Here is a 57,671-nt window from a genome sequence, read left to right as displayed (position 1 = left end):
AGTCTGCACATACCTATTCTTTCACCTATATAAAGCATAGGTGCTTCATCAAGCTCCCCTTCTCCTATTACAACAATACCATCAATATCCATCGTATCAAACATTTTTCTCATGTTGTCTACTGCAGCTTGATCTGCCAAATTTTTATCACCACGTCCCATATACTTTGCAGCTCCAAGTGCCGCAGCTTCAGTTACTCTCACAAGATTAATTGCCAAATTTCTATCCATTATTTTGCCCCCCTAAAAAATATTTTAAACAAAATGTTAAAAACACTTTGTTATTTACATATTACAAATTGCAAGTTTTTATATTCACAAATTTATATCTCATACTTTTTAATTAAAAACCATAATTATTATATCACTTTCAATAAATATTATAGCACATTATCTCTCATAAGTATTTATAATGTTATATATAATTTTTATATTTTAATTATTACATTTTCATTACGATTATTATACATTTATTTTAAATATTTCATGCTCAATGACTTTTTTATTATTAAATGTGATATATTTAGTATAAGGAGGGAAATGCCTTATGAAGAAAATTCTTATCGTCATTATGATTTTTTCAATAATTTTTTCTCTTTCTTTTAATGAAATTTATGCAAATAAACTCATTCCAGAATCTAAACCTATAAAAGTAAAATTAAATGATAAATTTTTAAAATTCGATGTTCAGCCAATAATTTATAAAAATAGAACTATGGTTCCTATGAGAGCTATTTTTGAATATCTCGGCTGTCTTGTATCATGGCATCAAAAGACACAAACTGTAACTGCTTATAAAGATAATATGTATATAAAACTTCAAATTGGAAAAAACGTAGCTTATAAAAATGGCAAAAGTTTTATTCTTGATGCACAGCCTATAATTAAAAACTCACGAACTTTAGTTCCTTTAAGATTTATAGCTGAAAGTCTCGGTATAATCGTTAATTGGGACGAAGAAAACAGAATTGTTTCTTTAAGTTATGATGACAGTATCAGTAAATTTAAAACAATAGACAATGTACTTTATAAAGCTGTTAAATTTAAAAAATATGGATTAAAATTAATGGTACCAGATTACTTTGAAAATACTCCTGAAAAACCATACAGTTTTAAATATGAAGATAATATACAAATGAATATAGACTTTATTAAACTTGATAAGCCAACTACTCTTGATGATTTCACAGAAAATCACAAAAAATTATTATTAGAAAAATTTAAAGATAAAATTATATTCACAGGTAGAGATAAATTTAAGGTAAACAATCTAAATGTCAATGCAGTCTATTTAAAAAACTCTTCTTATAATCCTGAAATAAATCAAGCAATATATTATGTATATAATTCTAAAATTATCTATTTGATTACTTTTTCATACAAAAACGATGCAAATGACAGCCAACTTCTAGATGTTTTTTATAATATAGTTAATTCTATTAAAATCAGTAATCTTTCAGTTGACCTCGAAGAAGAACACTATATAGAATATGATAACTTCTTTAAATTAGGTATTCACCTTGATACAATGATTTATTCTAATATGGAAGTAAAAAATAAATTTAGATTTAAAGGAACTATTGAAAGTAATGATTTAGATTACCTATTTGTAATAGTTAAGAAAAATAATGATTCTATGGAATTCAAAATTCCTGTAAAAGAAAATAAATTTGATGCTGTTATATATACTCCTTTTGGTTTGGGAAAACATAATATAGATGTTGGAACACCTATAGATAAAAATAATACTTCTGAGTATATCATGCAGTTTAGTGTTATAAATACAAGTAATAAACAAATAAGATACCTCATTCCAAGCCGTTTCGTAGAAAAAAACGATGAAATAATAAAACTTGCAGAAGAAATAACCAAAAATGATATAAATGAATACGATAAAGCTAAATCTATATTCAAATGGATAGCTGAAAATATTACTTATGACATTTATGCTAATACAGAAAAACCAAGAAGTGCAGTAGAAACATTAAGAGATAAAAAAGGAGATTGTGATGAAATTTCTTATTTATATGCAGCTTTACTTAGAGCTTTAGATATTCCTGCTAAACTAGTTAGCGGAAAAATTCAAAAAGATTTTCATGTTTGGAATGAAGTAAAAATTAACGGCAAATGGATTATAGTTGACTGTACTTGGGGCTCAGGATATATATCAGACAACAAAACTTATATTAAAAAATTAAACTTAAATTACTTTAATCCAAACAGAAAAGAATATGAAAGTAAATTTACAAATATTGAATATTTACCATACTAAAATCAGAAAACTTAAATAGTTTCTTGAACATAAAAAATACTAGGTATGCAATTGCATACCTAGTATTTTTTTAAGATTTTTTAATCCATTTACAATAAAATCTCTATTCCCAATATCTTAATAATAGCTCCATTTCTTCCATTAAAAACAATATATATAATTTCTATATTTTCTTTTATTCCTTATTTATTTTGATAAATAAAACTCTTTTTAAATCATTTATTCTTTAGCTAACTGTTCTCCTAACGCTTTGCAATTATTTATTCCTTCTTCATCAGGAGTTAATCGAATAATCAAGCCTTCTTCATCAACTAAATTAGCTCCATATTCTTTCATTCTTGCTACCCAGTTTCTCATCCACTCGCCATCTCCCCAATCATAAGAACCAAACAATGCAACTTTCTTACCTGAAAAATCAACATCGCTTAGAGATTCAATAAACGGTTCCATGAACTCTTCTTCTAAAACTTCTGCACCCATAGAAGGACACCCAAAAGCAAGAATTTCTGAATTAATAACCATATCTTTATTTGCATTTTCTACTCTAACTACTTCGACATCTATTCCACTAGATTTTACTCCTTCAGCAATGGCATTTGCCATCATTTCAGTATTACCAGTACCACTCCAATAAATTATAGTTGCCTTTTTCATTAATATTCCCTCCATTTATATATACTTTGCTGTAATTATTACAGCTTAATTAACTTATCAAATCAATCATACATCTACTCACATTACATAGATAGTAAAATTTCTTCAACTTTATTAAATCTAAGTAACCTTTTTATTTCTTTTTTAGCTTCTAAAAATTCATTAAATTTTATATCAGATATTTTAGGATCTCCATAAACCCTCCAACCATTAATTTTAGTAAGTCTTAACGATGGATGACCAATAAATCCAATAATATCTTTTAAAGGATATCCTAAAAACACACCTATTTCATGAGGAATTACACCTTCTTTCATCTTATCAACAATGAATTGTATATATAACTCTAAATCATATTCTTCTGGATAACCTATGCTTTTTAGAAATTTCATATTTCTATATTCCTTTAAGTTTTTATCTAAAACTTTTGGATTATAAAATAATATTTTTATACTCTCATTTTTAAATTCAAATAATTTATATTTAATTCTCTTGCATTTTCCTATATACTTTTTTATATTTTCAATTTTATCTAATAAATTTTTGTCATTTTTTCTAAAACTAAGCAATTCTGAAGGTTTTGAACCCATAAGTACTGGACCTAGTATTCCAACAATTCGTCCAATAAAGTCATCATTTTTTTTGTAGGACAAAATACAGGTTTCAGTACATTTATTCATTGTGAAATTCACCTCTTAATCTATAATTGAGATTGATAATTATTATCATTTATTTAATAAAAGTATATCATCTCTTTTAGTTTTTGTAAATAGTTTTCAATTAAAAAAAAGAAAAAAAATCTGAGGCTAAGCCTCAGATTTCTTATTTTTTCTTATTTTATTTCTTATTTTACTTTTTCCCAATCTTTATTAAACTTTTCTATACCCTTATCTGTAAGCGGATGTGTAAGCATACTCTTAAGCACCTTATATGGCAGTGTTGCTATATGAGCTCCTGCTAGAGCTGCTTGTGTAACATGCATAGGATGTCTTATACTTGCCGCTATAATTTCTGTATCTATTCCATGAATAGCAAATATATCAGCTACTTCTCTAATCAAATTCATACCTTCATTACCTATATCATCCATTCTTCCTATAAATGGACTTACAAATGAAGCACCTGCTTTAGCTGCTAAAAGAGCTTGATTTGCTGAAAATATCAAAGTACAATTTGTTTTTATTCCCTTTTCATTTAATCCTTTTATTGCTTTTAATCCTTCACTAGTCATAGGAATTTTTATAACTACATTTTTATGAAGTTTAGCTAACTTTTCTCCATCTTTTATCATATCTTCAGCTCTTTCAGCTACAACTTCTGCACTTATAGGACCATCAACTATATCTGTAATTTCTTTAATAACCTCTTCAAAATCTTTTCTTCCTTCTTTGGCAATAAGTGAAGGGTTTGTTGTAACTCCACTTAAAACTCCCCATTCACTTATTTCTCGAATTTCTTCTATATTAGCAGTATCAATAAATAACTTCACTATCTACACCTACCTTTAACATTAACTGTATATTTTAGTCTTTCCACTACTCAATCTAATTATAACAGATATACTTTACCATATCAAAATGTCAAATGTCATATTTTTATATATTTAACTATCTTTTCTTTATATTTAATATCTTTCTTGCTTCATCAGGTGTAGCTACTTCTCTGCCTAATTCTTTAGCTATTCTTACTATCCTCTCCACAAGTTGTGCATTAGACTCAGCTAATACTCCTTTTGAATAATATATATTATCTTCAAATCCAACTCTTACATGTCCTCCTAAAATTATTGCCATAACAGCTAGAGGCAATTCTGCCCTTCCTATACCTGCCACAGTCCAAGTACAGCCTTCAGGAATACTTCTAACCATATACATCAAATCTTCAGGTGTTCCGGGACAAGCTCCGGGTACACCAAGTACAAAATCAAAATGCAGCGGCATATCTATAAGACCTTTTTTAACTAATCTAATGGCATTTTGAATCATTCCTCTTTCAAAAACTTCTATTTCAGGCTTCACACCTAATTCTTTCATTCTAGATGCAAATTTTTCTATATATTCTTCTGAATTCATAAATACATCTGGTCCAAAATTGCAAGTTCCACAACTTAAAGTAGCCATTTCAGGTCTTAATTCAACAGGCTCTAATCTTTCTTCTGCAGTATGCCAAACAGCACCTCCAGTTGAAGGCTGAACTATAATATTACACTTTGCCTCTATTTTTTCTTTTATTTCTTTATATACTTCATAAGACTGTGTTGGATTGCCATCCTTATCTCTAGCATGCACATGTACTATAGAAGCCCCTGCCTTATAACATTCATAAGCAGCCTCAGCAATTTCATCGGGTGTAACGGGAAGATTTGGCTGCTGTTTTTTAGTAACCTCAGCACCAGTAAGAGCAGCAGTAATTATGAGCTTATCCATAAACTTTCCTCCTAACCTTTTGTTCACTCTAATTTCTAATTTTTTTTGTTTTAAAATTCAGCATAATACCTAAAGCACATAACTTGTAACTATTTCCTCTGTTTATCTTTTGGTACTACACATGTTCCTACTGCTCTACAAACTACTATAGGCTCATCTAGCACATCACATGCTGACTCGTTTATATCTGGTCTTGGAACTATTACTTTCCTAGCTTCAAATTTCATCTTCCTTGAAGTATTTCCTACTTTAATTATCTCACCTACTGCTTCAATATAATCTCCTGCATAAACAGGTGCAGTAAATTCAACACTTTCATAACCTGCAAACAGACCTTCATCACCATCATGTCTTATAAGCAGTTCTGTAGCAACATCTCCAAATAGTTGAAGCATCTTTGCTCCATCAACTAAGTTGCCACCATAGTGAGCATCATGCATACTCATCCTCACTCTAATCATTGCTTTTTCCATTTCTCATACCCCCAATTAATTTTATAATATATAAAAATTTTCTATTTTTTATATATTCTATAAAAGAAAAAAAAATCCTCTATTAACTATGAGGATTGACTTTGAATTTTATATTCTTTTTTAAGTTGCTTTTCTCTTTACTGCAAGTTCTATAACACTAATTTCTCCCTTTAATTCTCTCATTATTTCTTCATGCTGTTTTTTATTTGTTTCTGATAAAACCTCAAATGCTTCTAAAGCCTCTGTTGCCTTATCTCTTATTTCCTCAATTGCAATTTCCAGTCTAATCAATCTACCATTAGTATCTTTCTTATATTCTGTCATTTCTTCTTTGAAGTCTACCATTTCTTCCTTAAACTCTGTCATGTCTCCTTTGAAACCTATCATTTCTTCCTTAAATTCTGTCATCTCTTCTTTGAAGCCTACCATTTCTTCTTTAAACTCTGTCATCTCTTCTTTGAAACCTATCATTTCTTCTTTAAATTCTGTCATTTCTTCCTTAAATTCCATCATCTCTTCTTTAAACTTAATAAATTCTACATACAGCTTTTCAAGCAGTTCAAATGTTTTATCATCCACAATATCCCCCCCTTTCCGCTATTATATCACTTTAAGACACTCCCCTCAATAAAAAACAAAAAGCAGACAGAAATATTCTGTCCACTATTTTCTACTTCCTATTATTGTAAACTTACCCAAACTATCTGCTAAACCAGTTACCGACATATCGCCGTCACTTGCCATAGCTATCGGTATCCATTTATCTTCATAAGAATCATATAGACTCAAAGAAACAGCCTTCATCTTTCTCATTCTAGCCTTCGCTATATCCACATCTAATGTAACCTCTACTGGTGCAATCAAATACGAAATCTCAAACATTTCACTTCCAATAAATATATCAGCACTTAATTCATAAACAGAAGATAAACTCTTACTATTTCCTATCATGTTTATATTTTCAGAAGGCTTAATAGTAAACCTTACTCCGCTATCTTCATCTCTTTTATTATCATCTATTTTACTGCTGTAAAAAGACTTTGGATTAAATTTAACACGAAAATCTTCTCCATTTACTATTATATCCTTTGCATCAGTACTAGCTACAACCTCTGCCGGCATACTGATAACTACTTCTTTACTGCCAACTAAATTTCCCTTTGTCAAATCTATAACTATATCTTCATCATCATAATCACTAGTTCCTATAATTACTTGTGCTATATTCCCTATTTTTTCAAATTTACTGTTTTCAACAAGTCCTTCATCATCATCTTCCGGACCAACTCTCCTGCCCGTTTTAACCTCATTACTTTCTTCAGAATATTTAGAAGAACCATATTCCCCTATAGCTTTTACTACAAACTTATAGCGTGTATGCGGCTCTAATTCTTCATATAAAAATGATGTAAGTTTAGTACTTCCTATAAATTCATATTCCCTATCATTTTTAACTACATATATTTCATATTCATTGACATCAGCAACTTCATTCCAATGTATTTTTATATATCTATCATATACTAACTCTGCACTAACTCCACTAGGTGAAGCAACTTCAGGGAGTCCATATATAATATCTTCATATACCTGAGTAGCTCCTCCATCTGGATTTATAACAATAACACCCTTTGTATTCAATTTCCCTTCAGGAGTAACTACTGTTAGAGTTTCACCATCTATAAATTCTATTTCTGTAGCATAATTTCCACTTACTAATCTATAAGCCAGTCCATTTATATAAATAGTATCTCCTGAAGCATTTTCATCACTTTCAATTTTTTCTATTTCAGGAGCAAACACTACTTTAGCTCCTTCTATAAAACCAGAACCTTTTATTTTTACCTTTTGTCCACCCTTTACAGATATACTTCTTATTCTAGCAGTTTCATAAGAATCATTTGGGTCTACTACTGCAATAACTTTTGGACTGCTTATATAAGTAAAACTTCCCGAAGGACTTGACAATGCTCCATCTGGATTTTCTACCTTTACATCTACCGTTCCTGCTGTATTTGGAGGCGTTTTATAAACTTTAATAGTTTTATAATCAATCACTTCAAAATCTTCATCAGGAACTTTAACCTCTCCAAAGAATACAGATAAATTTCTTCCTTCCATTTCTTTTATAAAATTCTTACCTTTTATAATAACTTCAGTTCCTCCACTAGCAGGTCCAACATTAGGAGTTACTTCTTCTATAGATGGAGAAGTCTCCACTTTAATAAACCTTATATATATAGGCGGCTGTGCTTCATCAGAAGACGCTACACCACCATCTTCATTTACTACTACGACTCTATACAATATCTGCGTATTATCCTCTGAAACTGCAGGCATCGTAAATGTCATCTTACCCGGAAGACTATAATCTATATTACTTGGCTCTAATGTAAGTATATCTCCTATTTTAATAATTGCATTTTCTCTAAAATCATCTCCTATAATACTAATAATATTACCACCTTTATATGTTACCTCTATAACCCTCTTTATAATTCCATTATCTTCTATTTGAATAGGCGGTCTGCCATCTTTAGTTATATCAGTTATTCTAGGTTTGCTATCCGGGTTTTTATATGTAAACTCTCCTTTAGCCTCTCCACCATCAGGATTAATAACAGTCAGTGAAACAGTTCCTATAGTATAATAACTTGGACTAATAGCTATAATCTTCCCAGAACTTTCATAGATAACTTCAGGAGCATAACCTCTTTCCACAAAAAGCCTTCTATCATCTACATAAACTCTTATAAGCTCATATCCAGCATATATATTCCCGCTTTTATCCTTTAACATACTTACCGGTATATATACTTCAGAACCCTCATAACCATGTATGCCTTCGGGAATTTCATAAATACTATCCCCAGATTCTATCCTGACATTCAATATCTTATCATTTGCATTGTACTCTACAGTAAGTCCACCATCGAACTTTACCGTAGTTCTGCCGTTATTTATAAGACCTGAATTTTCTTCATCTCTAGGAATATCTTTATTTGTTATATCTCCAAATCTAACCTTTGTCATAAATTTTGTATTTAGATGAATATTATTACTTTCATCATATCCATATATATTCATACTGCTTTCTTTAAAATTTTCACCAGATATTTCTATTTTATCTTTCCCTTGCTTTCTTCCTTCATTTGGAACTATCTCTTTTATAATTGGATTAGAAGCTTCATAAGTAAACTTAACTTTATTAGATACTCCAGAATCATTGTTTACTATATAGAGGTCTACTTCTCCAGCTTCATTTGGAGGAGTTATAACTTTTATATATCCCACACCAAATTCAACTATTTTAGCTTCTTTTCCTCCAAAGAAAACTTTAGGAAGTATAGGTGATGAATAATATTTATCAAATATCTTATGATCTATATCTTTAGGTTCTCTTAAATCTACATTATCTCTAACTGGATTTTTTAAAAGGTCATCCCAATCATTACTTATACCATTTTCATCTTCAAAAGTCTTATTTAAATTTTGAAACTTTTCATCTGAATTTCTTTCTTGGTCTCTATTGTCATCATCATAAGGTTCAAAATATCTAAAATCAGTACCAGATATTTCTACTATATCTCCACCAGCTGCACTCCCATTCTTAGGAAAAACTTCTGATATTTGCGGATTACTTATGGGTACTACATATGTAAAACCATCTTCTTTACTTGCACTTCCACCATCAGGATTTACTACAACTACCGGTACAGTTAATCTATCCGTATCGTATTCCTTTCTCAAATCTCCGGGATAAGGTGGGACTACTACCGAAATCTCTTTACCATCTATACTTACCCAAATATCTTCTTCAGATATTTCTATACCATTTATTATTACTTTAGTTTTATTCGTTCCATCATCTACAAACTCATTTCCCTTTATAGTTATACTATATCCACCTTCTGTAGAACCTTGAGATGGCTCTATTTCTGTTATCTCGGGATTAGATTGAGGCTGTCTATAATAATAAAATCCTTCTTCATCTATTTTTGAATCCTTTTTTGTATCGTGATTTACTACCGTAACATCATAATAACCATCAACATTGAGAATAGGAACTTTAAAATATATTTTATTTTTACTGAATACTTTTACATTATCTCCAACAATTTCTCCATCTTGTATTAAGAATGGAGTCATAATCAAAAGTTCTTTAGTTCCTATAGTTATCTTATCAGAATATACACTGACATCTAATAAGCCTACACCTTCTCTTTCTGCTTTTAAACTGCCGCCATCATTTATTATTTTATAGTTTTCATTAACTCCATCACTTATTACTACATTACCATCTGCATCCACATCTACAATATAAAACTTTTTATTTTCTTCATCTTTTAAAACTATACTGTGATAATAATCTTCAGCCTCTACACTACCATCTAAAGTAAGTTTTATAAGCTCTTTTCCTGAAGGTGCCGAGTACTTAGTAAGCTCTATTTTTCTAGTCTCAGGATCTCTATTGTACTCATTTATATCTTTACCCTCTAAAAGTATTCTGGTGCCTATAAGTTTAAATATTTCATCTTCGCTTGCAGTAGGATCCGGTTTTAGAAAATTATCTCCTTCTACAACTACTAAAGTACCCGTATTACCTTTTTTCGGTGAAAAATCTATTATCTTTGGATTTGTATAAGTTGTAACATAAGTAAAAGGATATGTATCCATACCGCCTTCTACATTCATAACTATAAGTTGTGTTTCTCCTTCTCTACCGGGAGGTGCAGTAAAAGTTATCTCTTTACCATCTTCTGACCTCTTTATATTTTCTACTTCCATACCATCTATAAATACTTTTACTCCATCCTGAAAGTTGCTACCCTCTATACAAACTTCTTCTCCACCATCTACTGTAACTACATTAGGCGTAACTTCACTTATAACAGGTATTTTATTTTCCGCTGGCAAAACAAACATTATAGCATCAGCTAGCTGGTCATAAATACCCGGATTTAAAGAATTTCTCACAGGATTTGTAACTCTAACATAAGTCTTACCTAAATTTGTAATTAATTTATTAGCAGGTATTTTAACAAGTATTTTACTGCCCATTTCTAATCCTTCTGTTCCATCTAACTCTTGTCCCTGCTCATTAAAAACTTTTAACTCTATAGTACTGTCTTCATTTGGGTTAAGATGAATTTCAGGACCTAAATCTATTATTGGATACCTTGTAATTTCTGTATTGTCATCTCCGTATACAAACTTATGGACAGTAAAATTTTCTCCATATATACCTATAGTAATCTCCTTTGGACTGTATTTGTCTCCACTTTTTTCAACATGAATTTTATTTGGAACTACTTCTTTTATCTTTGGAGTAATTTTGCTTGGCACATAAGTATATCCATCTTTCATCTCTGCCCTATCTTTTAAAACAATACTTTTACCATCAGAAGTTTTAAATGTAGTTGTTATTTCAATAACTACATCCTTAACTGGATTTTCTTCTGCATCATTTATCTGCGGTGTGAAAATCTGTATCGTATCTAAAGTATCTGTAAAACTATAATCGTACTTTTCTCCTGAACTATCAGCTGCAAAAGTAGCTCTACCTCCTATTATAACAGATATGGTCCTCTCAACGCTTTCAACATCAAAATCTCTATATTTTCCTATGACATTACCTTGTATATCGTCATCATCATATGAAATTTTTAAAGTTTCTTTATCAGCATCTCCTATAGGACTTTCTACTCTTGCAGTAAACTTACTTTCATCATTTGGCTTAAATTCTGGTATTTTTAAAGTTCCTAAAAATTCTCCGGTTATCGTAGTCTTTTGTCCAGTATCCGGTCCACTATTAGGCTGCACACCTAATATAGAAGGTTTTGTACTTCCATCTATTACATAAAATTTTTCTGGTGGTGATGAAGGGTCGCTGTTGTCAACTCTTACAACATAAGTTTGATTTATTTCTTCCATAGGGTCTCCATTATCTGATATTGCATTAGTAAGTACTATATAATACTCCCCTATTTCAATGTCTGGAACTTCTACAGTAAGAACATCTTCATCTTCATTTGCACCGGAATCTTGCTTGAAAGTCTTATTTTTTCCCATGTTTTCTCTTGTATATGGTTCTGTACCATCTATTTTTTTAAGAAAAAATACATCATAATTATCTAAAGTTTTAGCAGTAAAATATACCTTGTCTCCCTTTTCTCCTCTATTTGGGAATATATTTAAATCACTTAAATTAGATAATTCATCTACAAATCTAAACTGGTCTTCATAAGTATATCTTACTTCTACAGAAACATCTGTATCTGCATACTCCGGAAAATCTTTCTTTACAGTTGTCTTCTTTTCAAATACTATATTTTGAAGACCTAATTCACCTGTAGGCTTAGGTATAGTAACCTGTGAAGAATCATTAAAATATGATGGGGCAAAATAAGTTTGAGAACTTCCTTTACCATATCTTGCATTTATCTCATCATTATCTTTGATTTTATCTAAATTAGCTCCACTAATTACAAGGTCATCTTTTCCTCTCTCAACAGTTCTTGTAATTCCAGAAAGAGTAGGCATTTCACCTTCATTAATCTCTATAGAAACATTGCCAATTAAAATTGTCTTTCCTATTTGATTTTCATTTAATCCAAATTGAAGCAAATATTCTTCATTAATTTGCCTGTCAGTCAAAGGTATATATGCTCCTACATCTGTATTTATAAATATCTGTGCGTCTTTTAAATTTACTCCTCGAATACTAAGTATCATACTTTTTGGATTTCTATTTCTATCATAAACTTTATATATTTCAACTTTATCAACTTTAAAATTTTGTGAGTCAAATCCATAAGCTAAAATATCACTTAAAGGCAGTCCTGTAAAAATCATTATCAGCGAAACTACTACTGCCAAAATTCTTTTAAATATATTCATTTTAACTCACCACCTTAACCTTCTACTACTACAAATATACCTTTAGAAATGCTTTTTACATTTACTCTTTTTTCCACCAAATCTACAGAAAACTCTTCTTCATAAAAATTTCTGGTTGCTTCATCATATCTTAAAACTTTCAAATGTTTTCCACTGCTGTTTTTAAAAGGTATTCTCAAAAATACGCTGTCTATTTTATAATTTTCACCAGATACCTTTATAAAATCAGACTTTATTACTTTTCCAAACAATTTATATTTTAGTGATTTTTCAAGAGTAGGGTTTATCCTTCCAAGTTCTATAATTATATCATCTCTAGTTTTATTATCATCTAATCTAACTTTATAAAGACTTATATCAGCCCAAGTAGATTTTGTTTCTAAAATATCAAGTACATCTCCCTTATCTGCAGTATATTTTATTTTTCTTAAGAATACTTCCTCACCCATCAATTCATCTAAATCTAACTTTAAATAATTGTCATCAGCATAACTTGAGCTAAGCATCAGTGTGTCTTCACTTACATCTATACTTGCTCTTACTTCTCCTTCTCTTTCTTCTTTTTTAATTTTATAATCTTCATTAGGTACATATTCTCCTGATTCTACTACACTAAGTACTGCTAAAATTTTAGTAGTATGATTAAAATCATTTTTTACTTCTATATTGTATATACCGGGTCTTAATCTGTCAGAACCATCTGGAAGATAAACTTCTAAATATTTTTTAACAACTTCTACTCCATTTTCAAGTACAGTCTTTTCTATTACATTTACTCTTTCTGCCCTTTCTTCACCTATATACACGCTTTTATTATCTTCAATACCATCTTCGTAGAAAAAATCACCTTGTATGTATATAGGCTCATCTTCATCATAATCTTCTGAAACGGTAGCTGTCACAACATCTGCAACAACAGGCTCTGTTGAAGTCATAAAAGACCACGTTATAGAAAGATTTCCATATTTATCTCCCGGAAAATAGAAAACACCGGATGGTATACTTACAATATACTTAGTTCCTGACAAAAGTTGTTTTACTGGTATATAAAGCGTTGCTGTTTTATCAGCAGTATTTTTTACAAATAAAAAGTTATCTATTTTTTCCTGCTTATAAACAGCATCTTGTACACTTTCTATTTTACTTATAAAACTAGAATCTAAAAAATTTGAATCTGTTCCTTCAGGCTTAACTTGTATATTTTTAACAGAAGCTATATTACTAAGCTCTAAATTTCCATTTTCATCGTATAAAGTAATTTTTATAAAGAAATAATCAGATACAAAATCATCTGTCTTATCATGCTTAAGCCTCTTTTCATCACACCATGAAGCATTATTTTCAGGATAAGTTTGTTTTATCTTATACTCTGCTGTATCGCTTATAAATAATTCTACTTTTATATCTTTTGGACTTTCTCCACTTTTAGTCTGAAATGTACTGCCATCAATATTTAAAGAATAATTTTCTCCATACCTCAATGCTTCTTTAGGATATATGTATATTTTAGTCTTTTTAATATCATCTTCATAATAATAATCAAATACTATTTTAGATATACCTATGCTGCCTATATTTTCATTTGCAAAACTTATATTTTTAAAATCATCTCCATAAACTTCTTGATAAGTTGTAGAAAGCATTAGTTCCGAATCAGAATATAAAACTATTGGAGTTGATGGACCCGGAGATAAAATATTTTCAAATGTAAAAATAATTTTTTCTTCTTCATCACTATATACTTTTCCTTCAACTGTATTTTCTCTATAAACTATTTCAGCCTTTTTCGTCCACTCAGGTTCCTTACTATCACCCTCTAATTGATCATCTAAAGCATATACATTCAAAGGCTGAATAATTAAATTTGATATTAACATCACAACTATTAAAAAAAATAATCTCTTTCCCATATATCTATATGCACTCATAAAATATCTCCCTTCAAAGTTTTTTCCACTCAATTCCTCACTCTTTATATCGGCAAAATATTATGTAAAATTTATATAACTTCCCACATGTATTATTTTACCAAATATTTAGTAAAATTGTTATTTCAATTTCATTAAATTAATGATTTTGTATAATTTTTCCGATATAATAATAGATAATCAGATATGTCAAATTAACTAATAACTATAAATTTTTTACTTATAGGGGGTAAATTAAGTATGAAAAAAAAGATTTTAATTCTTTCGCTAATTTTTATCTTTATACTAGGCTTTACCATTTCAATTGGAAGCACTTACAGCCAAAATATAACTGCATGGTTTTATGATATTAAAATTTATATGGATGGTAAACAGTGGACATTTACAAATGCACCTTTTATTTATAATGGTAATGCATATATATCTTTAAACGATTTAGCTAGAAATATGGGGCTAAGTATTCAATGGGACAGTCAGAGCAACACTTATTCTTTAGCTTCTATTGATGGAAACTTATCTCTTAGTGCACTTAAATACAAATTGGATAGACAAAATTTAGAGATAAATAATTTAAGATTTCAACTTGCACAAAAAGAAGCTGAACTTGCAATGCTCAAAAGCTCAACTTCAAGCAGAAAGACATATAGAAATGATGATGATTTGCTTGATGACTTAGAAGATTTATTAGAAGATAAATATGACAGATATGATGACGATGAAGATTTATATTTTAAGGATTATAGACTATATCAAGATTCTAATGACGATATTATTGTAAAAATGTACGGCAGATTTGATAGAAACTCTGATGATTGGAAAGATAGAGATAAAAGCGATTTTAGAGAATTTATCGAAGATATATGCCGTGAAATTGATAGAAAATTTAATGAAGATATAGAAGTTATTGTATACGATAGAGATGATGATAGAATTGCCAGATATATATGGGATGATAGTGATAATGAATTAGAAAAAAAATATGAATATTACCGTTAAAAGAGTATCCCCCACCTATTAAATAGGTAGGGGATTTTATTATTCTAACTCAATTATCTTATCTGCTACAAATATGTCTTCATCAAAATATCCGCTGACAAATATTTGAACATCTCTTTTAAGATGACCTAATCTTATTGAATCTCCATCAGAAGATATTATCTTCGTCTTGTCTGATACTATAACAGAAACTCTCTTATATCTATCTTCTACTTTATCATAATATTTAACTGTCAATCTATCATAATCTTTATAAATTTTAACTATTCTACCTGTTATATTTGTATCACTCTTAGATTTTTCAGCTCTAATTTCAACAATTCTTCCATTTTCTATATCAAGTTTTACATAATAATTTATATCTAAATCATTTAACTCTGCATCCTCATCATCAATCTCTACATCTACATCTCGTGCTACTTCATAAGTTGCTTCCTCGTCATCATCAGTTACTATCGTAATCTTAGATGGAGTTCCAATTACTATCTGTTTTATTCTACCTTCATCTTTATCTTTTTCACTTCTACTACTAGCTATTATCTCAACTATTTTATTGTACTGCACAGTTATTGTTGCTATATCTCCCTTTGATAAATCATCTAAATCAGCTTTTCTGCGGTCTCTTCTTATATAAGCTTTATCATCTATTTCAAATTCTAATACTTTATTATTATTCAATCTTATTTTAAGCTCTGGTTTATCTTTAAATATTACATCTGACTCAAGAATACCATCATATACCTGTTCTTCAGACTTCAATTGTATCTCAAGTGCTTTATCTCCAATATGCTTGATTACAGCATAATCTCCTTCTTCTATTCTTCCTATAGAAACCTTGTCATCACCATAATATATAACTGTTTCATCATCTACTTTAAAATCTTTCTTTATAAGAAGATTGTCAGCATTTCTAGTCTTTAGAAGGTAGTAATCATCAAAATCAACTATTTTCTCTATTTTAGCTTCAAAATATACTTTAGAATTAGTTACATTAACTTCTTTAAGTTTTCCTTTATCAAATACAAGTTCAACTTCTTCTTCTTTTTTCAAATCATCAATACGAACTTTTCTACCTTTCTTTCTTATAGAAACACCTTTTAAATTATAAACTTTTGTATTTCCTTCTAAATCTTTTATTACTATCATATCTGTATCTTCAGCTATATAATCTATAACTCCATAAATTTTATTATCTGACTCATTTGATTCATTATTCTTATTATCATTAATAAGAGTATCTCCATTTGAATCTTTTATCTCATCTTCCTTATTCAAAACTTCTTCATGTGAAATAAGATAATCATATACTTTTGAGCACATAGTTGCCATTACAGCACGATTTACTATACTGTTAGGATTAAATTTATTTGAAGAATCTCCTTTGATTATTCCTTTCTTTGTGAGAAAATCTACATATGGAATAGCTTTTCCAATTATCATTTCTGAATCTATAAAAGGTAAAGTATATATATTGCTGGAATTACCATCTACGCCTATAGCCCTTCCTAAAAATACTGCTATATCAACTTTACGAGCATACTTTGCTATTTTACCATTCATAAAGCTTCTAAGCTCATTAAAAGTTATTATATCATACTCTAAAGCATATGACACAGCTCTTTTAGACCAAGTTGGAATATTTAGATTTTTCAAAATTACATCATATTTAGTATCCAGTCCACTTTCACTCTTAAGCTTATCAGACGCTTTTAAAGTATTATATATCATCTGAACTGCTTCTATATATGTAACAGGACTTTCAGGTTTAAAAACCTTAACTCCCTTAACGCTATCATAATATCCTTTTATAATGCCTTTATCTGCCATCTTCTCAATAAAAGTTCTTGCCCAGTGATTACTGCTGACATCTGAAAACTTAACAGCAGCAAATCCACATACTGTACTGCTGAATATCATAAGAACTGTCAACAGAGCAATTAATCTCTTTTTCATATTTTATAAAATCCTCCTTTGTAAGATGTTTTTCCGTAGTATTTTTCACTTATTAAAATTCTATATATATCGAAAATATCCTCTATTATTTTCACTTTTGTAATAAAATAGTAATATTTAACTAGAAAAAATTAAGCATCTAAAATTAGATGCCTTAATTATTTTCATCTTCTAAATCTATATCATATCTGATAACTTTTTCTTTTTTAGATAAATTATTTTCTCTTACTTTTATAAATACAGATAATTTTTTAGTATCTTTATCTATTGGAGGCATTTTTATTTCGCCTTTAATTTCATCATCTTTTTTTATATCATTAAACCATATTCTATCATAAGGAAATAAAACATTAGTTAAGTCATCTTGGAAATATTCTTTGTCGTCTACTATCATCTTAGTAGCTATCTGATCAATTTGTATTGGAACATCTCCTTTATTTTCTACTTTTAGATATATTCTCAACATATCTTTATCAAAATGAAGACCTGTGATTGTTATATACGCTTCATCAAACTTTTGTGTTATAGGCAATTTATCATAATCATCATTTTTCTTAACATTATCTTCTACAGATTTATCAGAAGTTATTTCTTCCTTTTCCTCTTTTTTAACTGATTCTCTTTCATTATAGTTGATTTCAATAGTTCTGCTCTCTGCTATCCATTTGACCTTAGCTCCAATATTTTCAGCTATAAATCTAGCAGGTACATAAACTCTATCTTTATATATCAAAGAAGTCTGTCCATAAGGAAGTCTCTTTTTCATCCCATTGAATTTAAAAGTTAAATCTCCTGCAAGCCATACTCTTACTTGACTAAAGCCATCAGCAAATGCAACTCCTGCTATTGAAATCAAAATGCCGACAATCATTCCTATCATAAAATAACTATACTTTTTTGTCCTTTTCACAATATCCCTCCCCCAATACTATTTATTGTCCAGATGAAACCCAAGGCTTTTCGTAAACCATATTTAACAAATCATAATCCATTATAGTATTTTTTATATCATTTTTTATCATATCATAATTTAATCTTGCCTTATCTACAACTAACTCTATAGTATTGCCAACTTTAAAATTAAGCTCAGCTGTCTCTAAATCTTCTTTTGCCTTTTCAAGTTCTGCCACTTGCTCTCTATACTGCTTTTCTAATATTTTCATACTATTAAATAAATCTCTGAGACTTTGTTTTGTATTCTTTTTAACTTCTGCTACAGTCATTTTAGCAGTTTTTTCATCTAATTCAGCCGCAGCATAAGGCGGATTTCCCACATTAAATACATATACATCTACACTTAATCCTGCTAATTTTGCCTTTTGCTCTGCATACCATATATCAGGTATTTCCTCTATTATTCCTCCAATATGACTTTCAGGGTCATTATCATCATTTAATTTTACTTTTAATGAAGTATCTAAAACATATCTCTTTTCCGGTTCAAACCCTACAAGTTTATTTAACTTTTGATACTTCATATCTAAATTTTTTAATGCTTTTTCATAAGTTTCTTTAGCTTTTTCATATTCTTTTACAGCCTTAGTTTCTTCAGTCTTGCTTATAATCCCAAGCTTATATTTTAACTGCGACTGCTCCATTGATTTTTTATATAGGTTTAAAGCTTCTTTAGCTATATCTAAACTGTTTTGAGCTTTTATTACATCATAATATGCACTCTTTACCTGATAATTTATTTTATCTTTTAATGCTTTTAAATCTTTCTTAGCTTTTCTGTACTCTATCCTGCTGTTTTCTACTTTTAAGAATGTACCACTTGCCAAAGCTTCAGCAGGAGAACCAGCCGGGGTTTCCCCTATACTTGGAATATAATCAAGGTCGTCTTCTGCATCATCTTTAAGTATCTCATTTTTTTCTAAAGTAGCCTGAGCTATCTTGTATTCATTACTGCTTTCTAATGCTTTTTTATAAAGCATATCTAAATCATAATCATAATTTGATTTTGAATTTTCTTCAGCTTCTTTTTTTATTTCTCTATCTAAATAAAAAGTAACTTCTTTATCTGTATCGTCCCAATCTACTTCTACTCCTAATGCCTTTGCTATATAGCTTACCGGAACAAAAGTTCTGTCATCTTTTATTTCCGCTTCAGTATCCATAGTAATCTTTTCTGCGTCCGTAGAAAGTATATTGCTTCCTATAGTAAGCTGTATTATTTTATCGCCCTTAAATATCGTTACTGTTTTATCTTCTGGATTCCACACTATATCTTTTTCATCTATCCCTACTGCATCAGCAACATATCTCACCGGAAGCATAGTTCTTCCATCTTTTATATATGGAGCAGAATCTATACTCTTTTTTATATCTCCTATACTGTACTCTCTGCTATTTATTTTGAATACAGCTTTTACTCTATTATCTGATGTATCAAAATCAGTTTTAAAATATTCCTCTCCAAAACTGCTCAATGGAGCTGCAAAAAATAGTGCTGAAATAGATGCTAAACATACGGCTCTTTTGATTTTATGATTCATCTACTGTCCCTCCTGCCAGTATAAATATGAAAAGTAGAGCCCTTCTTTCATGAAAGGCTCTACTTTAATTCCTAAAATTTTCTTATAAGTCTATTACTTGATAGTTACTGTTCTAGTGCTTCCATCCCAAGAAATGTCTGCTCCAAGAGCTTGTGCGATAAATCTGATTGGAAGCATAGTTCTTCCGTCTTTAATTTCTGCAACTGTATCCATTACTACTTTAGTTCCGTTTACAGTAAGGATGTTGCTTCCTATAGTAAGCTGAGCAATTCTATCTCCTTTGAAGATAGTTACTGTTCTAGCTTCACCATTCCATACGATGTTTTCTGATGGTACTCCCATAGCTTCAGCAACGAATCTTACTGAAAGCATAGTTCTTCCATCTTTGATGTATGGAGCAACGTCAGCTGTTCTTATTTCATCTCCAACTTGGTATTCTTTTGAACCAATTTGGAATTTAACTTCTGCTCTAGCTCTAGTATCTCTATCAGCTGGAGTGATTACTGTTGCTACTACTGTTTCTGCTGCAGTATCTTCATCAAAGTAACCATTATCTAATTTTTTAGAATCGTCACTATAATTTTCTACAACAGCATCTCCTTGAATTTTAACTTTTATATCTCCTTCAGCAACTACACGATTTAAATCAACTTTGATATTTGATAGCTTAATAGTAGATGGCTTAGTACTTTCGCTATCCACAGGAATTGTTAAGATATTATCATCAACTTTTGCTCCTTCTACATCTAAGTCTAAGTTACCTTTAACAACTTCTATCTTTGGAACATCTGTCCAATAAACATCATCATCTAATACTATTTTTAAATCAGCTTTTTTAATTGCTTCTTTAACTGTTTCAGTAATAGTTATATCGCCTATTTCTTGTTCTTTAATACCTGTTCTTACTTCTGCTCCTTCAGCTTTTACTTTTACTGGAGCAACAGCTTTACCTAATACTACTTCATAATCATCTGGTAAACTTCTACCAGTAACTTTTGCAGTAATATCTCCAGAATGTCCTGCTTCAACAGATACATAGAATGTTAAATAAAGTTCGCCTTCCTCTGTTTTTGACTTATCTGGAGCTGTAAACTCTACATAGTTATCATCTTTTTGATTTTCCAAAAATTCTTTTGCATTACCCCTAGTCAAATCTCCATCTTCTACAGGAAATCCTTTTAATGTTCCAACATCTTCAGAATCATTTTCATATTTAACACCTAATATTTTTACCCATGATGGGAATTCTATTCTAGTTTTTCTTTCACCTAACCATGCATTTGCAACTTTTTCCTCAATCACTAAAGTTTGTAATTCAAATTTATCATCTTTATAATCAGAATCCCATTCTCCTGCTACTAACTCTTTAGGCTCTCCATCAGCTTTTACAGTTACATCATAGTCGCAGTATTTTGCTACAACTAAATCTGAATCTGATATTCCATCTCCACCACTTATAGATACTTCTACATCTCCAAAATCAGCATCTTTTTTAGCAGTAATTTGAAGATTTTTAATGTAAATTGTTCCTCTTGTGCTTCTACTATCCTTATCTTCTATATCTTTAATTTTAATTTTTAAAGTACGATCATCTTCTTTTTCTACATCTTCTGCATTTGCTTTATCTAATCCAGCAGTACAAACTATATCACTAGTTGACGGAGTAGTATACCATTCGAAATCTGAAGGTAATTTTAACTTAATATAATTTGTAGGACCATCAATTGCACCTGCACTTGTCTCATCAATTCTAATGTCATCAATTGTTACTGTATCTGTAAACTCTTCTACATCATCAATAGTTGCTATAGTATCTCCACCTGCTCCTATAGCAAATGTATAAGTACCACTTGAAACCAAACTATCTCTTTGCTCAACTGTAACCTTTGCTTCTCCTTCACCTTTCATTTCTACAAGCATAGGTATTTTAAACCAAATTGAACTATCATCTGTATTATCACCATATACTACAGCTTCTACAGTTTTCTTGCCTATTTTTTTCAAAAATACTGCATTATTAGCAGTATCAGTATTTCTGTTAGTATAGCTACCTCCACTTAATACATAATATCCTTCAGAATTTTTACTAAAATTACTCTCGAATTCATCTTCATTCCATTCTGCATTTTCAAGAGTCAATCTAAAAACTTGCTTATCATCATCAAGTTTTGTAGAGTCAAGACCATCAAATTCATTATCATTATCTTCCTCAATTCTTAATATTGGTGCCTCTGCTAACTTAAACTTATGATCGTCTGCAACTTTTGGCACTTTGTTTATTGAGTTTGAAGTTGCAGCAAACGCACTCATTGGTGCTAACACCATAGTAAGTGCCACCACTAGAGATAAAAATCTCTTCATTATAAAATTCCTCCTTTTTTTCTGTTTTTTCTTTTTTGAAAGGGCTAATTAAAATCGTCTATTCACTCACCCTCTCACAAAGTGAAAGACATAATTTCTATAGAAGTGAAGCTCTTTGATTAACTTCACATTCTAGACTAGATTATACCACTGACTGTATATATCAGTCAATCAGATAAAAACTAATGTAACATAACTGTAATATTGTGTCTATTGGCGGCCACCAAGACTTTTCATTTGACATAATTAATTATACTCTAAAAAGTTTTTAAATACCATTACAGTAATATTACATTTGTTTACATAGAGGTTACATAAGCTGTTAGCTTGTACATAGCAAATACAAAGCTATACAGCTATATAAAGTATAACCTGAATATGCTAGTATATATTCTATAAATTTTGTAAAATTCCTGCAAGAAAACAAAAAAAGTTACAAGTATTAAGGTCAATCCTTTTCAGTTCTAAGTTCTCAGCTCTCAGTTCTCAGCTTAAGGTCATTCTCTAGGGTTTTTCAATTCTTAATTTCAGTAATTCTAGCTGATTATTTTTCGCCTATAAATACTACCATTTTTACAAAGTATTCTTTCAGCAATGGCAGTTTTGATAGATATGATACTATGCTTCTTAAAGGGGCTTCGCTGTAGTATCTTTTTACAAATTTTGCCTTGCTTATTATTTTATTAAACCTCTTTATAGTCATTTTATTTATATATGAAAAGTATTCTCTGCCTTGTTTATCTCTGCTTATTCTAAAGTTTATTCTGCTCTGTCCGTCAGGTAAATCTTTTACTAAATCTTTATATACTTCTATCAGCGTCTTATCAGAAAAAAACAGGTGTACCCACGGTATACCTATTGCATCAGATAAATGTGCTCCATAAGGATGATTGTAAGGCGGAAAGTTGATGTATACTCTTCCTCCTTTTTTTAATGTCCTATAACATTCGTCTAATACTTTTTCCGGCATATCTACATGCTCCATAGCATCATTTAATATGATGGTATCGAAAAAATCATCTTCAAATGGCAGATTAGCTGCATCTCCTATTATAAATTCAAATTTATCTTTTAATCCCTTCTTTTCTGCAAGTTTTTCAGCTTCTTCTTTATAGCTCTTTACCGGATCAATTCCATATACTTTTTCTGCTCCCTGACTGGCATAGTACAGAGATTTCCCTGCCGCTCCACAGCCTACATCTAATACTGTTTTATCTTTAAACATCTCTTCTAATGATGTATATGGCAAATAAAATTTTATCGTTTCATATCCTTTTTCAAACTGCCACTCTGCATATGTCTTTTTTCCTTCATTTTGAAGGTTAAATGGGTGAACTGGAAGTGGAAAAAGCTTATTCATTTCTTTAAGTATTTTTTTTGATATAGTCATGTGGTATCCTCCTACTATAAATTCTCAGCTCTCGGCTACCGACTCTCAGCTTAGAGTCATTGCTTTAAAGGTAACAAATAACACAGGTGATAAGTAAAATAAAGGATATTAACACATGTTAATATCCTTTATTTTATCATATTTTTATTTGTTTGTTTTGAAGTTTAGTGCTGCTTTTATAAATTCTCTAAATAATGGATGTGCTTTTGTTGGTCTTGATTTAAATTCCGGATGGAATTGTCCTGCTACAAACCACGGATGGTCTTTAAGTTCTATTATTTCTACTAGTCTTTCATCTGGTGATATACCACTTATAACTAATCCAGCATTTGTAAGTATTTCTCTATAATGATTGTTAAATTCATATCTATGTCTGTGTCTTTCATATATCAAATCTTCTCCATAGGCTTCATGTGCCTTTGTTCCTTCGTATATTTTACATGGATATACTCCTAATCTCATAGTTCCACCCATATCTTCTATATCTTCTTGTTCAGGCATTAAATCTATAACAGGATTAGTTGTTTCCGGGTTTAGTTCTGAACTGTGAGCATCTTTTAATCCTATCACATTTCTGGCAAATTCTATTACTGCAAGCTGCATTCCAAGACATATGCCAAAGTATGGTATTTTATTCTCTCTTGCATATTTTACTGCTAGTATTTTACCTTCTATTCCTCTATCTCCAAATCCTCCGGGTACTAATATCCCATCAGCATCTTTAAGAAGCTTTTCTACATTTTCTTCTGTAACGTGTTCTGAATGTATCCAATCTATATTTACTTTAGCTTCATTAGCTATTCCTGCATGTTTTAACGACTCTGCTACTGACATATATGCATCTTTAAGTTCTACATATTTACCTACAAGAGCTATTTTTACTTCACTTTTTGGATTTCTCTCTATTTCTACAATCTTTTTCCATTCTTCAAGGTCTGGCTCACCGCACTCAAGATTTAATCTACTGCATACAATTTGCGGCAAACCTTCCTTTTCTAATAATAATGGAACTTCATAAAGCGAATCACAGTCCATATTTGAAACTACATTTTTAGGGTCAAGATTGCAGAAAAGTCCTATCTTATTTTTTATGTCATCACTAATAGGTCTTTCTGTTCTACAAACTATTACATCTGGCTGAATACCTATTTCTCTAAGCTGTTTTACGCTGTGCTGTGTTGGTTTAGTTTTTAATTCTCCTGCTTTTCCCAAATAAGGTATTAATGTTACATGGATATACATTACATTTTCTTTTCCTACATCATATTTAATCTGTCTTATTGCTTCAAGAAAAGGCAGACTTTCTATATCTCCTACTGTACCTCCTATTTCTGTTATAACTACGTCTGGATTAGTATCCTTCGCTACTCTAAATACTCTATCTTTTATTTCATTTGTTATATGCGGAATAACTTGAACTGTTCCTCCAAGATATTCTCCTTTTCTTTCTTTTCTAATTACTGACCAGTATATTTTTCCAGTGGTAACGTTGCTGTATTTGCTTAAATTAATGTCTATAAATCTTTCATAGTGTCCAAGGTCGAGGTCTGTTTCTGCTCCGTCTTCTGTAACAAATACTTCTCCATGCTGATATGGACTCATTGTACCCGGGTCTACATTTATATATGGGTCAAATTTTTGAATACTTACTTTAAGTCCTCTGGCTTTAAGAAGCTGTCCGAGAGATGCTGCTGTGATACCTTTTCCTAGTGATGATACTACTCCGCCTGTAATGAAGATGTATTTTGTTGACACGATATATATCCTCCTCTTTTTTATTCTTGTAACTTTTATTCAAAAAAGTGGTGAGGCCACCCCTACGGGGTGACCTACCTAAATCCGCTTCTTATATGTTATGGGGCAGGGCACCCATCCATATAGGGTGCTCATTTGCGCTCTTTTTTTATATAACAACTATAACAGTATATAATGATTTGTTTTATGAGTCAAGGCTTTTTTAAAAGTTCAAGCTATCAGCTGTCAGCTCTCAGTTTCTAGAAAAATTATTTAGAGTCTTAAAAACTCTAATTCTTTAATTTTTAATTAGCCATACATCTTTTTAAAACATAATATCTTTTACTCTAATAAACACTACATATTTATCATCTTTTATAAAGTATTCTACTTCGTCTCCTTCTTCTAATAGACTAGTACCTCCTAACTGATTATTTTTATATACTACTGTGTCGTACTTTTTATTATTGTTTATATCCGTTTCACATATTATGTCATATTCTTTTCCATCATTATCTCTTATAGTAAATCTATCGATAAAATAAAAATCATTATCTTTCCAGTGTTTTTCCCACATTTTTAAAACTACTGTTCCATTATAAACTTTTATTTTTTTATTCTTTTTTTGTACTTCTTTTATATAATTTAATACTGAAGTTCTATCTTTTACCTCTGCATATATAACTTGATTGTTTTTTACAATATACTCTATCTCATCTCCTATATTTAATGCAGAATAATCTCTCAAATTTCCATTTTTGTATACCACTATGTTTTCATCGTCTTTTTCTAAATAACCTTTTGTAATCTCTATAATATTAATCTTTCCATCTGAATTTACAATCAGATATTTTATTTTTAATACATTTTCTCCATTTATATTAACTACTTCATTTTTTTTATCTACAATTATTCCATGAAAAGACAAAAGTTTTCTTTTCGCATAAAGCCTATTTTCAACTTTACTTAGTAAGCTTATCAGTTCTCCTCTAGTAATATTTTTATTCAACCTCAAATACCCATTTTTGCCACAATAAATCCCTTCCTGAAGCACTGCTTCTATCATACCTAAGTCTTTATACTTAATGTCTTTAAAATCCTTATAGTTATATACCATTTGAATATCATCATTAATAGGTTTTAAATCTATTAAATTGCCTATCCATATCAATAATTGTTCAAGAGTTATGTATGAATTTCCATTGTAGTAATTATCATCTTCGCTTATTATTTTATTTTTTAAAGCTGTGTTAGTATAAGCTTCATTTGTATAACTGTTTATCATATCTTTAGCTTGAAATTCTCCTAAACTGTCTGCCATGTCTGTTTGTATTTTTCCTTCAAGTCCGTACATTCTAACTAATAAATTTATTGCTTCCTGCAGAGTTGCATATTTATTTGGTCTTATATTCTTATCCCCATATCCTTTGATAATCGATAGTGCTGCCATTTTTATTATATCCCTTTTATATCTGCTGTTATTTATATCTTTGAAAGAAACATTCTTTATAAGATTAGAACCATTTTTATAAGCTTTGTAAGTATTATCAATTGTTTTATATGATTCTATAGATAACCCTTTCAGCTGCGGTCTTAATTTTTCTTGTGCATAGGCATAAGAATTTATATTTGTAGAAAACATAACTATAAAACACATAAATATTAATAAAATTCTTTTCATATTTATCACCTTTTTTTATTAGTTCCTAGTTACATGTTGCAATTAGTTCTCGGTTCTCAGCTCTCGGCTCTTGGTTTATAGAGTCAACCCTTTGGGAGCTTTATAACTTTTAACTCTTAACTCTTAACTTAATTAAAAAGTACTATATTTTCTCTATAGTCTTTTTGAAGGTCTTTTTCTAAAAATTCCAGAAATCTTACAAGCATGGCAGACGCCTCTGCTCTCGTCATCACTTTGTTAGGATAAACTCTGTTGTTATCATCTCCTCTGATTATACCTATTTCTCTTGCAACATATATACTGTCTCTTGCCCAATCGGGTATATTTCTATCATCATCAAAAGATGTAAAATACCCCGGATTAGGTGCTTTGTTGTTAAATCCTAAAGCTCTAATTATAATCGTTATTGCTTGAGCTCTTGTCAAAGGTCCTTCTGGATTAAATATTCCACTAGATGTACCTTGTATAATTCCTTTACTTAAGCCCTCTTTAATATATACATAATCTTTATCATCAGCAGAAATATCTACAAATGGAGACTTTTCTACTTCCTGCTTTGTCCTCCTGCTTCTCCTATCTTTTTTATCTATGAGAGTTCTTATATCACAAGCCTTTATTATAGCTCTTGTAAATTCTAAACGTGTCATTGGTATATCCGGTGTGAAAAACTCTGATTTTTCATCAAATACATCTAAAGAATAAAGTTTTTCTATGTAACTTTCAGCCCAATGTCCATTTACATCTCTAAATTTAGGAACTATAAGTCTTTCTATTTTAGGAACCATTTTTTTGCTCAATTCTATTTCTCCACTATTTCTTCTATCTTTATAAGGTATACCATCTTTTAATCTAGGCAAGTTGTACTCGTATTTTGAAATTATTTCTCTATCTGTTACTTTTATATATCCTCCATTAAAACTAGATAAATTAACCATGTTATCAGAATACTTTAACTTTTTACTTAAGCTATCTGAAACTTGTACTTTAACTGTTCCATTCCAATTTACTTTAGTATCATCAGTTTCTTTTTCATAATTTATATAATAATTTAAAATTTGTGTTTCTGTACTTCCCCAAAAGTTTTCATATCCTACATCTCCACCTGAAATATCTACAACAACTTTACCTTCATCTTTATTAATAGTGTAGTATTTTCTTCCTTTTATATTTCCTGAATAAAAATCTGAAGCAGGTCTTTTATCTATAATATCTGATTTTGAAAATTGATAATCTTTAAGCTCAAATTTATCATCACCTATTTCTATCTTTTCACTAAATTTAGTTAGAGAAGTCTGTCCTATAGCTTGTCCTTTATCGTTTCTGTTGTTAAATTTTGTTTCAACTGTAATATTTCTAGTTAGTTTACCTTTTATGGACTTATCTTCAGGCTTAAGGTCAAATCTATAATTTACTGTTTTTACATCATTTTTTTCTCTTTCGTTTATTTTTATTTGTCCAGTAAATTTTATAGGCTCTCCTGTTATAAATACAACTTCTTCATATTCATATTCATCATTTACCCCTCCTGTAAATCCAACAGGTGAAGCATATGAATTAAAAGATAAAAATACTAAAAATATTATTGTAAATATTAATATTTTTTTCAAAGTATCACTCCTTATGCATTAGTTCTCAGCTCTCGGCTGTCAGCTCTCAGCTGTCAGCTGTTATTAGCTCTTAGCTCTCAGTTCTCAGTTCTCGGCTCTTGGCTTATAGAGTCAACCCTTTATGGTTTTTTAATTCTTAATTCTTAACTCTTAACTAATCTTTAACCACTATCACTTTACACTGCATGTCATCTCTAACTATATAAAGTCTATCTCCTGCTTTAAGGTCTTCAGGATTTATAACCTTGTTTTCCTTTATTATTAAAGCATCTTCTATTCTAAGTTTTAAAAAGCTATTTTTCATCATCCATTTATTTTTGCTTCTACTCCAATCTCTAGCATTAGCAAGTTTAATAGTATATCCTACTAACGAATCTTCAACTGCATCTTCTATTACTACTCCAGTTGTAACTCTCTGCCTTAGTAAAGAATCTAATTTTTCTTTAACACTTATTGCAATAATTTTATCTCCATCTGTATACATATATCCATACCAATCTCTCAATTTATGTTCCTCTGCATAATCGCTATCTTCATCTACTGCATAATTTTCAGAATAAAAATCTTTAGTTGATATTTGTTTTTTGTTTTCAAGGTCATATATGTAAGTATCTTCATCATAATAAAATTCTTTTTCTTTTCTGAAAGACCTCCATTCGTTTTTCTTAAGAACATAGAAATCTTTACCTATTAGTTTATCTTTTACAATTTCGTCTAATCTTGCTACATAGATGTAGTTCTGTCCTATATTAGAATTATTTATACTTTCATTGTATATATATACTACATCAGCCATATATAATCCATTTCTGCCGTCAGCTATTATAAGTGCGTCAGACTCTGGATTTATTGAATATTTATCTACTATCCTATCACTCTTTACGAATATCGTTCCATCATTAAAAGATATATTTCTCTTATTTGAAAGTTCCATAGACTCACTGTACCAATTTATCTTATCTATCTTTGAAGTGTAAATAGTTTCATATTTACTTTTTATAACCATTCTTTCTATTTTTTCTTGTCCAAAAATATCTTTAACTACAAAGTAAATCGTTCTATCCTTATAAAATTTTAAATTTTCATATGATACTTTATTCCCTCCAATAAATATTGGAATTTCATCATTGAAATAAATTTTCATGGTATTTTGATAGTATTCCCATGCACCATTTTTAAGTTCTTTTATATCACTTAATATTAAAAGATTTTCCATTTCATCATAATTTGTAAGTTTTCCTTTATATATCTTTTTTATCAGTATAGATTTGCCTTCTATTTCTATTTTGCTGGCAATACTTAAGTTAATATCATCAAAAAATACTTTAACACTATCTCCTATACAAATCACACTTAAATCTACATTTTTTCCCGATTTTAAAACTATAGTAGCCGGTGAGGTGAAAAAAGTCATTTTTTCATTGTTAAATGATTTTATTGTAATTTGATTTCTATCTATTTTTTGAACTACTCCACTTCTCATCTTGCTCTGCGGTTCTATATATCCCATTTTGTCAGTTGAATAGCTTTCCATATATGAAATACTTCTTCCTTTTAACTCTGCATAAATTTCCATGCCCGGTTTAAAGTCTTCAAGTTTTACAGGCACTCCATCTATATTAAACTTTGTATTTAATAATATATTTAATATATGCAGTGTTCCATCATACTCTTCAATTATTATTTTATTATTGTGAATTTCCTTTATATATCCTTCTATAAATTTATCTCTATAAGAACTATAAGAATCTGCAAAGGAAGTAAGTAAAGTAGTAAGTATAAGTATAAAAACTGTAAAAAATAAATATATTTTTTTCATATGTCAAACCTCCTGTGTATAGCTGTCAGTTACCTGCTCTCGGTTATCAGCTCTCAGTTCTCAGCTTAAGGTCTTTTAATTCTTAATTTTTAATTTTAAATTTTTAATTCTTACTTTTAACTCGTTTGTTATTAATATCGACATTTTTTAATCTCTACTTTATCTATTATATCATTGAAAAAACTTTAATAAAAATAAAACCTTGAAATCTAAGAAATTTTCAGATTTCAAGGTTTTAAAATGATTTATGCTTTAAGAGCCTTTCTTCTATTTTTAAACTTTAATATGAAATTTTCTATCAAACTGTAGATAACAGGTATTACAACCATAGTTAAGAAAGTAGATACCAATAATCCAGTCATCAAGGATACAGCCATAGGAGCAAATAAATCACTTCCTGATAATGCAAGAGGTACTAATCCCATAATAGTTGTAGCTGCACTCAATATTATAGCATTAAATCTCTTGTCTACTGCATCAACACAAGCTTCATCTATTTCATATCCTACTTTTCTAGCGTCATTTATATATTCTATAAGTAGTATACCATTTTTTACTACAAGTCCTATAAGGGCTATAATCCCCAAGAACCCTGTAAGTGATAACGGCTGATTAAATATATACAATCCAAGTATAGAACCTATAAGTGATAATGGTATTGTAACTAGTATTACAATAGGCTGAACGAATGAATTAAACTGTACTACCAATACAACATATATCAAAAATACAGCAAATACAGCCAACACCCCAACTATACCAAAGTTTTCTCTTATCTTTTCTCTTTCGCCATCAAATGTAATTTTAACTCCTGATGTATCAATAGTTTTTAATTTTTCCTCTAATTTATTTTCTATAAAAACAGGGTCGCCAGTAGGAAGTGTATCAGCTTCCACTGTTATAGTTTGTTTCCTATCATATCTCTTGATAGCATCAAGTTTAGATTTTAATCCTATATCGGCAAATTGTTTTAATGGTACTTTTTTACCTGTTACTGAAGATTTAATTTCAAGATTTTCAAGTTCATCTATATTTTTTACATTACTCTTTAAAAGTATATTGTATTCGTTACCATTTCTTCTAAATACTGAAGGTTTAGCACCATAAAGAGCTATATTAATCTGTCTTTGTATATCGTATTTAGTTATTCCAAGATTCATTGCTTTATCTTCATCTACTCTAACTTCATACTGATATGTTCTATCTTTCATATCATCTCTTACATTTTTTGTTCCTTCAATATTTCTTAAAATGTCTTTAATCTGTTCAGATACTTCTATCAATCTGTCAATATTTTCTCCTGATACTCTAGCAACTACCTTAGCTCCCGGAAGTGCCAATTGTAAAAGATGTACTGTACATTTTCCACCTGAAATATTTTCATCTAATTTCTTTTGTATATATTCTGCAAAATCTTCATTTGTCTTAAATCTTCTGTTATCTCCTTCTCCAAGATTAAATTTAATTACCATCTGAGCATAATCTTGTGAAGGAGTTGCAGGTGGAATTGTAACATAAAACTTAGGAATTCCATCTCCAATCGAAACTGTATACCCAGTTATCTCCTTTTCACCAGACAAAAGCTCTGTAACTTCATCTGTAAGTCTTTCTGTAGCATCCATATCTCCGGCAACTTCTGTTTCCATTTCTATATAAAATACATTTTTATCTGCATAAGGGAAAAACTCTGCCGGAAGCATTGGCATAACAACTTTTATTACAAACACTAAAATTATAAACGCTCCAATAGTTGTTAATAATCTTCTCTTTAATCCTAATCTTAAAGCATTTTTAAAGAATTTCCTTATAACACTTTCTTTTTTTCTTTTCTGATTACTCTTTTTAAAGAATACTGCTGACATAGCAGGTGTTATAAACATAGCCACTATATAAGCCGCAATAATTGATATGATAAGTACTTGTGGTATCGCTTTTAGAAAATCTCCCGGTGCTCCCGGTATTCCAAGTAATGGTGAAAATGCTGCTATCGTTGTTAAAGTCGCTGTAAAAATTGGTACAGCTGACATACTCGTTCCCTCAAATGCAGCTTTAAGTTTTTCTACACCGTTATCAATTTTTACTTGAATAGTATCACTTATTACTATAGCATTATCCACTAGTACACCTAATGCAATAATTAGTGCAGTTAATGATATTTGATGTATATATATACCCATCAAATACATTACTCCAAATGTCATAAGTATAGAAAGTGGTATAGCTGTAGAAACTACTATGGCATTTCTAAGCCCCATACCTAAAAATACTACTATAATAACGAAAATAATACCTTCAACTAGATTTATCATAAAGTCATTTACAGACTTACTTACATCATCTGGCTGATAAATAACTTCTTCAACTATTAAATCTTTTGGAAGATTTGCTTTTACTTCATCAAGTGCCCTTCTAACCTTTTTTCCTACTAAAACTATATTTTTGCTCTTTTTAAAGTATCCTGTTAAAAGTACTGCATTTTTTCCGTCTTGTTTATATTTCTCTACATTTTCTTCAAGCCCCATGTATACATCTGCAATATCTGATAGTCTTGAAACTACTCCTGTTTCAGGTGATACCCCTATAATTGTATTTCTTATGTCATCTATTGATGTATATATACCCGGAGTTTTTACCTTTATCTTACCGTTCTCCGTTTCTATATCCCCAGAAGGTATTTCAATATTTTGTGCTTTGAGTATTTTATATAAGTCCTCTAAGGATAACCCTAACTGATTAAGTTTTTTAATATCTACTTCAACCTTTACTTCTTTATCAAGTTCTCCTTCAACATTAAATTTTGATATGCCATCTATATCGGATAATTTATCTTTAAACTGTTCTCCAAAAGATGCTAATTGTTCATAAGTATAATTTTCACCTGATAAACTTATGATAATACCTGCTGTTTCTACTAAATCTGTGTTAATAATACTGTCCATTACTCCATCTGGAAGTTCACTTTTAGCATCAATTACTGCATTTCTTACATCCTGCATTGCTTTATCTGAATCCGTTCCATTTTCAAAAGCTACAAATACTATTGAAAGTCCCTCTTTAGATGTAGATTTAGAATAGTCATATCCATCTATTTCGTACAGTTCATCTTCTATTTTCTTTGATACTAAATCATTTACATCCTTTGCTGACGCTCCGGGGTAGGGAGTTATTATCATAGCCATAGGTGCTGCTACATCAGGACTTTCTTGTCTTGGAAGCATGTAGTAAGAATATGCCCCTAAAAACGCAATTATTGCAGCTAAAAATATTGTAACTTTCCTTTTGTCAATTAATATTTTTATTAGCTTATTCATTTAACCTCCCCCCCTACTTTTGAATTTTCACTTTAGAACCATCATTTAAATTTTTCATACCACTTATTACTATAAGTTCTCCCGGTTTTATCCCTTTTACCATAATCTTATCTCTGTATATTTTCCCAAGTTCTACCGTTCTCTTAAAAGCTCTATCGCCTTTTACAATATATACATAATCTTCTCCATTAGACATTATACAAGAAATTGGTATCCATACACCTTTCTCTTTTCCTATATTAAATTGTACTTTTGCAATTGAACCCAATCTGAAATTTTTACCTTTAACTGTAACTTCTGCATTATATGTTCTAGTAGACTTATCAGGAGCTTCAGCTATATTAGTTATTTTTCCCTCTGCTTTTTCTCCATCTACATCTATAACTGCTCTTGTTCCTATATCTATCTTATTCAAATCTTTTTGAGCTATCCCTACATTTACTACTTGAGTATTACTTCTAACTATTACAACCGGATGTCCTTGTGGAACTAATTCTCTTTCCTCGTATAAAGTATCTACAATAGTTCCATCCTGATTAGCATAAATAGTTGCATCATCTATTAAGCTTAATTTATATTCATAATCTGTCTTTGCAGCTTCATACTGTTTTTTAGCCTGATTGTATGTAGCTTCTGATATGTCCAGTTTAAGTTTTACTTTATCATATTGGTCTTTTGATATACTTCCTTCTTTATATAACTTCTTCATTCTTTCAAACAAATCTCTGTCATAATTTAAAGAATCTTCTGCTTTCTTTATATTAAGCTCTGCAGATTGAAGTGTTGCTTCAGCAGCAGATAATTGAAAGTTCAAATCCTGCATATCTAACATTGCAAGTTTGTCTCCCTTTTTAACTTTATCTCCTTTTTCAACGAAAATTTTTCCCAATTTACCGCTAGTCTTAAAACTGTACTTGACAATATCTTTAGCATCAACTGTTCCTATATAATTTAAAGTAACCGGATTTTCACTCTCGTGTATTTCTAATACTTTAACGGCTCTTTGTCTTTCAACTATTTTTTCTTCTGCTTTTGAACAGCCAACTAATTGAAATGCCATAATTAAAATTAATAAAATTGCTAAAAATCTTTTCATTTTGCCCTCACCATTCCTTTCTGAAATTTTACATATAAGTTACAAGTTCCATATTCCAATTTCTAAGCCTTTAGTTTAAAATTTTTTAAAGTCTCTTTATAACTCTTAACTTTATTTTAAGGCGTTTAAACATATCTCTGTTAATCTTTTAACTTCGCTTTCGTTAAATTTATTTTCTTCACTATCTAAATTCATCGCTATATAAGTAAACGGTATAGTAAATATGACAAGCTTTACTTCTTCCAATGTAGTTTTGGAATTAATCTCATTATTTTTAATTCCCTGTTTTAAAATACCACTTATAAGTCTATTTATTTCTTTATTGTTATCTCTTCTTTTCTTTATTTCATAACTCTGATCAAATACAAGCGTATAAAAAAACTTGGCTAATATTGGGTCATCCGTAGCAACTGTAAACAGCATATTTATAAAACTAAAAATAATTTTTTCTGCTGTACTTTTTTCATCCAGCATTTTAAACATGTTTTTAAGCAGCTCTGAATTGCTCTCTACAAGGTCCTCTATCAATTCATCTTTACTACTATAATGACGATATAAATAACCATTAGAAACCTTTGCCTTTTTAGCAATATTACTTATAGAAACCCCATTATAACCACATTTTACAACAAGTTCCATAGTAGCCTTCTTTATTCTCTCCAGTTTTTTCGGATCTGTTATTCTCGCCATAATATTCCCTCTTTTTAATGAATGAATTTTCATTTATTATAATATATGTATTCATTCAAAAAGTCAATAATGAATTTAATTTTAAGTTATAGTTATCAGTTCCCTGTTTTAGATTGCAAATTCTATATTTCTAAGTGATTTTTTACAAATTCTTAAAAATATTAACAGCTGATAAAATAAGCAGGTAGTTAACTACCCGCTTATTTCTCAATCATATATTTATTATTCTCTTAAATGATTTATTACTTATATACCTTTTACATTATGCTGCAACTTTATCTTTTTTAAACATTCCGCCATTTTCAAATGTATCTCTGTCTAAATCGCCTTCTATACCAGCAACTGCAGTAGCAACAACTAAATCACCAAGTGCATTTGTTGAAGTATGTGCTTGATCGACTATTCTATATATTCCTGCTACCAGTGCTATACCATCTAAAGGCAGTCCCATACTTGTCAAAAGTGCTATACTAATCAACAGTCCAACTTGCGGTACTGCTGCACATCCAACTGACAATAAAGTTGCTTGTAAAACCAACATTGCCTGCATCTTAAAATCTAAAGGTATATTATATATTTGTGAAACAAACATAACTATTAATCCAAAATATATTGAAGTACCATTCATATTTGCTGTAGCTCCTAATGGCAGTATAAAACTTGCATTTTCTTTTGGCAGACCTATTTCTTCTTTTGCTACCCTCATAGTTACAGGTAGTGTAGCCATAGAACTACATGTACTAAATGCTACCAGCCAAGGCTGAAACGCTTTTTTATAGAATTTTATTGGATTAACTTTTGCAAATACTACTAAAACTAATGTATATATTAAAGCTATATGAATAAAAGATGCTAAATAATCTGACAGTATAAACTTAAATATAGGACCAAATATTTTTATACCAAACTTTGTAGTTGCCTTTGCCATAAGTCCAAATACTCCATATGGAGTAATTTGAACAACTATATCAGTTACCTTAAACATAGTTTCAGATGCTCTATCGACAATGTCAATGAGAAGCTTTCCACGTTCACCTAACATCAGCAATGCTGCTCCAACAAATATACTAAATGAAATAATATGTAGCATTTCTCCTTTAACCATCGATTCTATAGGATTTTTAGGAAACATGTTTAGTATAGTTTCTCTTATACCCGGAAGCTCTTTTACTTTTACTGAATTACTTATTTCACCTAGTGTCAATCCAGTACCCGGTTTTAAAACTTGTGCTACTATAAGTCCAATTGTTACTGCACAAAATGCTGTTCCTAAAAATAAAATTATTGTTTTTATACCTATACTTCTCAACTTCTTAAGGTCGCTTAAATTAGAAACACCGCTTATTATTGAAAAAAATACGAGAGGTACTATTACCATTCTTATTAATCTTAAAAATAAATCTCCTAAAAAACCAAACCATGGAACTATTTGAGCAACAAAAGCGTTTTCCTCTCCGCCCAACTTACTCAATACAAAACCTACAATTGTACCTAATATCAATCCTAAAAATATCTTATGAAATAATTTTAATTTGATTTTTTTCACATTTTTTCCTCCTTATCTGCTAATATTATTGATAATTATTTAACAAATATAGTTAAACTTATCCCCTCCTTTTCCTTAACATTTTAACTAATATGATTTAAAAATTTATAAAAAAACAAAAAACCAGTATAAATATGAATATTTTAATATACTATTCATACTCATACTGGTTTTTATTTGTTAAGTAATGTTGGGTTGCAACACCACTACAAATAAAGCAGTACTTTCTAATATCTGTATTTATATTTAGTTTTTATATTTTTTAGAAAATATTGTATCTTATTCCATTGTAAATTATAACTCATTTCTTTTAATTTTTCAAGATTGTTTTTAAAATTGGAAATTTTACATAATTATAATTTATATATCTTTTTGTTGTCCTATTTAAGATGTAGCTTTCTTCTAACCATTTCAGTTACTATAAATGACGCTACATGTTCTGCATAAGTTCCTCTACCAAAACCTGCATCATAACCTAGTTCCTTTGCAAGTTCATGACTTATTCTGGGTCCACCACAGCACAGCACTATTTTATCTCTTATGCCTTCAGCTTCAAGCAGTTCTACTAACTGAGTTAAATTAGGTATGTGAACATCTTTTTGTGTTACCACTTGAGATACTAGTATTGCATCAGCATTTAATTCTATTGCCTTTGCAAGTAATTCTTCATTAGGAACTTGACTTCCAAGATTATATGCCTTTATTCCCTTATACCTTTCAAGTCCATAATGTCCATTATAACCTTTCATATTCATTATGGCATCTATACCTACTGTATGTGCATCTGTACCTGTACAGGCTCCTACTATGACTACATCTCTTTTAATATTTTCTTTTATGAAGTCTTCTACTTCATATTTGTCCATAACATTAACATCAACTTTTGGTACTTCTATTTTTGTATAATCAACGGTATGCTGACATTTACCATAAACGACAAACATCGTATATCCTACACCTAAATCTTCTGCATGTACTACATTTGGTTCTTCTATACCCATTTTAAGAAGGAGATGTCTGGCAGCTTCTTCAGCTTCTGGTCCGTTTGGCACAGGTAAAGTAAATGAAAACTGCATCATTCCGTCATTTAGAGTATCTCCATATGGTTTTACTCTAGTTAAATCAACTTTTTCAACTGCCATTATCGAACACCTCCAATCATCAGTTCAATAAATGGATTGAAATATTTGTCATCTTTTAGTGTTACTCCATCAAGTCCTTTTCCACCATCAAAAGCTCTTTTTACTCCAGCAAATTTTCCTTGTTCAAGAATATTAAACAGACCTTCTTTTTCTATTTCTTCGAGCATATCAGCAGCTTTTTTAAGTACTTCTTGAGCTCTTGTTTGAATTATTCCTCCTTCTTTAAAGGAAATTTCATCGCCTAAATTTCTCATATTATTGAAAATATATTTTGCATTTTCTATGGATAAAGCTCTGTCTTGTAAAAATGGAGTATGAATAGCTTCTGTAAGCATACCCAAAAGTTGTATTCCTTGATTTGTCATAATAGCTACCATATTGAAAAGTGCATCTTGAATATGTCCTCTAAATATATTTCCTGTCATGAACTTAGTCGGTGGCATATATTTAAGCGGTGCATTAGGGAATATCTCTCTAGCCATTTGAGCTTGAGCAAGTTCCCATAAAAATCCGTTTTCTATACTTGGATTCATTTCAAAAGCATGGCCAAGCCCCATCTGTTCCTCTGGAATTCCTGCTTTAAGTGCAAATTGTTCATTGATAAATTGAGAAGCTAAAACAGTATGTGCTTCCTCAACTGCATCTGCTGTTGTCAAATAATTATCCTCACCAGTATTTATAATTATTCCAGCAAATCCATTAATTATTCTTGAAAAATACTGGTCTATAAGAGTCCTCTGCATATTTATATCTCTAAATAGTATTCCGTAAAGTGCATCATTAAGCATAACATCTAGTCTTTCCATAGCACCCATAGCTGCTATTTCAGGCATACAAAGTCCTGAACAGTAGTTACAAAGTCTTATATATCTTCCTACTTCTTTGCTTACTTCATCTAATGCTTTTCTCATAATTTTAAAGTTCTCTTGAGTTGCATAAGTTCCCCCAAAACCTTCTGTAGTTGGTCCATAAGGAACATAATCTAAAAGACTTTGAGCTGTAGTTCTAATTACAGCTATAATGTCTGCTCCTTGTTTTGCTGCAGCCTGTGCTTGAAGTACATCTTCATATATGTTTCCAGTTGCAACTATTACATAAAGATACGGCTTTCTTCCTTCTCCTATTTCTTTTAAATATCTTTCTCTAGTTTCTCTATTTTTCTTTATTCTATTTACCATATCAACAGCAAGTTTATTTATTTCTTCTTTTATTTTTTTCTCTTCTGCTATAGGGAGTTTCATTATATCTAATTCCCCAATACTTACAGCTTCAGCAATTTCTTGAGGAGTTTTTCCCGTATGCACAATTGCATTTCCCAGCCAATAAGCTACTCCTCTAGATAATCCTCCACCTTCTTTTATATGATCTACTAATACATTTGGAAGAGGTCTTTCTATATCATCTATACCATCTATACCGAGAAGTCTTGCTATTGTTCTCTCAACTGAAACAGTAGTACGCTTATCTATAAAACTCTGAATATCTTCTGCTATATTTCTAGCCGAACTTCGAGCTTTTTCTATTAACCTCCTATCGAGATTTAGCTTACTTGCCATATTATTCATACCCCCACGAGTCAGTAATAATTAATAAGTAATAAGTAATAATTAACAAGATATAGCTATTTACTTTAAAACTAAACACTTATTCATTATTATTTATTCATTATTCATTGTCTTTAAGTATTTTTTCTGCATCTTTAAGTATCTCTTCATCAAGTCCCATAAGTCTTGATATTCTTATAGCATCTTTCGGCACTTCTTTTGCTTTATCTACTTCTTCAAGCCTGTAATCCATATAATGATGAAGAGTCTCTATACCTATCTTTCCTTTTAATAATTTTTGTGATATTTCTTCAAACTTTTTTTCAGATATTCCCTTAACTTGAAGATGTTTTATATCTTTATCAAGTGTTAATCCATCAAAATGAGTTGTTATCACAGTTATAGCATTTTTTTTCTTTAAATAATTAATCAAAGCTTTTGATATTGCAAATCCTTCTTTTGGATTTGTTCCTCGAGCCAATTCATCTATCAATATTAATCCACTTTTATGCGAAAATTTTATAGCCTCTTTTATCTTCATTATTTCTCCACCGAAAGTACTAAGTCCCATATCTGTTGACTGCATATCCCCAAGTGAAAAGAATATATATTCTTTTAAAGAAAATTTCATTTTTTCTGCCGGTACAAATAATCCATATTGAGCCATTGCAGAAAGCATACCTATTAATTTAAGAGCAACTGTTTTTCCGCCCATATTTGCTCCCGTTATACAAGTAACACCTTTTTTCAAATTTACTGTTATAGGTGTAAACTCTTTGCCTTCTTTTCTTAAATTTTGCTCTACTTTTATATGCCGACCATTAAGTATATATATTCCCTCTTTATCGGATATATCCGGTCTTACTCCCCCAAACCCAACAGCATGATAACCTTTTGCCATCAGTAAATCTAATTTCCCAATAGCACTGATATTTTTTTCAATAATATCTATATATTTTTTTATTTCTCTACTTAAATATTCTCTAACTTTAAATTCTTCCTCTTCCTCTAATTCTTTCAAATCCTGAATTTTTAAAGTCATTTCATCTATATATTCTGTACATCGTAATTTAAAAGTTACATTCATATAAGTTTCCATGCTATATAAAAGCAAATCATGTGATTTCAGTTTTTCTATTAGTTCAGATTTATCTTTACTTATAATAATTTCACCTGTTGGTCTTAACTTTAAACCTAATTCATCTTCAACTTTAGCTTTAAGTTTTTTCTTTTCAATATTTATTTTGTTTTCAATTTCTTTTATTTCTTTTCTTATTGATGCTAATTTTTCTGAATACTCATCATAAATATAAAATGTAGTAGTTCCCGTTTTTTGAGGGTCTAATAAATTTTCTATTTCAGGTATTGGCATAGGCTTTATATCATCAGGCATATCATCCCAATTTAGCTTTTGTATACTTAAATATAATTTGCTTAAAATTCCTACAAACAGCTTTATTTCATAGAGTTCTATTACACTTAAAACTTCATCATCTTTAACTCTTTGAAAAGTTAAAGTCAAATCTTTAATATGCTTAAAATAATTTCTTATTTCTATAACTGTATAACGCTGCCTTTTTATTAACCCCACAATTTTTTCTATTCTATTTAATTCTTCATTTAACTGCTCTTTTTCTCCTTTTCTAAATGGCCTTATATTCTTCTTTAAATTTTCTCCATAGGGCGTATATACTGTAAGCTTATCAAATACAAAATCTAAATCTAAATTCTCTGCACTTTCTTTAGATATAAACATTTAAATACCCCCACTAATCATTACATCAATAACAGGTATTGGACTTAGTATTTTTCTCATCTTATTCAAAAAATCACTCTGAGAAAAATAATAGCCCCCAGGAGAATAAGGATTTATAGTTACAGCTAATATATTTATCTTTTCAAGTACGGCCACTTTTACATTAATCCTCTCAAAATATCTCCAATCGTTATAATCAATAAATATTTTTGTAGAATCTTTAACTATAAAAGTAACATTTTTATATTTTTTGGTTCGAGAAACTATATCCATTAAAGTCTTTGCAACTAAAGAACCTTTTATTACAACATACTTTGAATCTTCTTTTAAAACTCCTGCTATTTTACTACCACAATTTAAAGCCGTTTTAATATCTAAAGTAGTAACTTCATATTTATCATTTATTATTGAAACAGCTACTCTTTTTATATATTCTTCAGCAATAGCTCTAATTTGTTCATCTTCAACTACATCTAAATTAAATAGATTTACTTGATGTGCAGATTTTTCTATAACTTTATCCATATCTCTACTGAGTACTGCTCCTGTTGCCAAAATAGTAGCTTCTGTAACAGCTGGTGAAGCAGATGACAACCTGTCTATAGCTCCATCTACAATAACTAGTTCTGCACCAAAAGAAATCATTTTTTGTGAAATCAATTTTGTATCTTCGTTTATAGCAGGTCCTGCTATTTGAACATGCCCATCTGTTAAGGTTTTTCCTATAATTACATTTCCTATAGAAGTTCTTACATCTGTCGTCTCAAGCACTTCAAGTTTTGCCTCCGATAATTTGAAGGTTTCCTCTGCAGTTGCTATAATCGTTCCCTTATTTACAAAAATCATTGGCTTTTCTGTATATGTTACCATATCTTGCTTTTCTCCATCACGTCCTATTGATGTTATTCCAAGTCTTATATTTCTATCCACAGCTTCCATTATGAGTTCATTAAGCGTAACAGTCTTTCCTGCATTTTTTGCCATACCTACTACTGATATTACTTTGTATTTATTTTCTATCAAATCAAGCAACTGCATAGGAAAACCTCCTCTTATTAGCTCTCAGTTATCAGTTCTCGGCTCTCAGCTTAGGGTCAACTCTTTGGTTTCTTTATAACTCTTAACTTTTAACTCTTAACTCTAAACTATTTATGCTGTGCTCTTTTATGTCTTTCTAAATCAGCTGGTTCTAAAGCTACTTGATTGCCTTGTAAAAGTCCAGCTACTCCTGTAAGTTTATGTTCTCTTTCTTTTCTACATACTGGACAGTTACATTCATCTTTATATGGTGCTGGTTCAGTATATGTTGTTATAACTCCTTCATAGTTTCTAAGCACTACCCTTCGTGATGACTGTGATACTACATAATTTGGCATTACAGGTATTTTTCCTCCACCGCCCGGAGCATCTACAACAAATGTTGGTACTGCATATCCTGAAGTATGTCCTCTAAGTGCTTCCATTATCTCAAGGCCTTTAGCTACTGGAGTTCTAAAATGTTCTATACCAACAGATAAGTCGCATTGATAAATATAATAAGGTCTTACTCTATTTTTTACTAAATCATGTACTAAGTTTCTCATTACATGAACACAGTCATTAACTCCTCTAAGTAAAACAGTCTGATTGCCAAGAGGTATTCCTGCATCAGCTAAAAGTGCAAGTGCTTTTCTGGATTCAGGAGTCATTTCTTTAGAATGATTGAAGTGAGTATTAAGCCAAATTGGATGGTACTTTTTAAGCATATTTACAAGCTCTGGTGTTATTCTCTGTGGAAGAACAACTGGTGTTCTAGTACCAAGTCTAACTATTTCAACATGAGGTATTTCTCTAAGTTTTTTGATTATATATTCAAGTCTTTCATCAGATACTAATAAACAGTCTCCTCCAGATAAAAGTACATCTCTAACTTGTGGAGTATTTCTTATATATTCAATGGCTGCGTCTATTCTATCTAAAGGCATTTCATCATCTTTTTGTCCTGCAAATCTCCTTCTAGTACAATGTCTACAGTACATTGAACACATATCTGTTATGAGAAGAAGTACTCTATCAGGATATCTGTGTGTAAGACCGGGAACTGGTGAATCTGTATCTTCATGCAAAGGGTCTTCCATATCAGCATCACTTATGTAAGTTTCATATATTGTTGGAACTGCTTGCTTTCTAATTGGACAGTTTGAATCGTCTTTATCCATCAAAAGTGCATAATATGGAGTAATACCCATTCTAAGTTTCTTTAATGCTTCTTGTATCCCTTTTTCTTCTTCTGGTGTAAGATTTATAACTTTTTTCAAATCTTCTACAGTTGTAATTCTATTCCTAACCTGCCAATGCCAGTCATTCCACTGCTCCTCAGTAACATCTTTCCACAATTCTATTTCTGTATAATGTCTCATTATAAAAATCCCCCTTTAATTTTTAACTTGTAACTATCACTTATCAACTACTTTTCTTTATGCATACAACTCTTCATAAATTTCTCTTAAAGCTTTACTTTCCCTCATTATTTCAAGAGCTATTTTAGCATGTCCTTTGGTATATCCATTTCCTATTATCATTGTAGTATCTCTCCCAACCCCTTCTGCTCCTAATGCAGCTTTTGTAAAACTTGTTGCCATACTAAAGAAGTAAATAAGTCCATCGTCTTTAGTAGCTAAAATACTTGACATTTCTGTATCGGGAACGTTTACACAATTTATAGTTATATCCGCCATTTTTCCATTTGTTACTTCTTTTACTTTTTCCATAACTTCTACTGGTTTAGTTGCATCTGCTACTATGTATACATCAGCTAAATTAGCTTTTTTAGCTTTTTCAATAGATTTCTCACTATGTCCAAGACATATTACTTTACCTGTAATTCCTGCTCTCTTTTTAGCTTCATAAAGACATAACATTCCAGATTTTCCAGCTCCGCCTATTACTAAAACTGTATTTCCGGGCTTAACTAGTTTAGCAGTTTGAGCTGGTGCACCTGCAACATCAAGTACAGATAGCGCAAGATTTTCAGGTATATCATCAGGAAGTACTGCATATATACCACTTTCAAATAATATTGCCTTTCCCTCTATATCTACTTGGTCAATATCTTTTCTCACTTCTTTAATTTTATCTATTCTAAGTGGCGTAAGGGATAAAGACACCAACGTAGCTATCTTATCTCCAACTTTTAAATCTGTTTTTCCTTCAAGAGCTGGTCCTATCTTCTCAACAGTCCCAATAAGCATTCCACCTGAACCTGTTACAGGATTATGATGTTTTCCTCTTTTAGAAACTATATCTAACATTATTTCTTTTATTTTTTCTACATCTCCATTTGCCTCTTCTTTTATTTGTGTAAAACTTGCAGAATCAATGTTTAAAGTTTGAACGTCAATCAAAATCTCGTTGTCATAAATCTCCATATCATTGTCAATCTTCCATGCAGGTTGAGGCAAACTTCCTTTGGGTTCAATAACCCTATGAGTTCCAAATTTACAGCCTTTTTTCATCTTTTCATACCCCCATATGATTTTCATAATTTTAAATTTTCAGGTTTTTCACTTCAATTAGAATTTTAAGCAAATATAATGCCAAAAAATTAAATTGATATACTATAAACTATAAATCACAGTAAAAACCTTAAGTATAGGCTTTTTAAATTTTTTTCTCATCAAAAAAACGTTATATTTTTAACATTTAAATAGTGCTCAAAATTGAGCACTAACGTAAAATTATTTACTACTACAATCTATATTTTTTTATTTTATACTGTAGTGTTTGTCTTGGAATTCCTAATAAACTAGCTGCTTTACTTATATTTCTACCAGATTTTTCAAGAGCTTTTTTTATCATTTTCTTCTCAAGATTTTTAAGTGCATCTTTCAAAGAAACATTTTTATATTCTATATCTTCGTCAAAATTTCTACAATAATCTATAAGGTTCTTAGGAATATAATCCAAAGTTATAATGTCCCCATCTATCATATTCATAGCACCTTCTATCACATGTTCAAGTTCTCTTACATTACCCGGCCAATTATAACATTGAAATATTGATGCTACTTCACTAGAAACTCCTTTAACATTTCTATAAAGAACTTTATTGTATTTTTTTATAAAGTATTCTGTCAAAAGAGGTATATCTTCTTTTCTGTCTTTTAAATCTGGAATATATATTGTAACAGCACTAAGTCTATAATATAAATCTTTTCTAAGCATACCCTTTTCTATTGCACTAATTGGCTCTATATTTGTTGCAGCTATAATTCTAACATCTACATTAATCGTTTTTATATCTCCAACTCTCCTTATCTTTCCATCTTGAAGCACTCTAAGAAGTTTAGCTTGAAGTTCTAAAGGCATTGAATTTATCTCATCTAAAAATAATGTTCCCCCATCTGCAACTTCAAATAATCCGGGTCTATTTTCTGCCCCTGTAAAACTTCCCTTTACAGTACCAAAAAGTATTCCTTCTAATAAGTTTGAAGGCAAAGCTGCACAGTTCTGAGCTACAAACGACTTATTTTTTCTTGAACCTGCATTGTGTATTGCCTGTACCAAAAGTTCCTTCCCTGTACCTGTATCCCCATAAACAAGTATAGGTGAAGAAAATCTTGCAGCTTTCATAGCTATTGATTTCACTTTTAATATTTCTTTACTTCTGCCTATAATATCCTCAAATGTGTATTTTGCTCCATTACTTGTTTCTCTCTTTTTTGTTTTTCCCCCATATATTTTATTTTGAAGGTCTACAACTTTTTCAGATAACGCTTTAACATCTGTTATATTTCTAGATATTTCTATTGCTCCAATGACTTTTCCATTAAACTTTATTGGCAAAGTAGAATTTATAGTTGTAATCTTTTTTCCCTTATAATTTGTATATGTCTGCTCTACATTAAACATTGGTATACCGCTATCTAATACTCTAAGCAATGTGCTAGTTTCTCTTTTCAAAGAAGGATATATATCTAAAATATGTTTTCCTATCGCATCTTCTCTATTTATATCGTCAAAAATTGCAACTGTTCTATTGCAGTAGATTATCCTTCCTTCTTCATCAATCACTTGTATTCCATCACTTACATAATCAAGTATAATTTCTATATTGTCTTTATTGAGCAAATTTTTCATGCTATCCCCCCATGCTTAATTTTAAGCACTATATGCCCATTTTTCGTCACATGTATTAAAAACAAATGCGTCTAAGACGCATTTTCAAAGATTACATATAACAGGTTACAAGAAGCTAGAAAATAATAATAAATTTTTTCTCTAACTCTTAATTAGTATTAATTTTATATTATAAACAATAATTTTTTGAAACTTCGAGTAGCTTATATATTTCTTCCAATATTATCTTTACTGAATTTAAAAGTCTTAATCTTGACATTAATTTTTGTCTACCGAGTTTTCTATATAGAGTAATACTATTTAACTTATAAAAATTCTCGCATAAATCATTAGCATATTTAATAATTTTAAAAAAATCATTATAAGCTATTGAAGATTTTACTATATCTTTAAATTGGGTTAACTTTGTCAAAATTTCTTTTTCCAAATTATTTTCTAAAATAATTTCTTTTACATCTTCTATATTTCCAAGTAATATTCCTTCTTTTTCAAGAATGTTTATTACAGAACTTATTCGACTATATGGATAAGTAATAAATCTCAGGTCATCTCTTGTTATTTCAATATAAACTTCACTTGTAAATGTATTTGTACAAAGGCTGTACTTTAATCTGTCAAATCCTAAAATATCTATCAATTGTACTGTATCTATATCGTTTCTTTCAATTTTATTTTTATATACATTGACTTTATTTACAATATACCTTTTATCTTTTATTCCATATTGTTTTAAAAGAAATTGATTTTTATAAGAAGAAAAAATTATACTATCGTTTAATTCATCAAAATTTTTAGTTACTTTAACTCCCTTAAAATTAGACAAAAAATTATCTAAATTATTTGTTTCATCATTATACACTACTACAGTTTTTGAAACTTTATAACCTGCTAAATTGTATATATTTCCTAAATAGTACATGTTCATAAAAGCCCTAAATTCTGACAGCTCTAATATTTCATTTATATCACTTAAAATCAATGCCAGTTTTACATTTTCATTTTTTATACTAAATCTTTTAAAATCACCTTTTTCTACCGATTTAAGTATTTTATCTGTAAAATAAAATTCTTTTATATAAAAGTTAATAAATCCCGGTCCTTCTAACTTTATATTTTCAAATATATTATATTTTTTTTGAATTTTTTCTTTAATTAAATTTCCAATTTCATAAGGCTTCATATTCAGGTTTTTAGCTAACTTCAACGCAATATTACTGGAAAAATCGCCATGTTCCCTATTTTTAGGCACTACAACTTCAATATCATCTTTTTTTATCTCATGAATATCTTTTATAACTTCAAATAAAATTATTTTTAGTTTATCTTTTATCTTTATTCCCCTCCTGTGTATAGCTGTTAGTTCTCGGTTATCAGCTCTCAGTTCATGAATTCAATCCTTTACTTTAGGGCCTTTATAATTCTTAATTTTTAATTCTAAATTTTAATTCACATGATTTGTATATTAATTTCATTGCTTCCCTCACTAAGTCCTTGCAGGCTTACATTGTATTTTATAGATATATTCCCTTTATTATCTTCATTTATTGAATACTTTAATTCTTTTGTTAATATTTCCATTTTAAAACTTCCGTATGGTGTATTATAATTTGAAACATATCTTTTTCCCTTTTCAAAGATTAATTCAGATGAAGCTTTCCCAAATCTTTTCATAATAATTTTATCATCAATTATCTTTAATGTAGTAATGCAGCCTTCCATACCTGAAATTTCTGATTCTTCATATACAATATATTTTGCATTATTCTTATTGTAATATCTTCCTTCAGTAATAAACTCTATCATATCTTCTTCTCCACCAGATGGCCTCTGTTTTCCTTCTATCTTAAGTATTATATTTTTCATACACAAATCCTCCTTCGTTAAACTTAAGATTAATCTTTAAGTTTAATTCTTCTAAGTCAAATTAAAGTTAAAGTTAAGGTTTTTGTTTATATCTTTCTAATGCCAACTGTATTAATTTATCTATCAATTTATCATATGGAAGTCCTGTTTCCTGCCATAACAATGGATACATACTATATTTTGTAAATCCCGGCATTGTATTTATTTCATTTATATATATCTTATTTGTTCCCTTTTCTAAAAAAAAGTCTACTCTTGATAAACCGCTACATTCTAATGCTTTATATGCCTTTACTGCTATCTTTCTTATTTTATCAGATATTTCTTCAGGAATATCAGCTGGTATCACCATTTTAGATTTTCCATCATCAAAATATTTTGCTTCATAATCATAAAATTCATGAGATGGAATTATCTCCCCTACTACTGAAGCTTTTGGCTTATCATTTCCCAAAACTGCACATTCTATTTCTCTACATTCAATACACTTTTCTACCATTATTTTTCTATCATATTTAGCTGCTTCATGCAAACCATTTATAAGTTCATCACGATTATGAGCCTTTGTAATACCCACACTTGAACCTAAATTAGCAGGCTTTATAAATACTGGATAGTTAAAATTTTTTTCTACTGCACTAATATAATCTTTTATATTTTTCTCTAATTCATCTTTAAATATAACAAAATAATCTACAACACTTAATCCCTCAAATTCAAATATTTTTTTAGCATAAACTTTATCCATACACAATGAAGAAGCTAGTACACCTGCTCCTACATAAGGTATATCTGCCATTTCCAAAAGACCTTGTATAGTTCCATCTTCTCCATATGGTCCATGAAGAACTGGAAAAACTACATCTATTTTATCTATTAAAACAGGTGGTATTTTATCTCCTAAAGATTTATCTCCTATAGGTATCACAGAAAAGATATTTTCTTCAGGTCTATCTTTTATAAGTTTATTTGAAATATTTTCCCACTGTCCATTTTCTATCTTTTCTATAGGTCCATCATACATCATCCAATTTCCTCTTTTAGTTATTCCAATCGGAATGACATTATATTTTTCTTTATCTATAGCTCTCATAATTGAAGCAGCTGACATGAGAGATACTTCGTGTTCTGCTGATTTTCCTCCAAAGATAATTCCTACATTAATTTTATTCTCCATCAATATTCCTCCCAGATTTAAAACTCTTTTTTAATTGAAAAAGTTATTTTAATATATTTCTTATTCTATTATTATTAGATTTATTATTCAAATATTTTATTTAACAATCTATTAGCTATGTGTTATAAGTTGCAAGTTTTACGGTTAGACCTTTAAGAGCTTTAAACAAATAATAAAAAAATTCGAGGATAGCTGTCCTCGAATAATTCTTTATATCATCAATGTTCCATTTTCAGATTTGATAAGTTTTAGTATTTTTTCTTCTTCCCCTGTCTGTGCATTTATATAAATAAAAAATGTATCTCCTTTATACTCTGTTTTAAATTCATAGCAATATATTTCTCTAAAAGATGGAGTCGGTATATAGCAAAGTCTTGGTTTATCATTCACTTTTACCTGCATGCTTACTTTCTGCCTAGCCTGCTGAGGAGTTAATTTAGCCTTTGGAATATTCCTCTTATAATTTGCAATCAAAAATTTTGTTGCATCAAATCCTACAATACTTCCATCATCTAATGCTATTTTTACTTTAATTAAATCTGGATACATCAGCACTCCATCCTGACTGTAAACATAATTTATTGTAACTACATTATCATATTTTAATGAAAAAGTAGGTACCATATTTTTATACCCTTTTTCATCTAAAAAGTTTGAAGCCCTATTTATAGCTTGTTTTTGAGAAATATTTGCTCTTTCAACTTTCCTATTATTAAGCATCCATACTACTTTCCCGCCTTTTTGACTTATATCTATATATATTGGATTTTGTTTATTTTGAGATTTGTTTTGTGGTTTTACTGTAAAACTGTATGTATCTATTTTACCTCTAGCATTTTCTCTCTTTTTAACTTCTTTTACAACTGTATTTCCAAGAAACTGAGTTACTCTTTTTTGTGCTTCTTCTATGCTTATTTTCTTTCCAACAAGTCTTGGCTTCATTCCCTGTATAGCATGTTCGGAAAAAGGACCGTCATATATAAGTTCTGGATATTCAACCATTCTCTCTTGAAATTTAACAAATTTCGTCTGAATAGGATTTTCTTTTTTAGCTTTTCTGTTTAACTTTTTACTTCCCTTTTTTCTAAGTTCATTTTTCCAAACTGTACCTTTAAGTACTTTTTTATGAATATCATGCAAATCTTCAGCTAACTCTACTGAATAACTTTGAAGTTTTTCAAGATTTGCTTTGTCTTTATAGTTAAGCTGGTCTCCATTTAAATTTTTTCTTGATAATGCAAATGTATAATCTCCTACTTGACTTAAAAATTTCTCTATTTTAGTAACATCTTCATGCTTTATTGGCAGTTGCGATAATTTTTCTTGAGCATTATAAGCATTCATTAGTATATTAGAATAAAGTACTATATTTTCTTTATCTTGTGATGAAACTAAAAGCTTAGATATATCTGTTGAAATAGTTTCCACACTGCCTATAAGGTCGTAAAACATTCTTTGAAACTGATTGTCTAAAAAAGTATAATAATCATTCTTTTCTTTATACTGCCAATATCCCCATATACCCGTTGCAATTAATGCTAAAACTAAAATTATAATAATTCCTTTTCTCAATGACAACCCCTCCTTTCCTTTAATTTCCAAACCAATGTTTGCCTATTTTAAGTTTAACTTCACGTGTCCAAATCCACTTACTAGTTGCAGTTGCAGGATTCCAATAGTAAATAGCCCCATAAGTAGGGTCCCATCCATTCAATGCATCTCTTGCTGCTTTTATACAACTTTCTGCAGGTGGTAAATTAATTTGTCCATCACTAACAGCTGTAAATGCACCCGGCTGATATATAACTCCAGCTATTGTATTTGGAAATGATGGACTTTTAACTCTGTTTAATATAACTGCTCCAACTGCAACTTGTCCTATATACGGTTCTCCTCTAGCTTCACCCGTAATAGCTTTAGCTAATAGAGTAATTTCTTCATCTCTAGATATTCCTTTACTTCCTGAAATATATGTTCTAGTCTTGGTATCAGGTTTATTACCATCTATCCTAAGTCCCATTGCTCTTGCTGTCTGCACTCCTACAACACCGTCAACTGCCAATCCATTTTTTCTTTGAAATTCTTTAACTGCTGTAAATGTACCTCCTCCATATACCCCATCAATTGGTCCATCATAATACCCCCATCTTTTTAAAGTCGACTGAAGTAGCTTTACTTCTTCTCCACTAGAACCCCAGTAAAGAGTTTGAGCAAAAACTTTATCTAAAAGAATGTCCATTGTAAATATTGAAATACTAAAAATAAAAATTAATAGTATACACATGATTATAACAATTTTTTTCAAGTCATTACCTCCTCTCTTGCTTAGTATAAGTTTATTTTTTGTATCAAATACATTCTTTATACATTATTAGTTTCAAGTTGCTAATCTTATAGTTTATCTTTTAAATTTCCTATTTTATCTAAAAATACTTAAATCTTTATACAAAACAAAGTCGCCATCTTTAAGATAGCGACTTAATTTTTATATCCAACTAACCTTTTTATTTTCCATTTTGAATTTTCTAAAATTTCTACTATTTTAAATTTAAGTTTTATAGGAAGCTGACCTTCTTTACTTGCTGCTGCATTAATCATATCAAATTCTTCTTTTGTGAGAACTTGTCTAAGTTCTTCTTTTGTCTTTTCATTAGTAAGCCCACTTTTTACATCTATAAAGCATAAGGGTGGAAATAATACACACCACCAATTTTTTCCTTCACCTTTACCTATAACTATTCTAAGTGCTTCATATGTACCAGCAGGAAGTGCTATACTTCCATATATTTTCGTAGGAAAATTTGATTTTTCTAAAGCAGCTCTCACAGAATAATCAAATCCGTTTTTCTTTATTTCATCTAAAGCTATTTCTTCTATTTCTTTAATATTTTCTCTTATTATCTCTTTAGCTTTGTTTATATCCCTTGTATTAAGTCTACTATCCATTTCTTTTAAGACTCTATCTCTTACTTTTAATTTAAGGGCTTGGTCTATAGGTGAATCACTATTTGCAATAACGTGAAATCTAATAAGGTCCTGCTTATAACTTTCCCTATTTTTATATACATCAAAAATATTAAAAAATATAGTAAATATTATAAGTCCCAATAATATAAATCCGATTACATTTTTTTTCTTATACATCATAATAATTCCCCCAATTGCTATACTTTGTTTTACACTATAAGTATTAACAACCGAGGGAATTTTTAAACCTATTTGTAAATAATTAGATTAGGTAATTTTAACCTTCTATTCCAATTCTTCTTATATTCATATCAAAGTTAATATTTACCTGAGCATTTGCATAAACTTCTTCCCAATTATCTTTTACCTTATCCCAAGTTTTAGGCTCATGCTTTCTTAGATATTCACCTGCTTTGAATAAATCAACTTTATATTCTTTTTGAACTCTTTTAAATGTCCTTTTTAATTCTTCAACTATCTGCTTTTCAGCTTCTTTATTTATTTTTTCAATATAATGAGCATCCATCAATCTTCCTGCATATTTAAAATCATGCTGCAAAACGATTCCTTCAGCCCTTATATCAAAATTTATAATTATCTTGCCTTCACTATTTTCATGTACTTTCATTTTACTATTTATACTCATTTGTTCTATAATAATAACTAAATCGCCAACTTTTATATCATAATCAACTACCTTAGCTCGTCCCTTCAAAATCAAAATATCTCTTGTTTCTATACCATTCAAAGTCCCTACTACTTTATTGCCTTTTAAAACAGCAGTTCCCAAAACTTTTAATTCTCCACCTTTTGAAGCTATTATTTGAGGAATCATAGCTGCATTACTTTCTTTTAAATCTATAACCATTTTATTAAAATCCGCCCTTGCTCTTCTAGACGATATCATTTCTTTTTCCATTAATTCTTCAATAAACAATCCTATATCCATATTTTTTTTCGTATCCATCATTAAAATATCTTTTGCCTTCCCCGGAGTATAGCAAAAATATATCTTTCTATTTATATATACACTCCTCTGAAAGACATCTATTATTTCTCTCATAAGTTTTTCATCTTCTGCTAATTCCTTGCCAACTAAAACTACTTTTGCATGGTTGATATAAAAATTTTTATTGTTTCTAATATTTGCTTGCTGCTTTCCATCAGAAGGAGTAGAACATATTGTACTTATAATATACGAAGGATCTCCTTCACCTTTTCCCGCAATTACAGATACATTCGGATACGTTACTGTCATAACATACCTATTTTTTACTGATTTATAACCTTTGTCTTGTTCTTCTTTATCGCCTTTATATTTATCCCAACCTATAGCTGTTATAAAAGCCCTTTCATCTATTTCTATAGCATCCCAACAACCTGTTAATAAAAATACTACTATAAACACTACTATAAATATCCTTTTCTTTCTATCCATTCCTTTTTATCTCCTTTTTAGGTTTTCTCTTAAAAATGCTCATAACAAGCAACAAAATTGGAATACCTACTATAAAAATCGTTCCTCCTATATAGCTATATTTGCCAAGCAAATCATAAGTCTGCGCTACATTTTCAGGAATTAATGAACAAAAATAAATCAAAGGCAGTAATGGAATAGCTAAATAATTATGTTCTTTGGACTCTATTACTCTACTCAGTAAAAATACAGCCCCGTAATATGAAATAGTAAATGTCATAAATATTGAAAAAAGCCATGTAGTCATAATTATAACTTCTATGTTTTCAAGAAAAGTCCCCGGTATATTTATAGTCTTAAATAGTGTTATAACAGGCCAAACCAGCGTTCTAGTTTCTTCTATACCAAATCTACCTATAGTAATAAATACTGTTAAAAAATAAATAATCGATACAGTTATAATTGAAATATTACTAACCTTTCTAATATTTTTATAATCTTTAACAAAAAAAGCTATAAATAAGATAAATTCAAACCCTAAAAAACTAAATCCTACTTCTGGTATAGACTTTAATAAATTAATTGGCGGTGTTCTTAAAACAGGTAAAAAATATGTAGGGTCTATATCCGGAAGAACTATAAACATAGCTAAAAGAGCAGGTATTATTGATGGCGGCAGTAAAATTACTGCCATTCTTGCAATAGTTTCCATACCACTTCTAACTGTATATGCAGAAACTAATAAGAAAGAAAGAATTATTATTTCTATAGGTGTAGTTAAAAGCAAAAAACTTTTACATATTTCTCCAACTACTCTTGCTTCAATAACAGCAAGCATAAAAATATATATAAAATATGCAATTCCTAATATTTTCCCTACAAATTTTCCCATTAAATAGTTTCCTATTTCAATTATTGTACTGTGAGGAAACTTTAGTACAAGTGTTACTATTAAGTTAGCTATTAACATAAAAATTAAACTTCCAATAATTAACACAACTAAACTGTCAGCTCCTGCTTTATCTGCAAGATTTCTAGGCAATGACAGTATTCCTATGCCTATAATCAAACTAGTTAAAACAGAAAAAAGCTGATTACTGATTATTTTATCATTGTTTCCATCCAATTTTATCTTCACCTTCTTTTAAATTAATCAATATTTGTCTCTTCCATTTATAATATTAGGCGTTTTTTTCATTTTACATAAAGGTGCTTTTATAAAAGTATCTCTAAAGTTTTTAAAGTTTATATTATAAATATCAAAAGGTGATAGATATGGAACTCCAAAACTTTTAAGATTACATAAATGAGTCAGCGTTATAACAAAAGCAAGCATTAGTCCATATAAACCCAAAAAAGCTGCTGCAGCCATAAATGCAAATCTAAGTATTCTAAAACCTATTGCAAAGCTATAATTAGGTGTCGAATATGCAGCTATAGCAGTAATTGCTACAACTATAACCATAAGACTGCTAACTATGCCTGCTTCTACTGCAGCTTGTCCAAGAACTAAACCCCCTACAATTCCTATTGTAGCTCCTATAGGACTAGGAAGTCTTATTCCTGCTTCTCTTAAAAGCTCAAGTGACATCTCCATAATAAAAGCTTCTATAAATGCAGGAAATGGCACTCCATCTCTACTTCCCGCTATATAAAGAGCAAGCACTGTTGGAAGCATTCCCGGATGGAATGACGTCATAGCTATATAAAGTCCCGGCAGTATTAAAGACATCGTTACTGCTATGTACCTCAAAATCCGTATGGCATTACCAATAATAAATCTTTCATTATAATCTTCTATGGATTGAAGCAAACTGTTAAAAGTAGTAGGAACTATAAGAGCAAATGGAGTATTGTCAACTATTATAGCTATTCTTCCTTCATATAAAGCTCCTGCAACTTTTTCTGGTCTTTCCGTATACTGCATTTGAGGAAATGGCGACCTATAATTGTCTTCTATAAGCTGTTCTATATATCCACTTTCTAAAATACTATCTATATCTATTTTCTTAAGTCTCTCTACTACCTGCTTTAAAATATCTTTACTTGCTAATCCTTCTATAAAAAGTACTGCTACGTCAGTTTTAGACATACTTCCTATCTGCATCTGCTTTATCTTAAATTTAGGGTCTCTAATTCTCCTTCTCACTAATGCAGTATTTATTCTAAGAGTTTCAATAAATCCTTCTCTAGACCCTCTTATCACTACTTCTGTTTCCGGTTCCTGCACTCCTCTCATTGGCCATCCTTTTGAAGCAATAACTATTGCTTTATCCCACTTATCAATTATGAGAACTGTTTCTCCAGTTAAAATATTGTCTACCACAAGATTTATGTCATCTATTTCTTTCAAATCTGAGACAGATAAAACTCCATCTTTTATAAGCTCATATATTTTTTCTCTCATAATATTTGCATCAGGCTTCGTCATTCTCGATAAAACCATTAAATTTTTAAGAACATATTCATTTACTAAATTTTTATCTGCCAATCCTTCTACATAAATAGTAGCAAATTTCAATTTCTGTTCTTTTCCAACATTAAACTCTCTATATATTACATCATCACAGTATTTAAATATCTCCTTTATCTTTTCAAGATTTTTGTCTATATTTTTATCTATCTTTATCTTATCTTTATCATTTTCTGAAAATTCGAAAAGATTTTCATAAAAATCCATAATAAGCCTCCTAAAAATATAATTATCAATTTTCATCTATAAAATAAATTTAGTTATAATAAATAAAAATGTTCCTAAAATCAAATATCCATACATTATGATTTTACATATTTTAATTTCTCTTTTTAGTTTCTTTTTTCTTAAATACTTCATATCAGTAGTACAGCCATATACTATTGCAATAATCATTATCATAAAAAAATATATTGTCGTTAATTCTTTTATCTTATGGAATATTTTTCCCATCAATACACTTCCTTTTTTGCATGTTTATAATTAATATAGAAATTTTTTTCTTAATATAGAGTTTGCAAATCTATTTAATGATATACATTAAAGTTTTAAGACATTTCTAATAGGTCTTAAAAAATGTTTGATTTTTCAGCAATAAAAAAAACAGCAGATTTAATCGAGCCTACTGAAAAACCATCGTATTTTCAGAAACAATGTTCTAACAATTAAAAAACCACATTCAAATTAGGATAATTTTCCCAAAAATCGAATGTGGTTTTCTCTTTTTATTGAAAGCTAGGAGTATTTTCTCCATATTTTTTCTTTAACAATGTCAATATTCGTTTGATATTCACATTGAATATTGATATTGCTCCTTGTATTCGCATACCAAATAAGCCCGACGATATGGCAATATCATAGCCGTGCTGATTTTTGAGTTCGC

General features: G+C 29.8%; 41 protein-coding genes (1 of these 41 running past the window's edge). 2 read left to right on the top strand and 39 right to left on the bottom strand.

The window, feature by feature from the left end; all coding sequences use genetic code 11:
- Positions 1-230 carry the beginning of a class II fructose-bisphosphatase gene (glpX, locus tag BUA90_RS06270; RefSeq protein ID WP_072966721.1) on the bottom strand. It extends 739 nt beyond the left edge of the window, so only the first 230 of its 969 coding nucleotides appear in the window; the start codon lies at positions 228-230; its stop codon lies beyond the left edge, outside the window.
- A 316-nt stretch (positions 231-546) separates the two neighbouring features.
- On the opposite strand from glpX, the gene BUA90_RS06265 reads away from it, so the two are divergent.
- Entirely contained in the window at positions 547-2,271 is a 1,725-nt protein-coding gene (locus BUA90_RS06265; protein ID WP_072966719.1) for a stalk domain-containing protein, read from the top strand.
- Positions 2,272-2,490: 219 nt separating this feature from the next.
- On the opposite strand, the gene BUA90_RS06260 is transcribed toward BUA90_RS06265, so the two are convergent.
- From BUA90_RS06260 to BUA90_RS06225, 8 genes are all read right to left on the bottom strand, one after another.
- Positions 2,491-2,925 carry a flavodoxin gene (locus tag BUA90_RS06260; protein WP_072966716.1) on the bottom strand — a complete coding sequence of 145 codons (435 nt, stop codon included), beginning with the start codon at positions 2,923-2,925 and terminating at the stop codon, positions 2,491-2,493.
- A gap of 83 nt (positions 2,926-3,008) precedes the next feature.
- Positions 3,009-3,605 (bottom strand): DUF3793 family protein, encoded by a 597-nt coding sequence (locus BUA90_RS06255; protein WP_072966714.1) that lies wholly within the window; start codon positions 3,603-3,605, stop codon positions 3,009-3,011.
- Between the two features lie 164 nt (positions 3,606-3,769).
- Entirely contained in the window at positions 3,770-4,414 is a 645-nt protein-coding gene (gene fsa / locus BUA90_RS06250) for a fructose-6-phosphate aldolase (RefSeq protein ID WP_072966712.1), read from the bottom strand.
- A gap of 118 nt (positions 4,415-4,532) precedes the next feature.
- Positions 4,533-5,351 (bottom strand): 3-keto-5-aminohexanoate cleavage enzyme, encoded by an 819-nt coding sequence (kce, locus tag BUA90_RS06245; RefSeq protein WP_072966710.1) that lies wholly within the window; start codon positions 5,349-5,351, stop codon positions 4,533-4,535.
- An 89-nt stretch (positions 5,352-5,440) separates the two neighbouring features.
- On the bottom strand, positions 5,441-5,824 hold the full coding sequence (gene kal, locus BUA90_RS06240) for a 3-aminobutyryl-CoA ammonia lyase (RefSeq protein WP_072966708.1): 384 nt from the start codon (positions 5,822-5,824) through the stop codon (positions 5,441-5,443).
- A 120-nt stretch (positions 5,825-5,944) separates the two neighbouring features.
- Positions 5,945-6,403 carry a hypothetical protein gene (locus tag BUA90_RS06235; protein WP_072966706.1) on the bottom strand — a complete coding sequence of 153 codons (459 nt, stop codon included), beginning with the start codon at positions 6,401-6,403 and terminating at the stop codon, positions 5,945-5,947.
- 84 nt (positions 6,404-6,487) lie between these two features.
- Positions 6,488-12,724 (bottom strand): IPT/TIG domain-containing protein, encoded by a 6,237-nt coding sequence (locus tag BUA90_RS06230; RefSeq protein WP_072966704.1) that lies wholly within the window; start codon positions 12,722-12,724, stop codon positions 6,488-6,490.
- A 14-nt stretch (positions 12,725-12,738) separates the two neighbouring features.
- On the bottom strand, positions 12,739-14,652 hold the full coding sequence (locus BUA90_RS06225) for a hypothetical protein (RefSeq protein ID WP_072966702.1): 1,914 nt from the start codon (positions 14,650-14,652) through the stop codon (positions 12,739-12,741).
- 240 nt (positions 14,653-14,892) lie between these two features.
- Here BUA90_RS06225 and BUA90_RS06220 point away from each other — a divergent pair, with 240 nt between their 5' ends.
- Positions 14,893-15,648 carry a stalk domain-containing protein gene (locus tag BUA90_RS06220; RefSeq protein ID WP_072966700.1) on the top strand — a complete coding sequence of 252 codons (756 nt, stop codon included), beginning with the start codon at positions 14,893-14,895 and terminating at the stop codon, positions 15,646-15,648.
- Positions 15,649-15,687: 39 nt separating this feature from the next.
- Here BUA90_RS06220 and BUA90_RS06215 read toward each other — a convergent pair whose 3' ends face one another.
- From BUA90_RS06215 to BUA90_RS06070, 30 genes are all read right to left on the bottom strand, one after another.
- A complete protein-coding gene (locus tag BUA90_RS06215; protein ID WP_072966698.1) occupies positions 15,688-17,601 on the bottom strand; it encodes an S-layer homology domain-containing protein in 1,914 nt (637 codons plus the stop codon).
- 154 nt (positions 17,602-17,755) lie between these two features.
- Positions 17,756-18,511, bottom strand: a complete 756-nt coding sequence (locus tag BUA90_RS06210; RefSeq protein WP_072966696.1) for a stalk domain-containing protein — start codon at positions 18,509-18,511, stop codon at positions 17,756-17,758.
- A gap of 22 nt (positions 18,512-18,533) precedes the next feature.
- Entirely contained in the window at positions 18,534-20,096 is a 1,563-nt protein-coding gene (locus BUA90_RS06205) for a stalk domain-containing protein (protein ID WP_072966694.1), read from the bottom strand.
- A gap of 93 nt (positions 20,097-20,189) precedes the next feature.
- Entirely contained in the window at positions 20,190-22,457 is a 2,268-nt protein-coding gene (locus BUA90_RS06200) for a copper amine oxidase N-terminal domain-containing protein (protein WP_072966692.1), read from the bottom strand.
- A 544-nt stretch (positions 22,458-23,001) separates the two neighbouring features.
- A complete protein-coding gene (locus BUA90_RS06195; RefSeq protein ID WP_072966690.1) occupies positions 23,002-23,847 on the bottom strand; it encodes a class I SAM-dependent methyltransferase in 846 nt (281 codons plus the stop codon).
- A gap of 144 nt (positions 23,848-23,991) precedes the next feature.
- Positions 23,992-25,602 (bottom strand): CTP synthase, encoded by a 1,611-nt coding sequence (locus tag BUA90_RS06190; RefSeq protein ID WP_072966688.1) that lies wholly within the window; start codon positions 25,600-25,602, stop codon positions 23,992-23,994.
- Between the two features lie 304 nt (positions 25,603-25,906).
- Positions 25,907-27,262, bottom strand: coding sequence for an S-layer homology domain-containing protein (locus BUA90_RS06185; protein ID WP_072966686.1), 1,356 nt, complete (start codon positions 27,260-27,262; stop codon positions 25,907-25,909).
- A 128-nt stretch (positions 27,263-27,390) separates the two neighbouring features.
- Positions 27,391-28,869 (bottom strand): S-layer homology domain-containing protein, encoded by a 1,479-nt coding sequence (locus BUA90_RS06180; protein ID WP_072966684.1) that lies wholly within the window; start codon positions 28,867-28,869, stop codon positions 27,391-27,393.
- Between the two features lie 154 nt (positions 28,870-29,023).
- Positions 29,024-30,688, bottom strand: coding sequence for a hypothetical protein (locus tag BUA90_RS06175; RefSeq protein WP_072966682.1), 1,665 nt, complete (start codon positions 30,686-30,688; stop codon positions 29,024-29,026).
- A gap of 245 nt (positions 30,689-30,933) precedes the next feature.
- Positions 30,934-33,999: an efflux RND transporter permease subunit gene (locus tag BUA90_RS06170; protein WP_072966680.1), complete on the bottom strand. Its 3,066-nt coding sequence runs from the start codon at positions 33,997-33,999 to the stop codon at positions 30,934-30,936.
- A gap of 13 nt (positions 34,000-34,012) precedes the next feature.
- Positions 34,013-35,095, bottom strand: coding sequence for an efflux RND transporter periplasmic adaptor subunit (locus BUA90_RS06165; protein ID WP_072966678.1), 1,083 nt, complete (start codon positions 35,093-35,095; stop codon positions 34,013-34,015).
- Between the two features lie 111 nt (positions 35,096-35,206).
- Positions 35,207-35,785, bottom strand: coding sequence for a TetR/AcrR family transcriptional regulator (locus tag BUA90_RS06160; protein ID WP_072966675.1), 579 nt, complete (start codon positions 35,783-35,785; stop codon positions 35,207-35,209).
- Between the two features lie 262 nt (positions 35,786-36,047).
- Positions 36,048-37,331 (bottom strand): dicarboxylate/amino acid:cation symporter, encoded by a 1,284-nt coding sequence (locus BUA90_RS06155; protein WP_072966673.1) that lies wholly within the window; start codon positions 37,329-37,331, stop codon positions 36,048-36,050.
- A 380-nt stretch (positions 37,332-37,711) separates the two neighbouring features.
- Positions 37,712-38,473, bottom strand: coding sequence for a lysine 5,6-aminomutase subunit beta (gene kamE, locus BUA90_RS06150; protein ID WP_072966671.1), 762 nt, complete (start codon positions 38,471-38,473; stop codon positions 37,712-37,714).
- A complete protein-coding gene (gene kamD / locus BUA90_RS06145; protein ID WP_072966669.1) occupies positions 38,473-40,029 on the bottom strand; it encodes a lysine 5,6-aminomutase subunit alpha in 1,557 nt (518 codons plus the stop codon). Before kamD ends, kamE begins: the two co-directional genes overlap by 1 nt.
- Positions 40,030-40,138: 109 nt before the next feature.
- Complete coding sequence (kamC, locus tag BUA90_RS06140) at positions 40,139-41,773, bottom strand: lysine 5,6-aminomutase reactivase ATPase KamC (RefSeq protein WP_072966668.1); 1,635 nt, start codon at positions 41,771-41,773, stop codon at positions 40,139-40,141.
- The gene (gene kamB / locus BUA90_RS06135; protein ID WP_072966667.1) at positions 41,774-42,811 is read right to left on the bottom strand and encodes a lysine 5,6-aminomutase reactivase subunit KamB; all 1,038 of its coding nucleotides are present in this window, start codon (positions 42,809-42,811) and stop codon (positions 41,774-41,776) included.
- Between the two features lie 107 nt (positions 42,812-42,918).
- Entirely contained in the window at positions 42,919-44,172 is a 1,254-nt protein-coding gene (gene kamA / locus BUA90_RS06130) for a lysine 2,3-aminomutase (RefSeq protein WP_072966666.1), read from the bottom strand.
- A gap of 57 nt (positions 44,173-44,229) precedes the next feature.
- Positions 44,230-45,267, bottom strand: coding sequence for an L-erythro-3,5-diaminohexanoate dehydrogenase (gene kdd, locus BUA90_RS06125; protein ID WP_072966665.1), 1,038 nt, complete (start codon positions 45,265-45,267; stop codon positions 44,230-44,232).
- A gap of 232 nt (positions 45,268-45,499) precedes the next feature.
- Positions 45,500-46,891, bottom strand: a complete 1,392-nt coding sequence (locus BUA90_RS06120) for a sigma-54 interaction domain-containing protein (protein ID WP_072966664.1) — start codon at positions 46,889-46,891, stop codon at positions 45,500-45,502.
- A gap of 169 nt (positions 46,892-47,060) precedes the next feature.
- Positions 47,061-48,200, bottom strand: a complete 1,140-nt coding sequence (locus BUA90_RS06115; protein ID WP_278302215.1) for a DALR anticodon-binding domain-containing protein — start codon at positions 48,198-48,200, stop codon at positions 47,061-47,063.
- Positions 48,201-48,337: 137 nt separating this feature from the next.
- A complete protein-coding gene (locus BUA90_RS06110; RefSeq protein WP_072966662.1) occupies positions 48,338-48,754 on the bottom strand; it encodes a YwiB family protein in 417 nt (138 codons plus the stop codon).
- A gap of 73 nt (positions 48,755-48,827) precedes the next feature.
- Positions 48,828-49,931, bottom strand: a complete 1,104-nt coding sequence (locus tag BUA90_RS06105; RefSeq protein WP_072966661.1) for a D-alanine--D-alanine ligase — start codon at positions 49,929-49,931, stop codon at positions 48,828-48,830.
- 210 nt (positions 49,932-50,141) lie between these two features.
- Positions 50,142-51,503 carry a germination protein YpeB gene (gene ypeB / locus BUA90_RS06100; RefSeq protein WP_072966660.1) on the bottom strand — a complete coding sequence of 454 codons (1,362 nt, stop codon included), beginning with the start codon at positions 51,501-51,503 and terminating at the stop codon, positions 50,142-50,144.
- 19 nt (positions 51,504-51,522) lie between these two features.
- Entirely contained in the window at positions 51,523-52,236 is a 714-nt protein-coding gene (sleB, locus tag BUA90_RS06095) for a spore cortex-lytic enzyme (protein ID WP_242945054.1), read from the bottom strand.
- Between the two features lie 173 nt (positions 52,237-52,409).
- Complete coding sequence (gene spoIIR, locus BUA90_RS06090) at positions 52,410-53,078, bottom strand: stage II sporulation protein R (protein WP_242945053.1); 669 nt, start codon at positions 53,076-53,078, stop codon at positions 52,410-52,412.
- Between the two features lie 97 nt (positions 53,079-53,175).
- A complete protein-coding gene (locus BUA90_RS06085; RefSeq protein ID WP_072966658.1) occupies positions 53,176-54,336 on the bottom strand; it encodes a Ger(x)C family spore germination protein in 1,161 nt (386 codons plus the stop codon).
- On the bottom strand, positions 54,329-55,441 hold the full coding sequence (locus tag BUA90_RS06080) for a GerAB/ArcD/ProY family transporter (protein ID WP_072966656.1): 1,113 nt from the start codon (positions 55,439-55,441) through the stop codon (positions 54,329-54,331). The genes BUA90_RS06085 and BUA90_RS06080 overlap by 8 nt, the downstream gene beginning before the upstream one ends.
- Positions 55,442-55,468: 27 nt before the next feature.
- Positions 55,469-56,995 (bottom strand): spore germination protein, encoded by a 1,527-nt coding sequence (locus BUA90_RS06075; RefSeq protein WP_072966654.1) that lies wholly within the window; start codon positions 56,993-56,995, stop codon positions 55,469-55,471.
- Positions 56,996-57,031: 36 nt separating this feature from the next.
- Positions 57,032-57,241, bottom strand: coding sequence for a CLC_0170 family protein (locus tag BUA90_RS06070; protein WP_072966652.1), 210 nt, complete (start codon positions 57,239-57,241; stop codon positions 57,032-57,034).
- Positions 57,242-57,671 lie beyond the last annotated feature (430 nt).

Source organism: Caminicella sporogenes DSM 14501, from assembly GCF_900142285.1.
Lineage (GTDB): Bacteria > Bacillota > Clostridia > Peptostreptococcales > Caminicellaceae > Caminicella > Caminicella sporogenes.
This window is presented reverse-complemented; position numbering and strand designations above follow the sequence as displayed.

Coding starts and splice junctions, on each gene's coding strand:
- spoIIR (WP_242945053.1), bottom strand. CDS start 53,078: ATGATGTATAAGAAAAAAAATGTAATCGGATTTATATTATTGGGACTT.
- BUA90_RS06195 (WP_072966690.1), bottom strand. CDS start 23,847: ATGACTATATCAAAAAAAATACTTAAAGAAATGAATAAGCTTTTTCCA.
- BUA90_RS06265 (WP_072966719.1), top strand. CDS start 547: ATGAAGAAAATTCTTATCGTCATTATGATTTTTTCAATAATTTTTTCT.
- BUA90_RS06185 (WP_072966686.1), bottom strand. CDS start 27,262: ATGAAAAGAATTTTATTAATATTTATGTGTTTTATAGTTATGTTTTCT.
- BUA90_RS06200 (WP_072966692.1), bottom strand. CDS start 22,457: ATGAAGAGATTTTTATCTCTAGTGGTGGCACTTACTATGGTGTTAGCA.
- BUA90_RS06260 (WP_072966716.1), bottom strand. CDS start 2,925: ATGAAAAAGGCAACTATAATTTATTGGAGTGGTACTGGTAATACTGAA.
- kamA (WP_072966666.1), bottom strand. CDS start 44,172: ATGAGACATTATACAGAAATAGAATTGTGGAAAGATGTTACTGAGGAG.
- BUA90_RS06215 (WP_072966698.1), bottom strand. CDS start 17,601: ATGAAAAAGAGATTAATTGCTCTGTTGACAGTTCTTATGATATTCAGC.
- BUA90_RS06165 (WP_072966678.1), bottom strand. CDS start 35,095: ATGAAAAGATTTTTAGCAATTTTATTAATTTTAATTATGGCATTTCAA.
- kal (WP_072966708.1), bottom strand. CDS start 5,824: ATGGAAAAAGCAATGATTAGAGTGAGGATGAGTATGCATGATGCTCAC.
- BUA90_RS06070 (WP_072966652.1), bottom strand. CDS start 57,241: ATGGGAAAAATATTCCATAAGATAAAAGAATTAACGACAATATATTTT.
- BUA90_RS06170 (WP_072966680.1), bottom strand. CDS start 33,999: ATGAATAAGCTAATAAAAATATTAATTGACAAAAGGAAAGTTACAATA.
- kamC (WP_072966668.1), bottom strand. CDS start 41,773: ATGTTTATATCTAAAGAAAGTGCAGAGAATTTAGATTTAGATTTTGTA.
- BUA90_RS06220 (WP_072966700.1), top strand. CDS start 14,893: ATGAAAAAAAAGATTTTAATTCTTTCGCTAATTTTTATCTTTATACTA.
- BUA90_RS06105 (WP_072966661.1), bottom strand. CDS start 49,931: ATGGAGAATAAAATTAATGTAGGAATTATCTTTGGAGGAAAATCAGCA.
- BUA90_RS06230 (WP_072966704.1), bottom strand. CDS start 12,724: ATGAATATATTTAAAAGAATTTTGGCAGTAGTAGTTTCGCTGATAATG.
- BUA90_RS06110 (WP_072966662.1), bottom strand. CDS start 48,754: ATGAAAAATATAATACTTAAGATAGAAGGAAAACAGAGGCCATCTGGT.
- kce (WP_072966710.1), bottom strand. CDS start 5,351: ATGGATAAGCTCATAATTACTGCTGCTCTTACTGGTGCTGAGGTTACT.
- BUA90_RS06175 (WP_072966682.1), bottom strand. CDS start 30,688: ATGAAAAAAATATATTTATTTTTTACAGTTTTTATACTTATACTTACT.
- kamB (WP_072966667.1), bottom strand. CDS start 42,811: ATGCAGTTGCTTGATTTGATAGAAAATAAATACAAAGTAATATCAGTA.
- BUA90_RS06160 (WP_072966675.1), bottom strand. CDS start 35,785: ATGGCGAGAATAACAGATCCGAAAAAACTGGAGAGAATAAAGAAGGCT.
- kamD (WP_072966669.1), bottom strand. CDS start 40,029: ATGGCAAGTAAGCTAAATCTCGATAGGAGGTTAATAGAAAAAGCTCGA.
- BUA90_RS06075 (WP_072966654.1), bottom strand. CDS start 56,995: ATGGATTTTTATGAAAATCTTTTCGAATTTTCAGAAAATGATAAAGAT.
- BUA90_RS06225 (WP_072966702.1), bottom strand. CDS start 14,652: ATGAGTGCATATAGATATATGGGAAAGAGATTATTTTTTTTAATAGTT.
- BUA90_RS06205 (WP_072966694.1), bottom strand. CDS start 20,096: ATGAATCATAAAATCAAAAGAGCCGTATGTTTAGCATCTATTTCAGCA.
- BUA90_RS06255 (WP_072966714.1), bottom strand. CDS start 3,605: ATGAATAAATGTACTGAAACCTGTATTTTGTCCTACAAAAAAAATGAT.
- kdd (WP_072966665.1), bottom strand. CDS start 45,267: ATGAAAAAAGGCTGTAAATTTGGAACTCATAGGGTTATTGAACCCAAA.
- BUA90_RS06085 (WP_072966658.1), bottom strand. CDS start 54,336: ATGGATAGAAAGAAAAGGATATTTATAGTAGTGTTTATAGTAGTATTT.
- BUA90_RS06120 (WP_072966664.1), bottom strand. CDS start 46,891: ATGAAAAATTTGCTCAATAAAGACAATATAGAAATTATACTTGATTAT.
- kamE (WP_072966671.1), bottom strand. CDS start 38,473: ATGGCAGTTGAAAAAGTTGATTTAACTAGAGTAAAACCATATGGAGAT.